We start from the raw sequence: 57,671 nt of genomic DNA, 5'->3' as shown, positions 1-57,671 counted from the left end.
GGCTTCGTCATCGCCAACCTCGCGAAAATGCCCCACTTGCTCGTGGCCGGCTCCACCGGTTCCGGCAAGTCAAGCTTCGTCAACTCCATGATCACGAGCCTGCTCATGCGCGCCAAGCCGAGCGACGTGCGCATGGTGCTGATCGACCCGAAACGGGTCGAGCTCGCCGCCTACGCCGGCGTTCCGCACCTGATCACTCCCATCATCACGAACCCGAAGAAAGCGGCCGAAGCGCTGCAGTGGGTCGTGAAAGAGATGGACATGCGCTACGACGACCTCGCGAGCTTCGGCTTTCGCCACATCGACGACTTCAACAAGGCCGTTGTCAACGGCGAAATCGTGCTGCCCGCCGGCAGCGAACGCAAACTCAAGCCCTACCCGTACCTGTTGGTCGTCGTCGACGAGCTGGCCGACCTTATGATGGTCGCCCCGCGCGACGTTGAAGACTCCATCGTGCGCATCACCCAGCTCGCTCGTGCCTCCGGAATTCACCTCGTTCTGGCCACCCAGCGGCCGAGCGTTGACGTCGTCACCGGGCTGATCAAGGCCAACGTGCCCTCGCGGCTCGCCTTCGCCGTCACGAGCGTCACCGACTCCCGGGTCATTCTCGACCAGCCAGGCGCTGACAAGCTCATCGGACAGGGCGATGCCCTGTTCCTGCCGATGGGAGCCTCCAAGGCCGTGCGCGTGCAGGGCGCCTGGGTCACCGAAGACGAGATCGAGAAGGTCGTCAAGCACGTCACCATGCAGGCCAGGCCCGACTATCGGCCCGACGTCTCCATGGTCGCCCCGCGCAAGGAGATCGACTCTGACATCGGTGACGACCTCGAGGTTTTGCTCGCCGCCGCCGAACTCGTCGTGTCGACCCAGTTCGGGTCGACGTCGATGCTGCAGCGCAAGCTGCGCGTCGGTTTCGCCAAGGCCGGCCGCCTGATGGACCTGCTCGAATCCCGGGAGATCGTCGGCCCGTCTGAAGGTTCCAAGGCGCGCGATGTGCTCGTCAACGCCGAGCAGCTGCCGAGCGTGCTCGCCCGCCTGCGCGGCTCCGACGACGAGCAGCATGCGCTGAAGGCCCAGTCCGATTCCTCGCGGGCCGAGTCTGCGCCCGACCCGCGCTACGCCGACGACCCGGTTGAGAAAATGTCGCAGGGGTATCCTGAGGTGGACGGCACCGAAGACGACGAGGATGCCTGGAAACTAACCGGCAGGGACTGAACCATGGCAACACCGCAAGCATCCGTCACCCGCCCCAGCAACTGGAACGTGCCCAACCTGATCACGGTCGTGCGCATTCTGCTCGCTCCCGTGTTCATCTGGATGCTGCTCGCCGACAATGGTGCCCATGAGGCCCTGCGCTGGGCTGCGGCGGTGCTGTTCATTATCGCGATCGCCACCGACGGCATCGACGGCATGATTGCCCGCCGCCACAACCTCGTGACCGATCTCGGCAAGATTCTCGACCCGATCGCCGACAAGATCCTTACCGGCGGCGCCCTGGTTTGTCTGTCCATCCTGGGGGAACTGCCGTGGTGGGTTACCATCGTTATCCTCGTGCGCGAGATCGGCATCACCGTGTTCCGGTTCGTCATGCTGCGTGATCGAGTGATTCCAGCCAGCCGCGGCGGCAAGCTTAAGACCGTGTCCCAGTCCGTGTCGATCTCGCTCGCCCTGCTCCCGTTCTGGCTGGTCTTCGGCGAGTGGGTGCACTGGGTCAATACCGCCACCATGACCATTACCCTCGTACTGACCGTGGTTTCCGGCCTTGACTATCTGGTTTCGGCTTGGCGCCTCCGAAAGCCCGACGTTGCCTGACCCGGTGTCGGCAAGCACGATACCGACACCCGCAGCGGATGCGACGGCCGAACTCATCGCGGAACTCACCATTCGCCACCTCACCATCGCCGTCGCCGAGTCGCTGACCGGCGGGCTGCTGGTGGCTGAACTCGTGCGCATCCCCGGCGCATCCGCTGTCGTTCGCGGGGGAGTGGTCGCCTATGACACCGCCCTCAAGCGCAGCCTGCTCCACGTGGACAGCAGTGTGCTCAACGTGCACGGGCCCGTACACGCCGATGTCGCCAAGCAGATGGCGGGCGGCGTACGCACCCTGCTCGCGGTGAATGATGTGCGCGCCGATATTGGGGTGTCGACCACGGGAGTGGCCGGGCCTGGACCGGAGGGGGGGCACCCGGCGGGAACCGTGTTCATCGGCCTGTCCAAGGGCAGCGGTTCCTGGGCCGTGTCGCTTCAGCTCAGTGGCGACCGGGCCGAGATTCGCGCCGAATCGGTGCGCCGTGCGATCGATGCTGTGCGTGCGCTGATAGCCCAGGGTGACGCGGAATAGTTCCTGTTACGGGCTGGTTACATCGAAGACATTCACAAGAAAAGCCCAATGAATCTCGGTAGTGTCAAAGTGTCAGATGAATGCAGTATTGTAAGCATCCAGCACCGCACACCGGTAGTCACAGGCTTGATTATCAGCCATAAGAAGGAGGTTCCGATGATTCTTGTTCGTCAGGAAATCGGCGATGTGCTCAGGGACTTCCGCCTGCAAAAGGGGCGTACCCTGCGTCAGGTCGCAAGCAAGGCAAGTGTCGCGCTCGGCTATCTCAGCGAGGTAGAACGGGGCCAGAAAGAGGCGTCCTCAGAGATCCTCGCCTCGGTCGCCGACGCACTGGATACCCCGATTTCGGTCATCATGCGTGAAGTTGGTGACCGTCTCGCCGTTATCGAGGGAATCGATCAGTTTCCCGACACGGTACCGGACGACTTCGTCACCACCTTCGATGCCGACTTCATGGTGCGTTAGCCACCCTCGGCAGCATCCTCAGGATTTATATCATTATCAACCACCGTCGACACTGAGTGTCGGCGGTGGTTGTCTTTCGGGAGTGACGATTCGCCACACAAAATTTGAAGGAGTGTTGTGCGCCTGAGTGAATTTCGCACCGCGATGAGGGACGAGTTCGGCGAGGCCTACGGACGAGTGCTCACCCGTGACCTCGTGCTCACGCCGCTCGATGGTCGAACCGCCGATCAGGCCCTCGCCGCCGGTACTCCCGCCCGTGATGTGTGGCTGGCCCTCTGCGCCGAGGTCGACGTTCCGCGCAGCCGCTGGTACGGCGCCGGCATTCCCGCTCCTCGCCTGTAATAAGACTGACCCCGACGGGTTCGGCTGATATTTCGACACGCCGCAGGATCATCCCGATAATGCTCGAATACCTGTTCGGTCTTGATAGGCTCCTCCACAGCAGACAATCTGACAGACTGCGCACCGCTCGATCGTGCCCCCGACCAGTGTCGGAGGTGCGGCGTACAGTCGCAGTTATCAGAGAAAGTCAGCAATTGCCTTGTCGAAACAGGTATCGGGGTCTTCCCGATTGCTGGGCCGACAGCCTATAGGCGCCACCATGCACACCTCGCTATACCGACCGTGCAGAACCTAGGAGATCACGACCATGGCATCACAAGCGAACCGCGAGAAAGCCCTCGAAACCGCCCTCGCGCAAATCGACCGTCAGTTCGGCAAGGGATCGGTCATGCGCCTCGGCAGCGACGAACGCGCCCCCGTTGAGACCATCTCAACCGGCTCGGTCGCGCTCGACGTCGCTCTCGGCATAGGCGGGTTGCCGCGTGGCCGCATCGTGGAGATCTACGGTCCGGAATCCTCGGGAAAGACCACCCTCACCCTGCACGCCATCGCCAACGCGCAGAAGAACGGCGGCATTGCCGCCTTCATTGACGCCGAGCATGCCCTCGACCCGGAATACGCCAAGAAGCTCGGCGTCGACATCGATGCTCTCCTCGTTTCCCAGCCCGATACGGGTGAACAGGCACTCGAAATCGCCGACATGCTCGTGCGAAGCGGGTCCATCGACCTCATCGTTGTCGACTCTGTGGCCGCACTCGTGCCCCGCGCCGAGATCGAAGGCGAGATGGGTGACTCCCACGTCGGCCTGCAGGCGCGCCTCATGTCCCAGGCCCTGCGCAAGCTCACCGGTGGCCTGAGCCAGACCAACACGACCATGATCTTCATCAACCAGCTGCGCGAGAAGATCGGTGTGTTCTTCGGTAGCCCCGAAACCACCTCCGGCGGCAAGGCCCTCAAGTTCTACGCCTCGGTGCGCCTCGACATCCGCCGCATCGAAACCCTGAAAGACGGCACGGATGCTATCGGTAACCGCACGCGGGTCAAGGTCGTCAAGAATAAGATGGCACCGCCCTTCAAGCAGGCCGAGTTCGACATCATGTATGGCATCGGCATCTCCCGCGAGGGCAGTCTGATCGACTTCGGTGTTGATCAGGGCATTGTCAAGAAGTCGGGTGCCTGGTACACCTACGACGGCGACCAGCTCGGCCAGGGCAAAGAGAACTCGCGCAACTTCCTCATGAAGAACCCCGACATGGCCAACGAGATCGAACGCAAAATCTTGATCAAGCTCGGCGTCGGCCCCGAAGGCATCGCGGCCAAGGCTGCCGAAAAGGCCGCCGCCGCTGTCGCGTTGGAGGCCGAAACGAAGGCCAAGGCCGAAGCGGATGCCGCCGCTCTTCTCGCCGGCGGCCCGGTGGGTATCAAGGGTCAGGCCGCCCGCAAGACCGCCTAACCGGGACACGCAGCTCCGTTCAGCCCCGCATCGCACAGTTCAGCCAGAAACGCACTGAAAGGCAGGTCACGGGAATGGTTCACTTCACACCCCAGGATGATGCAACTACACCAGCAGACGCCGATTTGGCTCCCGTGACCTACCTGCACGGTGCGACACCGGGGATGAAACGTCGCTCGCCGCTTGAAGCCGCCGCGCCCGACGCTGCCGCGATCAAAGCCGAAGCCCCTCCGGCCCAGGTCGACCGGTTTTCTGCGGCTGCTGCCGCTGCTAACGAGGCCGAGATGCAGCAGGAAGGCAGCGATGAGGCTGACGCCGCGGCCGATGCGCTCGATCAGCGGGAGCGGGCGGAGAAGGTGCTGCTGCACCGGCTGCGCGGCCGCTCCCTCTCCACGGTCGAGGCCCTGTTGGTGCTGAATGCCACCGGTGTCGACTCGGGCGAAGCGAGTGAGATCATCGAGAAGTTCATCGAGCTGGAGTATCTCGATGAGGGCAAGCTCGCCGATCAGATCATCCACAGCCACAACGTGCGCAAGGGTCTCGGCCGCACCGGCGTCGAAGCTGAAATGCGTCGACGCAGGCTCGACCCGAGCGTCATGCTCGACAAGCTTGAGGAACTTCCCGACGATGAGGCGGAACGCGCCATCGACCTGGCCACCAAACGGATCGGGCAGATGGAACGCTTCGACGACCAGACCATCGACCGTCGTCTCACCGGCTTTCTCATGCGCAAGGGTTATAGCTCGGCAGCTGTACGAGTGGCTGTCAAGGCGGCCATGGACAGCCGCGGTGGCGGTGCTACCTCCCGCGTTCGATTCCGTTGATGCGTGCGAGTGGGCCAGGGCACACGGCCCGCACACCGAATTGCTCGCGTAAACTACAGTCACTATGAGTATCGTCGCCCCCGAACAAGCCCGCCGAACCGTGATCACCCCCTCGGTAGCCGCGATCGACGAGTCGGGGCGAGCCCGCACCTATGAGGTGCGCACCTTCGGCTGCCAGATGAACGTGCACGACTCCGAACGCCTGAGCGGTTCACTCGAAGCAGCTGGCTATGTCTCGGCCAACGGTGACGAGGCCGACATCGTCGTGATCAACACCTGCGCGGTGCGGGAGAACGCCGACAACAAGCTCTACGGCAACCTCGGCTACCTCGCCTCGGTCAAGCGCAAGCATGCCGGTATGCAGATCGCCGTCGGCGGCTGCCTCGCCCAGAAAGACAAGACCACCATCCTCGAGAAGGCGCCGTGGGTCGACGTGGTCTTCGGCACCCACAACATGGGTTCCCTGCCCAGTCTGCTCGAACGGGCCAGGCATAACGGTGAGGCCCAGCTCGAGATTCTCGAATCCCTCGAGACATTCCCGTCCACCTTGCCCACCAAGCGCGATTCCAGCTACAGCGGCTGGGTCTCCATCTCGGTCGGCTGCAACAACACCTGCACCTTCTGTATCGTGCCAGCGCTGCGGGGCAAGGAGAAGGATCGCCGCCCCGGGGAGATCCTCGCCGAGATCCAGGCGCTCGTCGACGACGGCGCCATCGAGGTCACCCTGCTCGGCCAGAACGTCAACTCCTACGGGGTCGAGTTCGGCGACCGCCTCGCCTTCGGCAAGCTGCTGCGCGCGGCCGGAAAGATCGACGGGCTGGAGCGCATCCGCTTCACCAGCCCGCACCCCGCCGCGTTCACCGACGACGTCATCGACGCTATGGCCGAAACCCCCGCCGTCATGCCGCAGCTGCACATGCCGCTGCAGTCCGGGTCCGACCGCGTGCTCAAGGCGATGCGCCGGTCCTACCGCGGCGCGAAGTTCCTCGGCATTCTCGACCGCGTGCGTGCTCAGATGCCGAACGCTGCCATCAGCACCGACATTATCGTGGGCTTCCCCGGCGAAACCGAGGAAGACTTTCAGGAGACCCTGCGGGTCGTCGAACAGGCCCGGTTCGCGACCGCGTTCACCTTCCAATACTCCATTCGCCCGGGTACCCCGGCCGCGACGATGCCCGACCAGGTTCCCAAGGCCGTCGTGCAGGACCGCTACGAGCGTCTTGCCGCTCTGCAGGAGCGCATCTCCCTCGAGGAGAACCAGGCGATGATCGGCCGTGAGGTCGAACTGCTCGTCGCCAACGGCGGCCGTAAAGACAACGACACCCACCGCCTCAGTGGGCGGGCCCCCGACAGCCGACTCGTGCACTTCGATGTTCCGGCCGGTTCGCCTCGCCCCCGGCCCGGCGATATGGTCACCGTCGTCGTCACTCAGGCGGCACCGTTCCACCTCATCGCGGACTCGACCACCGACGCGCCCCTGCGCATCCGCTCAACCCGGGCCGGCGACGCCTGGGATCGCATGGAAGCTGAATCCTGTGGAGTTCCGGCACACGGCGGCGCCACAAGCGGTCCCGGCCCCGTTTCACTCGGGCTGCCGACGATCGGCCTGCGGCTCGAGAGTGGCGCGACCACCATTCCCATCTACAACGTGAACGACGACGAGCGCTAGGAGCTTGTCGTCTGAAACAGCGGTAGCGTCTGGCGCGGCGGTGCTGATCGTCATTGTCGGGTCGACCGGCACCGGCAAGTCCGAACTGTCCCTCGACCTGGCCGAACGGCTCATCGCGCGTGGACAGCCGGCCGAGATCGTCAACGCCGACGCCATGCAGCAGTACCGCGGCATGGACATCGGCACGGCCAAGCTCACCATGCGTGAACGCCGCGGCATTCCGCACCACCTGCTCGACGTGATTGACGTGACCGACGAGGCCACCGTCAGCAAGTATCAAACGGATGCCCGCACGGCGATCACCGAGATCCGCGCGCGCGGGGCCGTCCCCATCCTGGTCGGCGGCTCCGGTCTCTACGTGTCGTCGGTCGTCTTCGACTTTCAGTTTCCGGGCACCGATCCACAGTTGCGGGCCAGGCTCGAAGCCGAACTCCTGCACATCGGACCGGGCCTGATGTATTCCCGGCTGCAGGCCGTCGACCCCCAGGCCGCGCTGCGGATCGGCCCGAGCAACGGGCGCCGCCTTGTTCGGGCACTGGAGATCGTCGAGCTCACCGGCGCCCCGCACCTCGCCGCCCTTCCCGACGAACCGGTGTACTGGCAACCCAGCGTGCTCCTCGGCCTCCGCACCCCGCGCGAGCGGCTCACCCCCCGGCTCGACGCGCGCGTCGAGCGGATGTGGGCGGCCGGCATCGTTCATGAAGCCCGGGACCTGCTCGAGGCGGGTATCGAGAATGGTGTGACCGCGTGCCGCGCGATCGGCTACGCCCAGGCGCTCGGGCAGGTGCACGGCACGCTCAGTCAGGCGGAGGCTATCGAAGCAACCCAGCAGCTCACCCGCCGCTATGCTCGCCGGCAGGTGAGCTGGTTCAAACGCTACGCCCACACACACTGGATCGAATCGGAGGCACCGGACCGCGGCGAGGATGCCCTCGCGCAGGTGGACCGGGGTGGTGCGCCCGACTTCGCGCCGCAAAACCCGCCGGTGGCAGCCCCGTAAACTGGCCACATGGGCATCACTTTGAACTTCACCAAGGGCCACGGCACCGGCAACGACTTCGTGCTGTTCGCTGATCCGGACGGGACGATAGAGCTCACCCCGGCGCAGATTCGCGCCGTCTGCGACCGCAGATTCGGCGTCGGAGCCGACGGCATCATCCGCGCGGTGCGCAGCAAGAAACTGCCGGACGGCGCGGCGGCCCTCGCCGAAGACGACGCGGCCGAGTGGTTCATGGACTACTGGAACGCGGACGGAACCGTCTCGGAAATGTGCGGGAACGGCATCCGGGTCTATGCCAAATTTCTTATTGAGAACGACCTCGCCGAACTGCTGCCCGGCGACACCCTCACCATCGGCACCCGCGGCGGCGTGCGCGACGTGCAGCGCAACGCCTCGGGCTTTCAGGTTGACCTCGGCCGGTGGAAGCTCGACGGCATCGAACCGCTCGTGCGCACCAGGAACCTGCCCGTAGCGCGTCCCGGCCTCGGCATCAACGTGGGCAACCCGCACACCGTCGTGGCCCTCGCCGACGATGACGAACTCGACGCCGCCGACCTGACATTCATTCCGCAGCTCGACCCCGAACCGGCCGACGGCGTGAACATTGAATTCGTCGTGCCGAACGAACCGCTCGTCGTCAACGGCGTCGGCCGGTTCCGCATGCGGGTGCACGAACGCGGCAGCGGAGAAACCCTGTCGTGCGGCACCGGTGCTGCGGCAGCGGCCCTGGCCACCCGGCACTGGGCCGGAAAATCGGCGCCGCACCAGTGGCGGGTGGAGCTTCCCGGCGGTGTACTCGGGGTGCGGATGTTCCCGGCCGAGGACGGCGAGCACGTGTCACTGTCGGGGCCGGCCGAGCTGGTCTTCGACGGTGTTTTGAACCTGGGTTAGTTACGATGCACGGCCAGCACCCGGAAGCCCTTGCTGATGGCCTCGCGGGTGGTTTCGAAGTTGGCCGGGAGTTCGGCGGCGAGCCAACGCTGGAGTGAGTCAGAGCCGAGGTTGCGCTGCACGACGAGCCAGGCATCCGCTTCGGGTTCGAGGCGGGGGAGCCAGGTCTGCATGAGGCCGTGCAACTCGTCTTTGCCCACGCGAATCGGCGGGTTCGACCAGATGGTGCGGAACAAGATGTCAGCGGGCACGTCGGCGGCGAGTACCGCCTTGATGTTGGTCACACCGAGGGTGGCAGCGTTGGTGCGCACGAGGTCGAGCGCCCGCTCATTGACGTCGACGGCCCAGATGGTGGCTTTAGGTGAGGCCAGGGCGAGGTGCAGCGCGATCGGGCCCCAGCCGCAGCCGAGATCGAGAAAATGGCCGCTCAAGGGCGGTTCGGGGGCGTACTTGAGCAGAACCTCCGTGCCACCGTCAATGTGAGCGGGGCTGAACACCGAATTTGCGGTCGTGAGCTCATGATCCTGCCCGTGCAGCTGCACCGTGATCTGGCGCGTTTTCAGTACGGTGCCGGGCGCCGGAGAAAAATAGTGGTCGGACGACATAAGAGGAACCTTTCAACTTCGTTGAACTAAGGTTAATGGGATGAATGATCCAACGGCGCCCTCGGGCAACGACGCGGCACAAAACGACGCGGTAGAAATTACACACGTGGAAGCCTTCGACGCAGATGATGTCGTCGCGCGAGTGCTGGCCAGCGCCGACAGTAAGGCTGCCGGTTACTCCCTCTTTCGCAGCGGCACGGCTCAGGCCCTGCAGGCTCAGGCCTCCGGCGGGTATGACGGCAGCGAGCACGACGGCGACCAGTCCGAGCGTGCCGACCGCAACGCCCTGCGCCGAGTTGGCGGGCTGTCCACCGAACTTGAAGATGTCACCGAGGTCGAATATCGCCAGCTGCGTCTGGAAAACGTCGTGCTGGTGGGCGTCTACACGCACGGCACGGTCGATGACGCCGAGAACTCCATGCGCGAACTGGCCGCCCTCGCCGAAACCGCAGGGGCCACCGTGCTCGACGGTTTGCTGCAGCGTCGGGCCACCCCCGACCCGAGCACCTACCTGGGCAAGGGCAAAGCCCAGGAAGTCGCCGACATCGTGAAGGCCCTCGGCGCCGACACGGTCATTGCCGACACCGAACTGGCGCCCAGCCAGCGGCGTGCCCTCGAAGACGTGGTCAAGGTCAAGGTCATCGACCGTACCGCCGTGATCCTCGACATCTTCAGCCAGCATGCCAAGAGCCGAGAGGGCAAGGCGCAGGTCGAACTCGCCCAGATGGCCTACATGCTTCCCCGCCTGCGCGGCTGGGGCGACTCGATGTCCCGACAGGCCGGTGGCCAGGTCGGTGGCACCGGAGCCGGAATGGGCTCCCGCGGCCCCGGCGAAACCAAAATCGAACTCGACCGTCGTCGCATCCACACCCGCATGTCCAAACTGCGCAAGCAGATGGTTGAGATGAAGCCGGCCCGCGAGGCGAAACGCGCCAACCGCAAGCGCAACGCCGTGCCGTCCGTGGCCATCGTCGGGTACACCAACGCCGGCAAGTCCAGCTTGCTCAACCGCATCACCAAGGCCGGAGTGCTCGTCGAGAACTCCCTGTTCGCGACCCTCGACGCCACCGTGCGCAAGTCCACGACCGCCGACGGGCGCCTGTACACCCTCACCGACACGGTCGGGTTCGTACGCAACCTGCCGCACCAGCTGGTCGAAGCTTTTCGCTCGACCCTCGAAGAAGTGGCCGACGCCGACGTCATCATTCACGTCGTCGACGGCTCCCACCCCGACCCGGTCGCCCAACTCGCCACCGTGCGCGACGTCATCTCCGAGGTCGGCGCCCGCGACATTCCCGAACTGGTCGTCTTCAACAAGAGTGATCTGATCAGCGACGACGACCGGCTCGTGCTTCGCGGCCTCGAACCGAAAGCGACGTTCGTGTCGGCCCGCAGCGGTGAAGGCATCGAGACCGTGCTGGCCGCGGTGGCGTTGCTGCTGCCGACGCCGCAGATCGAACTCGATCTGCTCATTCCCTACGACCGCGGTGACCTCATCGCGGTGCTGCACGATCAGGGTCGCATCGAAGCCACCGACTACGAGGAAGCCGGCACGCGCGTGACCGCGTTTGTCACTCCCGAGATCGAGCCCCAGTTCGCCCCGTTCGTCATCCTCCCCGCGGCCTCCGCCTAGGGGCTCAGGCACTGGTGCCCGCCCGGATGACATGAAGTGTCACATTCGTGCGCCACGGCGTCGGTGTTGTTAGTGTCTAATCAATCGTTGCCGACGGAATTCATTCCCCGGCATGGAGCGACAGCCGAGCCCGGCATCCGCCCGCGAAAACCCATCAGCCTGCTGGTGGTGTCCGCGGCCGCCTGGCCACCACCGTTGTACCGCTTCTGCCGAATGAGGAACCATGACCGCGACAGGGATTTCCGCGTGTAACGACCGCCCGGCATTCTCATTTGAGGTGTATCCGCCGAAATCGGTGGCGGCAGCATCCGCTCTGACGCGCACCATCGATCATCTGGCCGCAGCCGGTCCCGAGTTCATTTCCGTCACCTACGGTGCCAACGGCTCGTCGCGCACCTCCTCACTCGACGTGCTGCGGTACATCAAGGACCACACCACAGCGGATGCGATGGCGCACCTCACCTGTGTCGGCTCCTCGCATGCTGAGGCCAGCCGGCTAATTCGGGAGTTCCTCGACGCCGGTATCCGCAGCTTTCTCGCGATTCGCGGCGACGCACCGCAGGGCGCGGCCGAAGGGGACACCACCTTCCTCGGTGACCTGCACAGCGCCGGGGAGCTGGTGCAGCTCATCCACCGGGTGCAGGCCGAACGGGTGCCCTACATCGAGACCGTGATCCCCGGCCTCCCCGCCGCCCGCGGGTTGAAAACGGAACGAAGCCGGGTGCGCATCGGTGTCGCGGCGTTTCCAAACGGCCACCCCAACTCCAGGTCGGTCGCGCAGGACATCGACACCCTGCTCGCCAAGCAGGCCGCGGGCGCCAACCTTGCGATCACCCAGCTGTTCTTCCACGCCGACGACTACCTGAGCTTCATCCAGAAGGCCCGCTCCGCGGGAGTGCTCTTTCCCATTCTTCCCGGCATCATGCCGGTCACCAGTCCGAACCGTTTGCGACGCATTCTGCAGCTTTCCGGGGAGAAACTGCCGGCCGCACTGTCCATCGCGCTCGAGGTCGAACCGACCGAGGAAGGCCAGCGGCAGATCGGCATCGACTACGCCGTGCGCCTCGGCCAGGACGTTCTTGCCGGCGGCGCCCCCGGCCTGCACCTCTACGCCTTCAACCAGCACGAGACCGTGCTGTCGGTTCTTGAGGGGTGTGGGGCGCTTCCGGTGCCCGCAACCATGCCCTAGGCCTCGCGCGCGCTCCACCGCGCAGGCCCACCCTCATCACGTTCGTCTTCTCCGACCGTTCAAGCCACTATTGCTCCAGTGAAGGAATCACCATGCCCATTTCTGCATCTCCCACCTTTCCCACCGGCACCATCCTCGGTTACCCACGGATCGGGCGACGGCGGGAACTGAAGAAGGCGGTTGAGGCCTTCTGGTCGGGCACGATCGACGCCGCCGAACTCGAACGGGTCGCCGCGGAGCTTCGCGCCGGAACTCGTGATCGGCTCGTTGAACTCGGTCTGGGGCGCACCGACTCGTCGATTCCCGAGTCGTTCTCGTACTACGACCAGATGCTCGACATCATCGTCGCGGTCGGGGCGATTCCAGCCCGGTTCGCTGCTCTCTCCGCGGCCGATGGAACCCTCGACCTTGCCGGATACTTCACCCTGGCCCGCGGCGCGGGCGAGAACCTGCCGCTGGAAATGACCAAGTGGTTCGACTCCAATTACCACTACCTTGTGCCGGAGATCGGTCCGGAGACGGTGTTCTCGCTCGCCGGCGACCGCATCGTGCGCGAGTTCATCGAGGCGAAAGCGGCCGGGTTCCTCACCCGCCCGGTGCTCGTGGGCCCCGTCACCTTCCTGCTGCTCAGCAAGGCGAGCGACGACGCACCGGCCGGGTTCTCACCGCTCTCCCGACTCGACGATCTCCTTCCCGTCTACGCGGCGCTGCTGACGCGGCTAGCGGATGCCGGTGCCGAGTGGGTGCAACTCGACGAACCCGGCCTGGTCAGCGAGTCCATCGATGTGGGGCGCGCTGACACGCTGGCGGCCGTCGCATCCGCTTATGGGGTGCTCGGCCAGCTCACCGAACGACCGGCTCTGTTCGTCGCGGCGCCGTACGGCAGCCTCGACGACGCGCTGCCGGTTCTCGCCGCGACCGCAGTCGAAGCGATCGGCCTCGACCTGGTGCGGGGCACCCTGCCTCCGGCAGTACCCGGACTGGCCGGCAAGACCCTCGTCGCCGGCGTGATCGACGGCCATAACGTGTGGCGCGGCGACCTCGCCGCTGCTTTCGAGACCGCCGAGAGCGTACGCGCGTTGTCAGACTCGGTCACCGTCTCCACCTCCACCTCGCTGCTGCACGTGCCGCACGACGTCTTCGATGAGACCTCGCTACCGGGCGAGCTGACCAGCTGGCTGGCCTTCGCCGACCAGAAAGTGGGCCAGGTCGCCGCCCTCGCGTTCGGTCTCACTGCCGGGCGTGACGCCATTGCGGTGCCGCTGGCCGAGACCGAGGCCGCCCTGTCGGCGCGACGCAGCGCTCCGGGCGTACGCGACGGCGCCGTACGTACCCGTGCCGCAGCCCTGACCGACGTTGACTTCACCCGTGGCGCCTACGCCGATCGCCTGGAGGCGCAGGAGGCGGCGTTGCAGCTGCCGTCGCTACCGACGACGACGATCGGATCGTTCCCGCAGACCGCCGACATTCGCCGCGCACGCGCCCGGTATCTCACGGGCGCGCTGAGCGCCGGCGACTACCGCGATCTGATGCGCGCCGAGATTGGCCGTGTCGTTGCACTGCAGGAAGAGATCGGACTCGACGTGTTCGTGCACGGCGAACCGGAACGCAACGACATGGTGCAGTACTTCGCGGAAAACCTTGACGGGTTCGCCGTGACCGAAAATGGCTGGGTTCAGTCCTACGGCAGTCGCTGTACTCGGCCATCCATTCTGTGGGGTGATGTGTCGCGACCGGCGCCGATCACGGTGGACTGGTCCGTGTACACGCAAAGCCTCACCGCGAAGCCGGTCAAGGGCATGCTCACCGGGCCGGTGACCATCCTGGCCTGGTCCTTCGTGCGCGACGACCAACCGCTCGGCGAAACCGCCCGCCAGGTGGCCCTCGCCCTGCGGGATGAGATCGGCGACCTCGAGGCCGCCGGCATCCAAATCGTTCAGGTCGACGAGCCAGCTCTGCGCGAGCTGCTGCCCCTCAAGCAGAAAGACCACGCCAGCTATCTGGACTGGTCGGTCGGTGCTTTTCGGCTCGCCACGGCCGGGGTAGCGGATGCGACCCAAATTCACACGCACCTCTGCTATTCCGAATTCGGCGTCGTCATCGAAGCCATTCGCAACCTCGACGCCGACGTGACGAGCATCGAAGCGGCCCGGTCACGGATGGAGGTGGTGCAGGAGATCGAGGCCGGTAGGTTCGACCACGGTATCGGCGCCGGCATCTATGACATCCACTCGCCCCGGGTGCCGAGCATCGACGAGCTGACGACGCTGCTCGACACCGCCTTGAAATCCATTCCCGAGCGCCAGGTCTGGGTAAACCCGGACTGCGGGCTGAAGACGCGCGGCTACGACGAGACCGTGCAGTCGCTGCATAACATGCTCGCGGCGACGCGGCGGGTGCGCGAACGCCGCGGTATCAGGGTCAATGCCTAGCGCCAGCGCCTGACGCGGTCGCAGGGACGACAGAGGCCCGATCACCCGTTGGCGATCGAGCCTCTGTCGTACGACACCGGGGCGTGCAATCAGGATTACACCGAGCGCAACACCGCGACGACTTTGCCGAGGATGTCGGCAAAGTCGCCGACAATCGGTTCGAAGTTGCTGTTGCGCGGAAGGAGCCAGGTGTGGCCGTCGCGCTTGCGCAAGACCTTGACGGTGGCCTCGTTGTCGAGCATGGCCGCAACGATCTCGCCGTTTTCCGCGGTCTTCTGTTGCCGCACGACGACCCAGTCACCGTCACAAATCGCAGCGTCGATCATGGACTCCCCGACGACCTTGAGCATGAACAGCTCGCCCTGGCCCACAAGCTGGCGGGGCAGCGGAAAGATCTCGTCGATTTGCTGGTCGGCCGTGATCGGGATGCCGGCAGCGATGCGGCCGACCAGGGGGACCATCGCCGCATCGCCGACCTGCACGCCCGGGTGAAAGCTGTCCTGGTCGCCGGTGCCGGCGTCTTCGGGGGCGCGCTGGATCTCGATGAGCACTTCAAGTGCCCGCGGGCGATTCGGGTCGCGGCGCAGATAACCGCTGAGCTCGAGCTGATTGAGTTGGTGGGTCACGCTCGACAGCGAAGCGAGTCCGACCGCATCGCCGATCTCTCGCATGCTCGGCGGGTAGCCGCGCGAGCTCACCGAACGCTGAATTACGTCGAGGATAGCGAGCTGGCGTTGGCTCAAACTCTTGCGGCGCCTTGTGCCGCCCTTGTCGCGGGTAGCGCCGGTGTTTTGTGTCACGATCTGCCCTTCTGGAGTCGGTCCCGCCTGGCCTGAAGTCGTGCTTCACGGGAATGTCGGTGGTGTCTGGTTGAGTGTAAATCAAGCAATTGTTCTATCGAAAGTTTATCCAGTTCTTCGCCCTGAAACAAACACTTATTCGAGTGTGTTGTGTGAAATTTCGGGCGAAGACCAGAAAAAGCTTGCATGTTCGATTGTTCGAAGTTATATTCGGAACATAGTTTCGCATCCGGTCCTCCCGGCCGAGGGCCGGATACGAGACTCGCAGCCCGCCAACCCCGGAGGTTTGACATGACCACAGCATGTGTACCCGCAGTATCATCCGACGACGCCCCCGTCACCCGACTTCGCCTCACTCGTCGTGGGCGAGCGGTGCTCACGACCCTCGCTGCCGTCCCGCTCGTGCTCGGTGCCCTCGCCTTCGCCGTCAATGGGGGAGCGGCCGGCGCATCGGACTCGGCCACGGGTATCGACGTCATGTCGTACACGACCGACTCGGGAATCGTTGCCACCCTGGCCTATTCGCCGACCGACGTCGGTTCCGCCCGATTCATCACGGTCGATCCCGGCCAGACCCTGTGGGACCTCGCCGAAGAGATCTCACCGTCGGAGGACCCGCGCGACGTGGTCGCCGATATCAAACGTCTGAACGCCCTCTCCGTGGAAACCCTGCAGCCCGGCCAGCGCCTGGAGATCCCCGCCGACTCCTGAATCGATCAGTACTTGAGCAGTCCAGTACTTGAGTAGTCCAGTACGTGAGCTGAACAGTACTTGAGCTGCCAGGAACAGAGGAGCGCTGGGCAGCAACACAGGGTCGTAGCATGGAGGGTGTGACCAGCCTCGATGATCTTCCGCTCCGCACCAACCTGCAAGGCCTGACCCCGTACGGTGCTCCGCAGCTACACGTGCCGGTGGCTCTGAACGTCAACGAGAACACGCACGCTATTCCAGACGCGGTCGTCCGCGATATCCTCGCCGGCCTGGCCGACGCCATCCGCTCGGTGAACCGGTACCCCGACCGCGAGTTCACCGCCCTGCGCGAGGCGCTCGCCCAGTATCTTGGCCACGGACTGGCGGCGGAGAACATCTGGGCCGCCAACGGCTCCAATGAAGTGCTCCAGCAGGTACTCCAGGCTTTCGGCGGCCCCGGACGGAGCCTGCTCGGCTTCGCACCCACCTATTCGATGTATTCCATCCTCGCGTCGGGAACCGACACCACCTGGATTCCGGGTGCCCGTGATGCTGACTACGAGCTGTCGCCCGCCACCGCCGTGCGTGAAATCGCCCGCACCAGCCCCGACATCGTTTTTCTGTGCTCCCCGAACAACCCCACCGGCACCCCGCTCTCGCTCGAGACCATCGCCGCCGTCTACGACGCAACCGATGGCATCGTCGTCGTCGACGAGGCCTACGCCGAATTCGCACCCGTCGGCACGCCCAGTGCACTCACCCTGCTGCCGGGTCGGGAACGCCTGCTCGTTTCGCGCACGATGAGTAAGGCCTTCGCCTTCGCCGGTGCCCGCGTGGGTTATCTGGCGGCCGACCCGGCGGTGACGGATGCCCTGCGACTGGTGCGTCTGCCCTACCACCTCTCCGCCCTGACCCAGGCCGCGGCCAACGCAGCCCTCGCGCACAGCACCGAGATGCTCGCGATGGTCGACGACATTCGTGCCCAACGCGACCGACTGGTGGTTGAACTGGCCCGGTTGGGCTACGCCCCACACCAAAGCTGGAGCAACTTCGTCTTGTTCGGAGGAGTCGCCGACCCCCAGGAGACGTTCACTGCTCTGCTCGCCGAGGGAATCCTCATTCGCGACGTCGGCATTCCCGGCCACTTGCGGGTGACGGCCGGCACCGAGAAGGAGACCTCCCTGTTCCTGGACGCCCTGGCTCGCCTGGGACGCCCGGATCGTTCCGGTCAAACCGAGACGGCCCGAGCCGAATAAGCTAGCGGTATGAGTTCAACTGACGGTATCTCCGCGCCCCGCGTCGCACACCTGCAACGGGAGACGAGTGAATCCAGCATTGACCTCTCGTTGAACCTGGATGGCACCGGCGTCAGCGATATCCACACCTCGGTGCCGTTCTACGACCACCTGCTGACGGCTTTTGCCAAACACTCGCTGACCGACCTCACCGTGCGCGCTTCCGGTGACATCGAGATCGACGTCCACCACACGGTCGAAGATGTGGGAATCGTGCTCGGCCAGGCTATCCGCCAGGCCCTTGGCGACAAGTCGGGCATCTCCCGCTACGGTGACGCCCTCGTTCCGCTCGACGAAGCTCTCGCGCAGGCCGTCGTTGATATCTCCGGCCGACCGTATCTCGTGCACACGGGCGAGCCGGCCGGCTTCGAATTCCACCTCATCGGCGGACACTTCACCGGCTCCATGGTTCGTCACGTCTTCGAAGCCATCACCTTTCACGCCGGATTGACCGTGCACGTCACCCTGCTGGGCGGCCGCGACCCGCACCACATCGCTGAAGCCGAGTTCAAAGCCTTCGCCCGTGCGTTCCGCCTCGCGAAGGCCCTCGACCCGCTCGTGCAGGGCATCCCGTCAACCAAGGGTGCCCTGTGACCAGGGTCGTCGTCTTCGACTACGGAACCGGCAATGTGCACTCCGCGGTGAAGGCACTCGAACTGGCCGGCGCTGACGTGACCCTGACGAGCGACCGCACCATCGCCCTGGAAGCCGACGGCCTCGTCGTACCCGGTGTCGGTGCCTTCAGCGCCGTGATGCAGGCCCTCACAGCGGTGCGGGGTGACGAGATCGTCGATCGGCGCCTGGCCGGTGACCGCCCGGTGCTGGGCATCTGCGTGGGGATGCAGGTGATGTTTGAACACGGTGTTGAGCGTGGCGTCGACACCGAGGGACTCGGCGAATGGCCCGGAACGGTCACCGAGCTTCCGGCGACGATCCTGCCGCACATGGGCTGGAACACGGTCACAAGCGCGGCGGGTTCTGAGCTCTTTCGCGGAATCGAAGAGGAACGCTTCTATTTCGTGCACTCCTACGCCGCCCAGTCCTGGGCGCTCGAGGTCATGCCGCCGTTTCCCGAACCCCGGCTGACCTGGGCAGAGCACGGCGCGCCGTTCCTGGCCGCGATCGAAAACGGACCGTTGTGCGCCACCCAGTTCCACCCGGAAAAATCGGGGGAGGCGGGCATCCGCTTGCTGAAGAACTGGATCGGAACGCTGCGCCAATAGCCCGGCGCGCCTAGACTTCACAACCCGCATCATCCGCACCGGCACCTGCCATGAAATTGGCCGCAGCACGCGGCCGCACCAATCAAGGACACCAATGAGCGAGTTCAACAAAACACCGAGGCTCGTCCTCCTGCCCGCCGTCGATGTGGCCGGCGGCAAGGCTGTTCGCCTGACGCAGGGCGAGGCCGGCACGGAAACGAACTACGGAGACCCGGTCGACGCTGCGGCCGACTGGGCCCGGCAGGGCGCCGAATGGATCCACCTCGTTGACCTCGACGCCGCCTTTGGTCGAGGCACCAACACCGGCGTGATCAAAAAGGTCATTCGTCAGGTCAAGGGTGTCAACATCGAGCTCTCCGGCGGCATTCGCGATGACGCATCACTCGAAGCGGCACTGACCACGGGCGTGAAACGCATCAACCTCGGTACGGCGGCACTCGAAAACCCGGAATGGGCAGCCAGCGTGATCGCGCAATACGGCGAAGCCGTTGCGGTCGGCCTCGACGTGCGCGGCACGACGCTCGCTGCGCGAGGCTGGACCAAGGACGGTGGCGACCTGTGGCAGGTGCTCGAACGCCTCGAAGCGGCTGGCTGTGCCCGCTACGTGGTGACCGACGTCACCAAGGACGGCACCCTGCAGGGACCGAACATCGAGCTGTTGCGTCAGGTATTGGACCGCACGCGCAAGCCGGTCATCGCCTCCGGCGGAATTTCCAGCCTCGACGACATCGAAGAGTTGCGCAAACTCGTGCCGCTGGGCCTCGAAGGCGCCATCGTTGGCAAAGCGCTCTACGCGGGCGCGTTCACCCTGGCCGAGGCCCTGGACGTCTCGGGATCGTAATGGGCAAGGCGCGTAACCTCGGCTCCACGGGCGATCCTTCTGGTCGGCCCGCTTCTTTGGGACAGCCCGGTTCTCTGAGCTCGCCGGGACAGCCCGGTGAGCCGAACGTGTTAGCCGATTCGGCCGGGCAGCCCTGGACCGGCCGAGAATTCGAGGCGAACCTGGACGCCGGCGATGACGGGTCCGCTCCAGCGGCCCTCGCAGCGGCCCTCGCCCGCTTTCACGCCCGTGAGGTCGGCGAAGAAAGCGTCATCGACGCCATCCGCGGTTCCCGCCTGCTGATTCCGCTGGTCACCAAGCTCGGGGAGGCGGCGCTGAACGCGCGCGGCCAGACGATCGACAAGACGCAGGAACTGTCGATCATCACCGTGGCCGGTCCCGACGGCCGCACCGTGCTGCCCGCCTTCTCCTCCACCGCCGCCATGACGGCGTGGAACCCCCTTGCCCGGCCTGTTCCCGCGGATGCCGTGCGTGTCGCCCTGGCGGCCGCGCAGGAAAACACCGACCTCGTGGTGCTCGATCCCACCTCGCCCAGTGAATTCGTCATTCGGCGCCCGGCCCTGTGGGCGATCGCGCAATCCTTGCCCTGGACACCGAGTTACGCCAGCCGCCACGTCGCCGACGCGTTCAGAACATCGATCGCGACGGAACTGTCGGTGCTGACCGTCGCACTCTCGGCCGGTGATCCACTGGCACGGCTCGACGGCCCCGAACTCGTCGTGCAGCTCGAGCTGGTCGACGGCCTTACCCAAGCCGATCTCGACGCGATTCTGAGTCGGCTCGGCATGCGCTGGTCGGAGAACGAGACCATCACGACCGGTGTCGACTCGCTGCGCGTCAAGCTCGTCGCGTCGGCGTGACTCGAGATTCTGCTGTGTTGAGCTCTCTGTCGGTGGTTCGGGTGAGAATGACGGTATGACCGACGTTCTCGATCGCTTCTCCCCGGCCACTCGGGCCTGGTTCACCGAGGCGTTCGCCGCGCCGACCGCCGCGCAACTAGGCGCGTGGAACGCCATTTCGCAGGGCTCGCACGCCCTCGTCGTGGCACCGACCGGATCAGGCAAAACCCTCGCTGCGTTTCTGTGGGCGATTGACCGGCTGTACACCGAGGCCGAGCCCGCCGCCATAGCCGGCACTCGCGTGCCCGGTGCTTATTCGCCCATCACTCGCGTGCCCGGTGCTCATTCGCCCATCACTCGCGTGCCCGGTGCTCATTCGCCCATCACTCGCGTGCTGTATATCTCCCCGCTCAAGGCGCTCGGCGTTGATGTTGAACGCAACCTCACCGCGCCCCTGGTGGGCATCAGCCGCTCTGCCCAACGCCTGGGCCTGGAGCCGCCGCACGTCTCCGTCGGCGTGCGCTCAGGAGACACTCCCGCTGCCGACCGGCGCAAGCTGATCACGTCGCCGCCGGATATCCTCATCACCACTCCGGAGTCCCTGTTTCTCATGCTGACCTCGGCGGCCCGCGATTCGCTGCGCGGGGTACAGACCGTCATCATCGATGAGGTGCACGCGGTGGCGGCGAGCAAGCGCGGCGCCCACCTTGCCGTCTCGCTGGAACGACTCGACGCCCTGCTCAGCCACCCGGCCCAGCGCATCGGGTTGTCGGCCACCGTACGGCCGCAGAGCGAGGTGGCTCGGTTTCTCGGTGGAGCAGCCCCCGTGCAGATCGTGGCACCGCCCGCGTTGAAGCGGTTCGACCTGCGGGTGGTGGTTCCGGTCGACGATATGAGTGATCTCGGGCCGGTCCCGCAACGCGAGGGCGTCACCTCGGCTGCGGCTCCCCAGACCGGGTCGATCTGGCCGCACGTCGAGGAAGCCATCGTCGATGAGGTGCTCGCGCATTCCTCGAGCATCGTCTTCGCGAATTCCCGGCGGCTCACCGAACGACTCACGGCACGCTTCAACGAAATTTATGCTGAACGGCTGGCCGGGGCGGAGGCATCCGCTCTGGTGGGGGCGCCTGTCCTGGTGGCTGATCTGCCGGGAGGGCTCGGCACGGTGGGGGCCACGCCAACGGTCCGTCCACCGGCTGAGCTGATGGGCGCGAGCGGTCAGAGCGCGGCCAGTGAACCGCTGCTCGCTCGCGCGCACCACGGCTCGGTCAGCAAGGAACAACGCTCTCTTATCGAAGACGATTTAAAATCGGGACGGCTGCGCTGTGTTGTCGCCACGTCCAGCCTCGAGCTCGGCATCGACATGGGTGCCGTCGACCTGGTCGTGCAGGTGGAATCACCGCCGTCGGTGTCGAGCGGGCTGCAGCGGCTCGGTCGGGCCGGACACCAGGTCGGTGAGATCTCGCGCGGGGTGATCTACCCCAAGCATCGGGCCGACCTCATCCATGCTGCCGTCGCCGCCGAGCGCATGGTGGCCGGTGCGATCGAATCGCTGCGGGTGCCCACCAACCCGCTCGACATCCTGGCCCAGCAGACCGTGGCGGCCTGCGCGCTGGAACCGATCGACCTCGAGGCCTGGTTTGACACCCTGCGGCGCAGCGCGCCGTTCGCGACCCTGCCCCGCTCCGCCTATGAGGCCACCCTCGACCTGCTCGCCGGTCGGTACCCCTCTGACCAGTTCGCCGAGTTACGTCCACGCATCGTCTGGGATCGCGACGCCGGCACCCTTACCGGCCGCCCGGGGGCGCAACGGCTCGCCGTCACGAGCGGCGGCACCATTCCCGATCGTGGTTTGTTCGGTGTCTTCATGGTGGGTGGCGACCAGGTCACCGGCAAACGCGTCGGCGAACTCGACGAAGAGATGGTCTACGAGTCACGCGTGAACGATGTGTTCGCGCTCGGCACCACGAGCTGGCGCATCCAAGAAATCACCCATGACCGGGTACTCGTCGTGCCGGCATTCGGACAGCCAGGGCGGCTGCCGTTCTGGAAGGGTGACGGCCTCGGCCGCCCGGCCGAACTGGGCCAGGCCATTGGAGCCTTCGTGCGGGAGGTCGGGAGCTTGCCACCCGGCGACGCCCGAATGCGCTGCGCTGGGGGCGGCCTCGACGAACGCGCGATCAGTAACCTGCTGGCCTTCCTCGACGAGCAGCGCGCCGTGACCGGCCAGCTGCCGACCGACCGTACCCTCGTGGTCGAACGGTTCCACGACGAACTCGGGGACTGGCGGGTCGTCTTGCACTCCCCGTTCGGCACCCCGGTACACGCACCGTGGGCGCTGGCCGTCGGTGCCCGGGTGCGGGAACGCTACGGAATCGACGGTTCCTGTGTTGCGAGCGACGACGGCATCGTCGTGCGCATCCCCGATACCGAAACCGAACCGCCCGGCGCTGAACTATTCGTCTTCGACCCCGACGAACTCGAGCAGCTGGTCACCGACGAGGTCGGCGGCTCCGCGCTGTTCGCCTCCCGGTTTCGGGAGTGTGCCGCCCGGGCCCTGCTCCTGCCCCGGTACAAGCCCGGTTCGCGCTCGCCGCTCTGGCAGCAACGGCAGAAGGCCGCGCAGCTGCTCGACGTTGCCCGCACCTTCCCCACCTTTCCGATCATTCTCGAAACCCTGCGGGAATGCCTGCAAGATGTTTACGACCTGCCGGCGCTCGGTGCGCTGGCCAGGCGGATCGCCTCGCGGGAACTGCGCCTGGTGGAGGTCACGACCGACACCGCCAGCCCCTTCGCGAGCACCCTGCTGTTCGGTTACGTCGCCGCCTTCATGTATGAGGGCGATACCCCGCTAGCCGAGCGGCGCGCCACAGCCCTCGCGATCGACTCGAGCCTGCTGGCCGAACTACTCGGGCGGGTCGAACTGCGGGAGCTGCTCGACCCCGCCGTCATCGACCAGACCGACCGGGAGCTGCAACGGCTCGCGCCCGACTACCTGGCCAAGGGCAGGGAAGGCGTCGCCGACCTTCTACGAACGCTCGGCCCGCTCAGCACCGGCGAGGTCGCCGAGCGGATGCTCCTGCCCGCCCCCGAATCACCGTCTGCGCCCGACGCTCCGCCGCCGGTGTTCGGGTCGCTGCCGGCGCCCGACCCGTCAGGTTTCGTGCTCGCCGAGGAGGCTCTGCTCGGCCTGGTCGCCGCGCGCCGCGTCATGCGTGCGAGCATCGGCGGCGAGGAGCGCTGGGCGGCGGTCGAAGACGCCAGCCGGTTGCGCGACGCTCTCGGCGTTCCGCTGCCGATCGGGGTGTCCGCCGCGTTCACCGAATCCGTGGCCGACCCGCTCGGCGACCTGGTGAGCCGCTACGCGCGTTCGCACGGACCGTTCACGACCGGCGCCGTAGCCGACCGGTTCGGCCTCGGCACCGCCGTCGTGCAGATCGCCCTCGGCCGCCTCGCCGACGCCCGACGTATCCTAGCCGGTGAATTCCGACCGAACGGCACCGGTCTGGAATGGTGCGACGCCGAGGTGTTGCGGCGTCTCCGCCGTCGTTCCCTCGCGGCGCTGCGCCACGAGGTCGAACCCGTTGATCAGCAGGCCATCGGCCGGTTCCTGCCGGCGTGGCAACACGTGGGCGGCAAGCTGCGCGGAATCGACGGTGTCGCATCCGTTGTGGAGCAGCTGGGGGGTGCGCGCATTCCGGCGTCCGCCTGGGAGACGCTCATTCTGCCCGCCCGGGTGAGTGACTACCAGCCGGGCATGCTCGACGAACTCACCAACGCCGGGGAGGTGCTCTGGGCCGGCGCGGGCACCCTCGCCGGCAACGACGGCTGGGTCAGCCTGCACCTCGCCGAAACCGCCCAGCTCACCCTGCCACTGCCCATCGATGCCCCGACGACGCCCCTGCAACAGGAAATCCTTGCGACCCTGGGCAGTGGCGGTGCCTACTTCTTTCGGCAGCTGGCCGATGCCGTCGGCAGTCAGGACGATGCCGCACTGGTGCAGGCGCTCTGGGACCTGGTCTGGGCCGGTCTGGTCAACAACGACACCTTCGCCCCGGTGCGATCGCTTCTGGCCGGCGGCCATACCGCCCACCGGCAGAGCCGAGCCGCACCCCGCGCCCGCCTGCATCGTGGGCGGTCGATGCCGCGGCCAAGTTTGCCGAGCCGCAGCGGTCCGCCCACCGTGTCGGGTCGCTGGTCGATCCTGCCGGTGGCCGACGAGTCACCGACCCGTCGCGCGCATGCGCTGGGGGAGACCCTGCTGGAACGCTACGGCGTGGTCACCCGGGGGGCGGTGATGGCTGAGAGCGTCATTGGCGGATTCTCGCTCGTCTATCGAACGCTCACCGGGTTCGAAGAAATGGCACGGTGTCGACGCGGATATTTCATTGAGGGGCTCGGCGCGGCCCAGTTCGCCACCGGCGGCACCATCGACCGGCTGCGCACCTTCGCTGTCGGGTCAACGGTCCCGTCTGGTGCAGATCGGAAGGCCGCGCTGGCCGCGATCTCCCTCGCCGCAACCGACCCGGCAAACCCCTACGGTGCCGCGCTGCCGTGGCCGACACTGCCCGGCGACACCACCCATCGCCCTGGCCGCAAATCGGGCGCCCTCGTCGTGCTCGTCGACGGAGCCCTCGTGCTGTACGTCGAGCGCGGCGGAAAAACCGTCGTCGCCTTCGAAACGGATGAGGCAGTGCTCGCCGCGGCCACCGTGAGCCTGGCCGCCCTTGTCACCACCGGTCGCGTGCAGAAGATCGCGGTGGAAACGGCCAATGGTGTGTTCGTGATCGGCAGCGACGTGGGAGCGGCCCTGCGCGCCGCCGGCTTCACCGAAACTCCGAAGGGACTGAGACTGCGTGCCTGAGGGCGATACCGTCTACCGCACCGCGCGCACCCTCGACCAGGCGCTGCACGGCAGCATCCTGACCGGCTGCGACATCCGGGTACCCGCTTTCGCGACCGTCGACCTGACCGGTCAGACCGTGCACGAGGTCGTCAGTCGCGGCAAGCACCTGCTGCACCGGGTCGGCGAGACGAGCATCCACTCCCACCTCAAGATGGAGGGAGCCTGGCACCTCTACCGGCCGGGCACCCGGTGGCAGCGGCCCGCCTTTCAGGCACGGATCGTGCTGCAGACGGCTGACTGGGTCGCCGTCGGGTTCGAACTCGGGGTGCTTGAGCTGGTACCGACCCGGGCGGAGGCCGAGGTGGTCGGCTATCTCGGGCCCGATCTGCTCGACCCAGCCTGGAACACCGCCGACAGTGCTGAGGCCGCTCAGCGCCTCGCTGCCCGGGCTGAACAACCGGTCATTCTGGCCCTCGCCGACCAGCAAAACCTGGCCGGCCTCGGCAATGTCTACGTCAACGAGCTGTGCTTTCTGCGCGGTCTGTTACCGACCCGGCCCATGGTCGAGGTCCCTGACGTGCCAGGACTCGTCAGCCTGGCCCGGCGGCTGCTCCTGGCCAACAAAGACCGCGACGAACGCACGACCACCGGTAACCTGCGCCGCGGAGCGCAGGTGTGGGTTTACGGAAGAGGCGGCCAGCCGTGCCGGCGCTGCGGCACCCCCATTCTTCGTGGCACCCTGGGCCGCAGCGACGTGGAGCAGCGCAACACCTTCTGGTGCCCGCGCTGCCAGACCTGACCGCCAGTTCTGGGCACGAAGTCCCTTGCTGCAACTGGCGGGCGGTTTGTCCTGAGCGCTACGGCAGGAACGCGATTTCGCGCGTGGTCGTCGGCAGGTCGATGAGCCCGGTTGCCGGTCCCACGATGGTCGATTCGGATGACGGCAGCAGCACGGCATCGTCGATCGCCCAGGCCAGGGTTACCTGTTCACCAGCGGCATCCGTGGCAGCACCGTCGTCCTGGATGCGAACGACGCCACCACCGGCATCCCCGACAGAGACAATGTGCCGACTGCCGTGTCCGAGGTAGGTCGACAGTTCCACTCGTGCGGCAATGCTCACGCCGACGGGCCGGTCGACGACGCCCCGCATCATGGTCACCTTCTCCGGGCGGATCATGAGACTGGCTGAGCCCAGGATTCCCCGGGGATTGTTCACGGGAATATCAAGGCCGTTCGCCTGGAAAGTCGTGCCGCGGTGGCCCGTTATGACGCCGTGGAGAAGGAGAGATTCTCCGAGGAACTTGGCCACGAAAAGGTTTTCCGGGGCTCGATACAGTTCGGCGGGCGTTCCGATCTGTTCGATGCGTCCCTCGTTGAAGACGACAATACGGTCTGAGAGCGCGAGTGCTTCATCCTGGTCGTGCGTGACGTAGACCACCGTTGTTCCCAGATCACGGTGAATAGAACGGATTTCGTCTTGCAAACGTTCGCGAAGTCCCTTGTCCAGGGCGCTCAGCGGCTCATCCATCAGTAACAGTGGAGGCTGATAGACAATTGCGCGCGCGAGTGCGACCCGCTGTCGCTGGCCGCCGGACAGGTCGCTCGGCAGCCGTTTGCTGAATGCTGAAAGATTGACCCGGTTTAGAACGTCAGACACCAGACGGGCGCGTTCGGACTTTTTGACCTTGCGCTGCTTCAACGGATAGGCGATATTCTCGGCGACCGTCATGTGCGGGAAGAGTGCGTAGCCCTGAAAGACCATGCCAATGTTGCGTTTGTGGATGGGGAGGTTGACCAGTGAGGTGCCGTCCAGCAGAATATCTCCCGATGAGGGCGACTCGAAGCCGGCAATCATGTTGAGACTCGTCGTCTTGCCCGAGCCGCTCGGGCCGAGGAATGTGATGAATTCGCCCGGCCGCACGTCGATAGAGATGTTTTTCACCGCGGCGAAGTCGCCAAAGTTTTTGTGAATCCGGGAAATAGTCAGGGCAGCGCCCGTGGAATCAGTCATGAGAGGTACTCCGTTTGGCTCGCGCAATCATTGCGAATAGTGCGACAGATGTCGTGATGAGCATGATGATCGTCGCTGCTGCGGCGATGGTCGGGTCAATCTCCCGCTGGAGGCTGCTGAACATACGAACGGGGAGAGTCTGTAGGTAGGCGTTGGAGATGAAGAGCGAGACTATGACCTCGTCGAATGACGTGATGAAGGCGAACAGAAAACCAGCCAGCACGCCGGGCCGGATCATGGGTAGCGTCACGGTGAGGAACGCCTTGACCTTTCCCGCACCACTGATCCAGGCGGCACGTTCGAGTTGCACGTCGTAGCTGGCCAACACCGATGACACGGAGATCACGACGAAGGGAATGGCGAGAACGGTATGAGCGAGCAGAAACCCCGGCCAGGTACCCACTAATCCCAGCCGGAGGAAGAGCGCGTAGACCCCGATCGCGAAGATGACACCGGGAACGAGCATGGGCAGGAGAAGAAAATTGTTGCTGGCAGCCTTCGCGAACCCGCTCATTTTCATTAGACCGTAGGCCGCGACGGTGCCGAGGATCGTGGCGACAACGGCGACCATGAGCCCGAGTTGCAGGGAATTGGCGAGTCCGCCGAGCCACGCCGGGTCGGTGAAGAAATTCTCGTACCACTGCCCGGAAAAGCCCACCGGCGGGAAGGCCAGCGACTTCTGAGACGTGAAACTGAGCGGGATCACCACAAGGCTGGGAGCTACCATCCACACCGCCACAACGACGGTGAAAATCCAGAGGAGAATGCGGGAGAACTTCATAGGCCGGTACCTCCCAGTCGTCCAATTTTGACGCCGAATATTCGGGCCACGAGACCGGTCAGCCCGAGCATGAGACCGACAAGCAGGAGAAGGGAGACCGCGAGAGCGCCGCCCTGGCCCCAGTTGAGGAGTTCGAGCACCTGGGTATAGATGGCGTTGGGGAGGAGCTGATCGCGCGGTGATCCCAGCAGCGCCGGGGTGATGTAGAACCCGAGCGACAGGATGAACACCATCAGGGCGCCGCCGACCACTCCGGGCAGCGACAGCGGCAAATACACCGTAAGGAACGACTTGGTGGGCGACGCACCCATGACTTGCGCGGCCAGGGGCAGACGTCGGTCGATCGATTGCATGACTGCGGCCAAAGGCAGAACCATGAAGGGCATCAGCACCTGGCACATTCCAATGATGGTCGCGGTTGTCGTTCCCAGGATGGACACGGGCGCTACACCGAGCGGTTCCAGGACTGAATTGAGAACGCCGTTCTGCTGCAGGATGATCACCCAGGCGAAGGTGCGCACCATCATGCTGGTCCAAAACGGCATCAATACCAGAATCATGAGAAGACCCTTGACCAGCGGCGTGGAGCTGCTCATCACATAGGCATACGGGTAGGCCAGAACGGCCGTGATGATCGTGGCGGTGAGGCCAACACTCACCGTGCGTCCCAAAACCTTGAGGTTGGAATCATTGGTGAAAAGCCAGATGTAGTTATCGAGTCCAATCTGGGGATCGGAGAAGCTCTGCCACACGATGTAAAGCACCGGCAGGAGGAACACGACGATCGTGACGATCACGGCGGGACCGACGAGCTTTATCCCGGGGGATCGCCAGAACTTGCGCTGTTTTCGGCTCGGAACGTGAGCGACCGGGACTTTCGCTGCGGGCGTCAGTTGAGCCAGCCGGACCATGCGCTGCCGAGCTCATCCAGGTTCTGACCCCAGTATTCGGCGTTCTGCGGAATCGTCACCGCCGCCACTTCCGGCTGCGATACATCGAATATGAGGGCCTCGGCGCTGAGCTTGGGCGTGGCGTTGACGTTGACGGGCGAATAGCTGGTGAGTTCCGCCATCTGGGTCTGCTGCTCAGCCCCGAGCGCGTAATTAATGTAGGCGTGCGCGGCAACAATGTTGTTGCCGCCCTTGACGATGGAAAAGCTGTCGGAGGCGAGGAACGCCCCGTCCCAGACCGGGGCGAAGTTCGCACCACTCTGGTTCGCTTCGAAGATTCGCCCGCTCCACCCGAAGATCATGTCAGCTTCGCCCGATTGAGCCATCTGGGTTTGCTCTGCGCCGGTCGACCAATAATTAAGCGAGTCTTCAATGTCAGACCATTTGTCCAGCGATCGATCCGTGTCCAGCGGGTAGAGGTCTTCCTGAGCGACGCCATCGGCCAGAAGGGCGGCCTCGAAGGTTCCTGCCGTCGGTACCGCTCGTCCGTCGACGGCACGAGTGCCGGGAAAACCATCGGTGTCGAAGAAGTCTGCCCAGCTGGACGGGGGATTGTCGCCGTATTTGTCGACATCATAGAAGATCCCATATCCGTAGCTCAGTGACGACAGAAAGCACTCGCCCGCCGGCGCGTTCTCGGGCATCGCTGACGTATCAATGAGATCAAGGTTCAGGGGCTCAAAGAGCACCCCGCAATTGGCAGCGTTCATGGTCGGGCTGGCGTTCACCACATCCCAGGACACGTTGCCCGACTCGACCTGAGCGCGAATCTTGGCGGCATCGGTTGGACCATCGGACATCACTGTTGCCCCGCTCGCGGCCGCGAAGGGTTCACTGAACGAAGCTTCCTGGCCGGATTGAAAGTCGCCGCCCCACGATACGAAGGTCATGGTGGTATCGCTCAAGAGTCCGTCTGTCACTGTGCCGACCGGCGTTCCGGCGACATCGGCAGGGAGTACAGACTCGGTTTGACTTCCGCCCTGGGCGCAGGACGTGAGAAGGAACAGCGCGGTTGTCGAAATCGCGATCGTGCTGAATAGTCGGCTCTTCATTGGATAGTTCCATTCTTGTTCAGTGGCTTGGTGCTGTGGATCACCCAGTAGAACTCGGCTGGGACTAAGCCTTCGTTGGAAATTCGATGAGAAACTGAGGAGGGGAAATCGATGGAGTCGCCGGGTGCCAAAACTTCAAGCAGTCCACCGAGCTCGACACCGATGGTTCCCTTCGTGCAGGCGATCAGTTCGATTCGCCCGGCATGAGTCAGCGCGCTGCCGGTAGAACCGTTGATGGCCAGTTCCACGCAGCAGACGTCGACGCCGGCCATCTCCGGTCGGGAGATCACAAACTTTGACCCGACGCCGTCCAGGTCGATGACTTTGCGGTCGCGCCGACGCAGAGTACGTCCCTGCGAGCTCTGGGGCCCGAAAATATCGCCGATCTTGATTGACAGGGCGGTGCAGATTCGAACGAGCGAAGCCAAACTGGCATCCGAATGGCCTCGTTCAAACTGGCTGATGAAAGACGGACTCAGACCCGAGGCCTCGGCCAGTTCCAGTTGAGTCATGCCACGGTCTCGGCGAAATTGTCGCACCCGCACGTTGATCTCCGCCAACGGGGTCGTAGCCTGGGTCATCGTTCTCCCTCCCTCTTAGCGCCTTCGATAGCGACTTCTTCGGCGTGAATAGTCTTGTTAGTGAATTCACCCTAGGTGCGAATTGGATGAGAACACCAGCACTGAAACAAACATTTAATATAATTCACTGTGATATTGACAGTGTGTTAAGTATTTGAACCGTTGTTGGTCACAGCCCGGCTGACGTGGTTTGCTGTTTGATAGTGCAATTCGCGTCTTAGAAAGGACCAGTCATGTCTCGCCTCAAAGTGGGAGTTATCGGAGTCGGAACGATGGGGGCCCAGGTGCTGTGGCAACTGAGCAAGCGCGGCGTCGATGCGGTGGGTTTTGAGCCCTATGCTCCGGGACACCCTCGAGGCGCAGCGGGCGGGGAAAGTCGGCTCTTTCGCAATATCGAGCTCGAGGACCTGCGCTACTCGCCGATCGTCGCTCGTGCCGATGAGCTCTGGCGAGACCTCGAATCCGAATCAGGACGGGTCCTCCGGCTCCTCGAGGGAGCGATCGTGATGGGATCACCAGCGCACGAGCAGATGCAAAACGCACTGCGTGCCGTGGAGCACACGGAACATCCTTACGAAATACTCGACGAAACCGAGCTGAACCGCAGGTATCCCGCGTTCGCCGTTGACCCCGGCGACATTGGCATCGTTGACCATACCGGGGGAATCATTCGGCCCGAGCTCACTGTCGCCACCGCAGCGCGAGTCGCCGTGGCCAACGGCGCGATCATCCATCGGAACACCCCCGTCCTTGATGTGGCGGAGGACGGTTCCGATGTCTGGATCACCACCGCCTCCGGCCGGGAACGATTCGACCGAGTCGTCGTCACAGCCGGCGGGTGGACGAGCCACCTGTTGCCACGAATGGAGCCCATGTTCCAGGTACGTCGGCTCATCTCCGCCTGGTTTTTCGGCCGGGAGGCACAATACCTGGACCGGGTGCTGCCCTTCATTCGCACCGAGCCGGGGTACTGCTACGGTCTTCCGGTCGCTGACCGCAGCGCGATGAAGATCGGCCTGGGTTTCGCAAATCACCTGGTGGTCGATCATGCGGATTCGGTCGAGCGCAGGGTTCACCCCGACGAAATCGAGCCCTTTCGGCGCATCATCGAGCGATACATGCCGGGTCTGGATTCTGATCCGATGCGGACCGAAACGTATATCGAGTCCTACACCCCGGATCGCCATGAATTCATCTCTGAACACCCCGACCTGCACAACATCATTGTGATGTCCGGCTTCTCCGGTCACGGCTTCAAGATGGCACCGGCCGTCGGCGAAATCGGTGCGCAACTCGCGCTGGACGGCACGACCGCACTCGACATCGAATTTCTCCGCCATCGAGGCGAACTGTGAGCGAGGTCGCGCCAGAACCGGTTGTACTCGCCATCATGACTGCCGGCAGCCGCCCGGAAATACCCCCACTTGACGGTGTCGAGCTACGGTTCGCTGAGCCAGACCAGACGGCCGAGGCGCTTGACGGCGCCGATGCCCTGCTCGTCTGGAACTTCAACGGAACCGGATTGGATGCTGCCTGGCCCCGCGCCGGCAATCTGCGGTGGATTCACATCAACAGTGCCGGTGTGGACCGAATCATCACCCCGCAAATCGTCGACAGCAAGGTTGTGGTCACGAATGCTCGCGGCGTGTTGAATGAGTCGATAGCCGAGTACGTGCTTGCCCTCATTCTCGCCTTCGCCAAGGACCTGCCGAAGACCCTCACCTTGCAGCAAGCCCACACCTGGCAGCACCGGCCCACCCAACGCCTTCGGGGCACGCGAGCGCTGGTGATCGGTCCCGGCGCAATCGGCCGTGCAATTGGTGCGCTCCTCGGGCGACTGAGCATCGCGGTAGACGCGGTGGGGAGAACCGACCGTGCCGGTGATGATGTCTTCGGTCGCGTCTTTGCACCGGCAGCGCTCCCGCAGGTGGTCGGCGACTATGATTTTGTGGTCGTCGCTGCGCCGCTGACGGAAGCCACCCGGGGGATGATCAGCGCCGAGGTCATCGCAGCGATGTCGCCCGCGGCCTGCCTCATTAATGTCGGGCGCGGACCGATTGTGGATGAAGCGGCCTTGTCGAGTGCCGTGCAGAGCAGAGCGATCAGAGGCGCCGGCCTGGACGTCTTCGAGAATGAACCATTAGAGGCGGCCAGCGCTTTGTGGACCGACGCCAACGTCATCGTTTCGCCCCATATGGCTGGTGACTTTTTTGGCTGGGAGGACGAGCTGTTGAACGTGTTCCTCGACAACCTAGACCGCTACCGTCACCGGAAGCCGCTCCGCAATGTTGTCGATCCGAGCCTGGGCTTCGTGCCGCACGACACTGATGAACCTCCGACGCACACTGATGCGGCCCAGCCGACGCCGGGAGTTAGTTGACCGGGCCGGTGTACTTCTCGCCGGGGCCCTCGCCGATCGGGTCCTGCACGAAAGATGCCTCGCGGAACGCGAGCTGCAGGGAACGCAGGCCGTCACGCAAGCTGCGCGCGTGCATGTCGGCAATGTCGGGAGCGGCGGCTGTCACCAGGCCGGCGAGGGCGGTGATGAGCTTGCGCGCTTCGTCGAGGTCAATCTGGGCGTCAGGATCTTCGGCGAGTCCACACTTCACGGCGGCGGCACTCATCAGGTGCACCGCGGCCGTGGTGATGATCTCCACAGCGGCCACATCGGCGATGTCGCGCGTTGCCTGTGCCGCATCCTGCTCGAAACTCTCATCTTGCTCAAAAGTATTGCTCACTGCATTCCTCTGCTAGGATCGTCTTTGGTTCCGGGACAATAGTCTCGGTACGAAAGTGGAGAATCTCCCACCCGCGCATACCGCTTCATCAAGGTTACCGGGTAGATTGCACTCCGCCGTCGCGTTATCACCTCCTTCGGGACGGTGACAGGGCGAGGGTAGACAGGGTGTCGTGTGATGCAGTCCGATGACAGAATCGGTCTGGAAAACGCGTGATTTTCCTCTCTTCGTCCCCCGTCGGCATCCGCTGGCTGGTTGTGACCACGAAGTTAACCAAGAGGAGAGACGCATCAGCGATCCCCGTACAAATGACCGTATACGCGTCCCCGAAGTTCGTCTCGTTGGTCCCAACGGCGAGCAGGTCGGGGTCGTGGCGATTGATGTTGCCCTGCGCCTGGCACAGGATGCCGACCTCGACCTCGTCGAAGTTGCACCCGAAGCCAAGCCGCCCGTGGCCAAGATCATGGACTACGGCAAGTTCAAGTACGAGGCTGCGCAAAAGGCCAAGGAGGCCCGGCGCAACCAGGCGAACACGATCCTCAAGGAGGTTCGTTTTCGTCTCAAGATTGACACGCACGACTACGAGACCAAGCGCAAACGCGCCGAAGGCTTCCTGAAGAGCGGTGACAAGGTCAAGGCCATGATTCTTTTTCGTGGCCGCGAACAGTCCCGACCCGACCAGGGCGTACGTCTGCTCCAAAAATTTGCCGAGGATGTCGCCGAGTACGGTTCCGTGGAATCTACTCCGATGATCGACGGTCGAAACATGGTCATGGTGATTGGCCCGTTGAAGAACAAGTCAGAAGCCAAGGCTGAGATCAACGCCCACAAGGCTGCCGAGAAGGCAGACAAGGTAGCCGATAAGGCAGACAAGGTTGCCGACAAGGCAGCGAAACAGGAGGAACCGAATGCCTAAGATGAAGACCCACTCCGGAACCAAGAAGCGTTTCAAGGTCACCGGCAGCGGAAAGATCATGAAGCAGCAGGCCGGACTTCGACACAACCTCGAAGTCAAGAGCACGCAGCGCAAGTCCCGTTTGAACCAGGACCAGGTGCTGGCCAAGTCGGATCAGAAGACCATCAAGAAGCTTCTCGGTCTGTAATTTTTTGGCCCATAAACCAGGCCTCGTCAACGAATAAGGATTTGTAAAAAATGGCAAGAGTAAAGAGGGCCGTAAACGCCCACAAGAGTCGCCGCGTTATTCTCGAACGCGCCAAGGGCTACCGCGGTCAGCGTTCACGCCTGGTCACCAAGGCCAAGGAGCAGCTCACTCACTCCTTCACCTACAGCTACCGTGACCGTCGTGCACGCAAGGGTGACTTCCGTCGCCTGTGGATCCAGCGGATTAACGCTGCGTCGCGCGCGAACGGTCTCACCTACAACCGTCTGATCCAGGGCCTCGGCCTGGCCGGCATCGAGGTTGACCGTCGTATCCTCGCCGACCTCGCCGTCAACGAGGCAGCGACGTTCGCCGCCCTCGTCGAGAGCGCCAAGGCAGCCCTTCCCTCCGACACCTCGGCACCGAAGGTCGCCGTCACGGCGTAAGGGTTCACCGATCGGTTCACCACCGGCTGCCTCCTGGGCGTGAATGTGGTAAGCGGATCAAAGTTCACAAATGAGGAGCGGGCGACCTGGTCGCCCGCTCCTTTTCTGTACCCATGCGTCGTGGAGCTAAACTCTGCGCACCTAGAATTAACGTCATGCTTGATAATCCACGTTCACCGCGCGTCCGTGCCGTCGCAAAACTTGCCAAGCGCGACGCGCGCCTCGAGTCCGGTCTCTTTCTGCTCGAAGGCCCGCAGGCCGTTTCCGAAGCCCTCACCTTTCGCCCTGAGCTTGTCGTGGAACTCTTTGCCACGCCCACAGCGCTCGACCGCTACGCCGATCTGGCCCAGAAAGCCGTCGACGCCCAGGTTGAGGTGGAATTCGTTTCCGAAGAGGTGCTCGAGGCCATGGCCGACACGGTCACCCCGCAGGGCTTCGTGGCTGTCTGCCACCAGTTCCCCACCTCGGTGAAGAAGATCTTCAACGCCGAGCCCAAGCTCGTCGCCATCCTCGAAGAGGTGCGTGACCCGGGGAACGCCGGCACCATTATCCGGGCAGCGGATGCCGCCGGCGCCGACGCCGTCATCCTCACCGGTCGCAGCGTCGATCTGTACAACCCCAAGGTCATCCGCTCCTCGACCGGTTCCATCTTTCACCTGCCCGTCGCGATCGCGGCTGACCTGTCCGACGTACTCGACCGTGCCCGCTCTGCCGGCCTGCAGCTGTTCGCGGCCGACATCAAGGGTTCCGACCTGCTGACCGCCCGCAACGAGGGGCTGCTTGCCGCTCCGACCGTGTGGCTGTTCGGGAACGAAGCTCGTGGCCTCACCGACGAAGACCTCGCCCGGGTGGACCGCAGCGTCAGCGTTCCGATCTACGGCGAGGCCGAGTCGATGAACCTGGCTACCGCGGCGTCCGTTTGCTTGTATGAGAGTGCGTTTGCCCAGCGCGCCTGACCCGCCTCATAGCACAAACACTCGATGCCCGGACTGTTACAAATGCGTTACTGTCCGGGCATTTGGCATGCCCAGACCTCAGTTCTGTCCTAAGTTGGGGGATATGGAGCCAACAGATTCGTCCCCGGCTACGTCGAACATCACCGTTCGTCGGGGGGAACCGCTAGTCGTCGTCAAGGACATCAACAAGCACTACGGGGAACTGCACGTTCTCAAGAACATCAATGCCGTGGTCAACCGCGGCGAGGTGGTCGTAGTCATCGGACCGAGTGGGTCGGGAAAATCTACTCTCTGTCGGGCGATCAACCGCCTTGAGACCATCGACGACGGTGTGATCACCATTGACGGTGTGAAGCTGCCGGCTGAGGGAAAGGCGCTGGCGCACCTGCGCGCAGATGTCGGCATGGTTTTTCAGGCGTTCAACCTCTTTGCGCACAAGACCGTCTTAGAAAACGTGACTCTCGGCCCGATGAAGGTGCGAGGGCTCTCCAAGGCCGAAGCTGAGAAAAAGGCCATGGCCTTGCTTGAGCGAGTTGGTGTGGCCAACCAGGCAAAGAAGATGCCGGCGCAGCTCTCCGGCGGTCAGCAACAGCGGGTCGCTATCGCTCGTGCCCTGGCCATGGAGCCCAAGCTCATTCTGCTTGACGAGCCGACCAGCGCGCTCGACCCTGAAATGATCAACGAGGTTCTTGAGGTCATGGTTGACCTCGCCAACGAAGGCATGACCATGATCGTCGTCACCCACGAGATGGGCTTTGCCCGCAAAGCTGCGGACCGCGTCATCTTCATGGCTGAGGGCGAGATCGTGGAGGAAACCTCCCCGGAGGAATTCTTCACCAACCCGCAGAGCACCCGTGCGCAGGACTTCCTCTCCAAAATCCTCGACCACTAAACCGTCCCTACCACCACACAGCACCCAGGAGTAGACAAATGAGACTCAAAAAAGGCCTAGCCATTTCGGCCCTCGCCCTCGCAGGAGCCCTCGTGCTTAGTGGCTGCACCGATTCTGGTGCATCCAATGACGCCGTGCCCGTCGAAGAAGCCCCTGAATTCGAAGCAGGCACCACCATGGCGGCCCTCGCCGAAGCCGGAGAGATCACGATCGGCACGAAGTTCGACCAGCCGCTCTTCGGCCTTCGTGGCGCGGATGGTGACCCGGTTGGCTTCGACGTCGAGATCGGCAAGCTGATCGCAGCCAAGCTCGGCATCGCCCCGGACAAAATCAAGTGGACAGAGACCGTCTCGGCCAACCGCGAACCCTTCATCCAGAATGGCCAGGTTGATCTGGTCGTCGCCACCTACACGATCAACGACACCCGCAAAGAGGTCGTGTCCTTCGCCGGGCCTTACTACTCCGCTGGTCAGGACCTGCTCGTTCTTGCTGGTAACACCGACATCGCCGGCCCCGAAGACCTCACCGACCAGCCCGTCTGCACGGTGAGCGGCTCCACGTCGGAGAAGAACATCGCGGAATTCACCACGAACATCATCGCCACGGACACGTACTCCAACTGCCTCGGCCCGCTGCGTAGCGGTGAAGTTGTCGCCGTCACCACGGACAACGTGATTCTCGCCGGCATCGCCGATCAGAACGAGGGCGAGTTCGAGGTTGTCAACAACCCGTTCACGGAAGAGCCCTACGGCATCGGCCTGGCACTGGACGACACCGAGTTCCGTAACTTCATCAACGATGTGCTCGAAGAAGCATATGACGACGGCACCTGGGTTGACGCCTGGGAGTCCACCGCCGGAAAGGTTCTTGACACCCCAGAGCCGCCGGCCGTTGACCGCTACTAGGCCAACAGCACCCCTGCACTACCCGTAGTCAGCACGGATGGCCCGTTCGTAGTCGGACGGGCCATCCGTGAGTCTTCCCGCCAAACCCAACGCTCCACCACGGACATCAGAAGAGGAGGTGAGTTGTGGACGCAGTCATCGACAACCTGCCAACGTTCCTGGAAGGCTTCCGGAACACCCTGGGCCTCCTCGCCCTCGCCGGCATCGGCGCTTTCATTCTCGGCATCGTCGTCGCCGCGATGCGGATCTCACCCGTGGGATCGTTCCGTGCCTTCGCGACCGTTTACACCGAAATCGTGCGGAACACACCGCTCACCCTCGTGCTGTTCTTCTGCGCCTATCTGCTGCCGTACCTGCAGTTCTCTCCTGGCTACTTTCAGCTGGCCGCTATCGGGCTGACGGTCTACACCTCGCCATTCGTCGCCGAGGCGCTGCGCTCCGGTGTCAACGGGGTGCATGTCGGTCAGGCTGAAGCCGCCCGCAGCATCGGCCTGACCTTCGGGCAGACCCTGTCCTTCATCGTGATGCCGCAGGCAGTGCGCATGGTTATTCCCCCGCTGATCAACGTGTTCATCGCCCTCGCCAAGAACACTTCGGTCGCCGGAGCATTTTTCGTGTTCGAACTCTTCGGCGCAGCCCGCCAGATCACCAATGATCGCGGTGACGCTGTCATCGCCATTTTGCTCGCCGTCGCCGTGTTCTACCTCATCATCACCATTCCGCTCGGCCTGGTCGCCGGCCGGATCGAAAAGAAGGTGGCGGTACTCCGATGACTTCCGTACTCTACGACGTTCCCGGGCCCAAGGCCCGCGCACGATCACGAGTCATCTCCGTTTTGGGGATCGTGCTCATCGTCGGCGGTCTTGTTGCCCTGGTCGTGGTGCTCGGCCTACCCAAGGCGAGCGCCAACGGTGCCGTGCAGCCTGGCCTGTGGGACGCCTCCCGGTGGGACGTCTTCAACGATGTCCAGGTCTGGCGCACTCTCGGTATCGGTGCCTTGAACACCCTGCGGATGGCAGCCGTCGCCGCCGTGTTGGCCCTTATCGTCGGAGTTCTTTTTTCGTTTGGCCGAGCCGCCGACAGCGCCTGGGTACGCATCCCGACGACGGTCGTGCTCGAATTCTTCCGTGGCATGCCCGTGCTGCTCATGATGCTGTTCATTCTGCTGGTGTTCTCTACCGGATCGTTTTGGGCCGGTGTCAGCGCCCTCGCGGTCTACAACGGTGCGATCATCGGTGAAGCGCTCCGGGCCGGAATCAAAGCACTCCCGAGCGGGCAACGCGAAGCTGGCCTGGCCATCGGCCTCACCCCGGTCGCCACTCGCTTTCGGATCGAATTTCCGCAGGCTTTCCGCCAGATGCTTCCGATCATCATCGCCCAACTGGTTGTACTGCTCAAGGACACCTCGCTGGCCTTCGTGGTCGGGTACAACGAGTTGCTGCGCAGCGGCAACTACAACCTCTCCCAGTTCTTCGGCAACCGGTACCAGTTCTCGTTCTTCTTCGTCGTGCTGGTTATCTATCTCGCCATGAACCTGTCCCTGTCGTGGCTTGCCCGCATCATTGCCCGTCGCACCGGCTCACAGAGCGGTGGGGTCACTCCAACGGATGCCACCAAGGGGCCTGCTAATCCTGTCGACCCGAATCTCGTCTACTCCAACGCCCTGGGGGCTCAGAGTAAAGGCCAGTACTAAGCGCACTAAACTTGGGCCTTGTGTCTGTTCCCAGCCTTCCCCCAGAGCCCACCACACCATCCGATCCGGTTGCTGCCGGGGCATCCGCTGCAGAGCCGTTGATCTCGGAAGCCGCCGTCACCGCCGCGGTTGACGCCGCGCTGGCCGCTATCGCCGCCGCCGGCACGACCGTAGCGCTCAAACTCGTGCGCAGCGAGCATGCGGGGGAGTCGTCGCCGCTGTCCAAGCTCAACGCGCTCATGCGCAGCGTTCCCGGCAAAGAGAAGGCTGCCGCCGGCAAGCTCGTGGGCCAGGCCCGCGGCACCGTCACCAAAGCGCTGACCGCCCGCGAAGACGAGATCGGCACCGCTGAAGCGGCAGCCCGTCTGCTCGCCGAGACGGTGGACGTGACCGCCGCAGCATCCGCTTGGAAGGCCGGGGCGCGGCATCCGATCTCGCTGCTCAGCGAACGAGCCGCCGACGTGTTCGTCGCGATGGGCTGGGAAGTTGCCGAAGGACCTGAACTCGAGAGCGAATGGTTCAACTTCGACGGCCTCAACTTCGACGAAGACCACCCGGCCCGCGCCATGCAGGACACCTTCTTCGTCGAACCGACGGATGCCCACCTCGTTTTGCGCACGCAGACGTCGCCCGTGCAGCTGCGCGCGTTGCTCAGCCGCGAGCTGCCGGTCTACGTCGTCGCGCCGGGGCGGGTCTTTCGCACCGACGAACTCGACGCCACCCACACCCCGGTGTTCCACCAGATCGAGGGCATCGCCATCGACAAAGGCCTCACCATGGCGAACCTGCGCGGCACGCTCGACCATTTCGTGCAAGCACTGTTCGGCCCCGAGGCCAAGGTGCGCCTGCGCCCCAACTACTTTCCGTTCACCGAGCCCAGCGCCGAGCTCGATGTGTGGCACCCGACCTTCAAGGACGGCGCCCGCTGGATCGAGTGGGGCGGCTGCGGCATGGTGCATGCCAATGTGCTGCGGTCGGCCGGAATCGACCCCGACGTGTACTCCGGGTTTGCGTTCGGAGTGGGTGTGGAACGAGCAGTGATGTTTAGAAATGACGTAAAGGACATGCACGACATGGTCGAGGGCGATATTCGGTTCAGCCAGCAGTATGGGATGACGGTCTGATGCGGGTTCCACTGAGCTGGCTCGGCGAATACGTCGACCTCGCGCCCGGCACCACGCCGGAAGACGTGCACGCCGCGCTCGTGAGCGTCGGCCTCGAAGAAGAAGACATCCACCGGTTCGAGGTGTCCGGCCCGATCGTGGTCGGCGAGGTGCTCGAATTCGTCGGCGAAGAGCAGACCAACGGCAAGACCATCAACTGGTGCCAGGTGCGGGTTGCGCCGGGCGATGAACTCGCCGCTGACGGCGGCCCGGCCGTACACGGCATCATCTGCGGCGCGCACAACTTTGCCGTCGGAGACAAGGTCGTCGTGACCCTGCCCGGCGCTTCGCTGCCCGGTCCGTTTCCGATCGCGGCCCGCAAGACCTATGGCCATGTCTCCGACGGCATGATCGCCTCGGCCCGTGAGCTCGGTCTCGGCGACGAGCACGACGGCATTCTGCTGCTGAAAAACCTTGGAATCGACGCCCCGGTCGGAACGGATGCGATCGCCCTGCTCGGCCTGGACGACAGCGCCGTTGAGATCAACGTCACCCCCGACCGCGGCTACGCTTTCTCCATTCGCGGCGTCGCCCGCGAATACTCGCACGCGACCGGTGTGCCGTTCCGCGACCCCGCGCTCGCGCTCACCGTGGTGGCCCCGGTCACCCGGTTCCCGGTCACAATTGACGACCAGGCTCCGATTCGGGATCGCTCCGGGTCGAGCGTGTTCGTGACCCGGGTCGTGCGCGGCGTCGACCCGACGCGGCCGACCCCGGCCTGGATGATCGCGCGCCTCGGGCTGGTCGGCGTGCGGTCCATCTCCCTCGTGGTCGACATCACGAACTACGTCATGTTCGAGCTTGGCCAGCCGTTGCACGGCTACGACCTCGATAAACTCACCGGCGGCATCATCGTGCGGCGTGCCGTCGAGGGCGAGAAATTCACGACGCTCGACGCGGTCACCCGCACGCTCAGTGTCGAAGATCTGCTGATCACCGACGAATCCGGACCGATCGGACTGGCCGGCGTGATGGGCGGCGCGAGCACCGAGATCAACTCGAAGACGGTCAACGTACTCGTCGAGGCCGCCAACTTCGACCCGGTATCTATTGCCCGTTCTGCTCGCCGCCACAAGCTGCCGAGCGAGGCCAGCAAGCGGTTTGAACGCGGCGTCGACCCGCGCGTTGCCGCTGTGGCTGCCGCCCGTGTCGTGCAGCTGCTCGTGGACCTCGCCGGGGGAGTCGCCGACGACCTCGGCTCGGTGTACGACACAACGACCGCGCCCCTGCCGATTGTGTTGCCGACCGGATTCGTGTCGGGTCTCATCGGCCTGAACTACACCGGCGATGAGGTGCGCGACGCTCTCATGGAGGTCGGTGCATCCCTGCATGATGTCGGTGGTGTGCTGCACGTCACGCCGCCCACCTGGCGCCCTGACCTCACCGACAAGTGGACCCTGGCCGAGGAAGTCGCCCGCATCGTCGGCTACGACCGCATCCCTTCGGTGTTGCCCGTCGCACCGCCCGGTCGTGGCCTGACCCGCACGCAGACGCTGCGCCGCACGGTTGCGCAGACCCTCGCCGCCACCGGTCACACCGAGGTGCTGACCTACCCCTTCGTCTCCGAGCGGGCGAACAATCTGTTCGGTGTGCCGGTCTCACCAGCTCAAACGGATGCCGGCGCGAGCGCGGCCGACGCTGGCGCGGCATCCGCTGCCCCGGTTTTGGTTGCGCAGATGAAGGTCGCCAACCCGCTCGACGGGGAGGCGCCGTTCCTGCGTACCTCGATGCTGCCCGGTCTGCTGCAGATCGCGCATCGCAACCGCTCCCGTGGACTGGTCGATCTCGCCATCTACGAGCAGGGACTGGTCTTTCGTCCCGAAGCCGGAGTGACCTACGGTACAGCCGTGCTGCCCGCCGGAGGAGCGCGCCCGAGCGCCGAGGCCGAGGCGGCATTGATCGCCGGAATCGTTCCCCAGCCGCTCCTGGTGGGTGTCGTTCTCGTCGGCAACGACGTGCGGCACCAACCCGGCCTGCCCGCAGTCGCCGCCGGCTGGCAGTCGGCGCTGGCTGCCGTGCAGCAGGTGGCGCTGGCCACCGGCGTGCGCATCGAGGTGCGCCAGGGCCGGCACCCGGCGCTGCACCCGGGCCGCACCGCCGAGCTGTTCGTCACGGTTCCGGCCGCGACCAGTGCCGCGTCGACGGTTTCGGTCGGATTCGCCGGCGAACTGCTTCCCACTGTCGCCGATGATTACGACCTGCCCGCCGTTGTCGCCGTCGCCGAGATCAACCTCGGGCTGGTTTTCGCGCAGGCCGACGGCACGCGAACGGTGACGCCGATTCGCACGATGCCCGCCGCCACCCAGGACCTCTCGCTCGTCGTGGCCGTGGCTGTGCCGGCTGCAACCCTGCTGGCGGCCGTCGCCGAGGGCGCGGGCGACCTGCTCGAGAACATCGATCTGGTCGATGACTATCGCGGTGCCGGTGTCGAACCCGGCCAGAAGTCACTCACCTTCGCGCTGCGTTTTCGCGGCGAGGAGCGCACGTTGACCGCCGCGGAGGCGAGCGCCGCCCGCCTGGCCGGCGTCGCGGTCGCCGCTGAGCGCTTCGGGGCGACTCTGCGCGAGTAGCACCTGAACCGGATGCCGCGGCCCGACCCTGTGGGGCCGGCCGCGGCATCCGCATGGTGCCGCCCCCCGGCGCGGAAACGCGGCCGCCGGGGCCGCGCTAAGGTTTAACCCATGGTGTTTTCGGTAGCAGTGGCGGGCGCGAGCGGGTATGCGGGCGGCGAACTGCTGCGGCTGCTCGCCGGTCACCCCGAATTCGAGGTGCGCACGGTCACCGCACACAGCAACGCCGGGCAGCGTCTGATCGATGTGCAACCATCGCTGCGTTCCCTCGCTCACCTGACCCTGGTCGACACGACACCGGAGAATCTCAGCGGCCATGACGTGGTCTTCGTGGCCCTGCCGCACGGCAAATCCGGCGAGCTCACCACGCATCTGCCCGCCGAGACCCTCGTGGTGGACTGCGGCGCCGACCACCGCCTCGAGAATTCCGACGATTGGGCCGCGTTCTACGGCGGCGACTACTTTGGTGCCTGGACCTACGGGGTGCCCGAACTGCCCACCCAGCACGGCAAGCAGCGCAAACGTCTCGTCGGCGCTCGGCGCATCGCCGCTCCCGGCTGCAACGCCAGCACCGTCGCGCTCGCCCTGGCCCCCGGCATCCACGCCGGCGTGATCGACGCGCAGGACCTCGTGGCCGTGCTCGCCGTCGGCCCGAGCGGCGCCGGCAAGAGCCTCAAACTGCCCAACCTCGCCGCCGAGATCCTCGGCTCCGCCAACCCCTACGCTGTCGGCGGCACCCACCGGCACATCCCCGAAATTGTGCAGTCGCTGCGCTGGGCCGGCAGCACCACCGACGCCACCATTTCGTTCACCCCGGTGATCGTGCCGATGTCGCGGGGCATCCTCGCCACGGCCACCGCCCGGCTCGTGCCGGGAACGAGCGCCGCCGCCGTGCGAGAAGCGTGGGAGAGTGCCTACGCCGACGAGCCCTTCGTGCACCTGCTGCCCGAGGGGCACTTTCCGCGCACCGCCGACGTGCTCGGTGCCAATACCGCGTTGATCGGACTGGCCGTCGATGAAGCGGCCGGCCGCGTCGTCACGATCACGGCCATCGATAATCTCGTCAAGGGCACCGCCGGCGCTGCCATCCAATCCACCAATATCGCCCTCGGCCTGACCGAAACGCTCGGTCTGACCATGAATGGAGTTGCTCCGTGAGTGTCACCCTTCCTGCCGGTTTTGCTGCTGCCGGGGTCACCGCCGGCTTGAAGAAGTCCGGCGGGCTCGACCTCGCCCTCGTGCAGAACCTCGGCCCGCTGCAAAACGCCGCCACCGTGTTCACCAGCAACCGCTGCCAGGCAAACCCGGTCATCTGGAGTACCCAAGTCATGAGCGACGGCCGGGTCAGCGCCATTGTGCTCAACTCCGGCGGCGCCAACTGCTACACCGGCAGCATCGGCTTTCAGACCACGCATGCCACCGCCGAAGCCGTCGCGGCCCGCCTCGATATCTCCTCGGGCGACGTTCTGGTCTGCTCCACCGGCCTGATCGGGGAACAGCTCAACCTCGACCTCGTCACCGCCGGCGTCCTGGACGCCACCACGGCCATTAAAACGGATGCTGCCACCACGCCCGAAGCCGGCCTCCTGGCCGCGCAGGCCATCATGACCACCGACACCCGCCCGAAACAGGCCGCGCACGAGTCGGCGGCCGGCTGGAGCATCGGCGCCATGGCCAAGGGCGCCGGCATGCTCGCGCCCGGGCTCGCCACCATGCTCGTCGTCATCACCACCGACGCCGTGCTCGAGTCGGCCGAGCTCGACACGGCCCTGCACGCGGCCACCCGGGTAACCTTCGACCGCCTCGACTCCGACGGCTGCATGTCGACCAACGACACCGTGAGCCTGCTCTGCTCCGGCGCGAGCGGTGTGACCGCCGACCTGACCGAGTTCACGGCGGCACTCATCGACATCTGCCGCGACCTCACGCTGCAACTGCAGGGCGACGCCGAGGGCGCCGCGCACGACGTGGCGATCACCGTCACCAACGCGGTCTCCGACGATGAAGCCGTCGCCGTGGCCCGCGCGGTCTCGCGCAGCAACCTGTTCAAGTCCGCCATCTTCGGCAACGACCCGAACTGGGGCCGTGTGCTCGCCGCCGCCGGAACCGTACCGGTGAAGGACGCTGCCTTCGACCCCTACGGCATCGATGTCGCCATCAACGGTGTGCAGGTGTGCACCGCGGGTGAGCCGGACCAGCCGCGCGACCTCGTCGACCTCACGGGCCGCGGCGTGACTGTGCTCATCGACCTGCATGCCGGCAGCGAAACCGCCACCCTGTGGACCAACGACCTCACTCACGACTACGTCGAAGAGAACAGCGCGTACTCGAGCTGATCATGACCGAAACACCGCGAACCCACGCCGACTCGTCCACCATCGACGAGACCAGCCAGGCCGAAGCATCCGTTAAAGCGGCGACACTGATCGAAGCGTTGCCGTGGCTCAAACGCTTTCACGACCAGATAATCGTCGTGAAGTTCGGCGGCAACGCCATGGTCAGCGAAGAGCTGCAGCGTGCCTTCGCCGAAGACATGGTCTACCTGCGCTATGCCGGCATCCGCCCGGTCGTCGTGCACGGCGGTGGCCCGCAGATCTCGGCCATGCTGAAACGCCTCGGCATCGAGAGCGAGTTTCGTGGCGGCTACCGGGTGACCACGCCGGAAGCGATGGACGTGGTGCGCATGGTGCTGACCGGTCAGATCAACCGCGACCTGGTCAGCCACATCAACCAGCACGGACCGCTCGCCGCCGGACTCAGCGGTGAGGACGCCGGACTTTTCCGTGGGCGCCGCCGTGGGGTGGTCATCGACGGCGAAGAAGTCGACCTGGGCCTGGTCGGCGACGTCATCGGCGTCGACCCCGAAGCGGTGCTCGCGCAGCTCGCAGCCGGCCGCATCCCGGTGGTCTCGTCGATCGCCCCCGATACGGATGTCCCCGGCCAATCCCTCAACGTCAACGCTGACGCTGCTGCTGCCGCACTCGCAATCGCGCTCGGCGCGGCCAAACTCGTGATTCTCACCGACGTTGCCGGTCTGTATCGCGACTGGCCGAACCGGGATTCGCTCGTCTCGATCATCGACGTGCTCGAGTTGCGCGCCCTGCTGCCCGAGCTGGAATCGGGCATGATTCCCAAGATGACGGCCTGCCTCGACGCTGTCGACGGCGGCGTAGCCAAGGCCGCGATCATCGACGGGCGAGTGCCGCACTCGATCCTGCTCGAAATTTTCACTGGAAGCGGCATTGGCACGGAGGTAGTACCCGCATGACTGACGTTTCCTGGCAGAACCGGTTCGCCGATTCGATGATGCGCACGTTCAGCCCGCCGCTGGCCATGCTCGTGCGCGGCGAGGGGTGCTACGTGTGGGATGACCAGGGCACGCAGTACCTCGACTTTCTGGCCGGCATCGCCGTGAACTCACTCGGACACGCCCATCCAGAGGTCGTCGCGGCGGTCACGCAGCAGATCGGCACGCTCAGCCACGTGTCCAACTATTTCGCCACCCCGCCGCAAATCGAACTGGCTGAACGGCTCAAACGCATCACCGGCGCCGGCGACGAAGGCCGCGTGTATTTCTGCAACTCGGGCGCCGAGGCGAACGAGGCCGCGTTCAAGCTGGCCAGGCTCAACAACAAGGGCCACCGCAGCCGCATCATCTCGCTGCACGATTCCTTTCATGGCCGCACGATGGGCGCACTCGCCCTCTCCGGCAAACCGCACATGCGTGAGGCGTTCGAACCGGTGCCTGGCGGGGTCGAACACATCGACAGCACCATCAAAGCCCTCGAGGCGACCATCGACAACACCGTGGCCGCCCTGGTCCTCGAACCGGTCAAGGGCGAGGCTGGCGTCATCGACCTGCCAGCCGGTTTTCTCAAGCGTGCCCGCGAACTGTGCACCGAGCACGGCGTACTGCTGATCATCGATGAGATTCAGACCGGCGTCGCCCGCACCGGCGCCTGGTTCGCTTACAACCACGCCGACATTCTTCCGGATGCCGTCACCATCGCCAAGGGGATGGGTGGCGGCGTTCCCATCGGTGCGCTCGTCACCTTCGGCTGGGCTTCTGAGCTGTTCCGCCGCGGCCAGCACGGCTCGACCTTCGCCGGCAACCCGCTCGTGACCGCGACGGCGAACGCCGTCCTCGGCGTGATCGAACGTGACGACCTTGCCGCCAACGCCGCCCGCCGCGGCCAGCAGCTGCGGGAGATCATTCTCGCTTTCAACTCGCCGCTGATCGACGAGGTGCGCGGGCGCGGCTTGTTGCTCGGTGTCGGCCTGACCGAACCGGTCGCGCTGAAACTCGGCGCTGCGGCCCTCGCCAACGGCCTCATCGTGAACGCCGCGAACGAGACCAGCATTCGCATCGCGCCGCCGCTGATCGTCGGAGATGCCGAACTCGCCGACTTTACGGAGCGGTTCGGGCGCGCCCTCGGCAGCCTCTAGGCTGGACGAATCCCACTTTGCGCGGGTTCCCCACCGGCGCTGCACGCTTAAACCGGGGGAGCGGCATCCGCTTGCCTGCTGACAAATCGATAACCGAAAGTGACACCGTGACCCGCCATTTCCTGCGCGACGACGACATCTCCCCGGCCGAACAGGCCGAGATTCTCGATCTGGCCCTGGAGCTGAAGCGAGACCGATTCGCGGTGCGTCCGCTCACAGGCCCGCAGACCGTCGCGGTTATTTTCGACAAGTCCTCGACCCGCACCCGCGTGTCCTTCGCGGTCGGCATCGCCGACCTCGGCGGCAGCCCGCTCATCATCAGCACCGCGAACAGCCAGCTCGGCGGCAAGGAAACCGCCTCCGACACCGCGCGTGTGCTCGAACGCCAGGTCGCCGCGATCGTCTGGCGCACCTACGGCCAGGCCGGACTCGAAGAAATGGCGCTGGGCACGACCGTTCCCGTCGTCAACGCACTCAGCGACGACTTTCATCCCTGCCAGCTGCTCGCCGACCTGCTCACCATCCGCGAACACCGCGGCGACCTTGCCGGCCAAACCCTCGCCTTCCTCGGCGACGGGGCCTGCAACATGGGTCAGTCCTACCTGCTCGCCGGTGCCACCGCCGGCATGCACGTGCGCATCGCGTCCCCGGCCGGTTACACGCCGACCGACCAGGTGGTAGCGGATGCGACGGCTATCGCCGCGCGCACCGGCGGCTCCGTCGCGCTGTTCACCGACCCCCGCGAGGCCGTCACCGGCGTTGACGTGGTCATCACCGACACGTGGGTGTCGATGGGCAAGGAAGAGGAGAAGGCCACCCGGCTCGGCGACCTCGGCCAGTACCGGGTTGACGCTGAGCTGATGGGGCTGGCCAAGCCGGGCGCGCACTTCATGCACTGCCTGCCCGCCGACCGCGGCTACGAGGTGACCGCCGACGTCATCGACGGCCCGCAGAGCATCATCTGGGACGAGGCAGAGAACCGCCTGCACGCCCAGAAGGCACTGCTGGTCTGGCTGCTCGCACAGAACGCGGCCTGACCGCCCCGCGCGGCCATCCGTTCTCATATTTCTGACCGGGCCCGGGCCCGGAAACTGGGCCCACGATAGATCATGGGCCCGCTTTCCGGGCCTGGGCCCGGAAAGGGTGAGAGAACCGGCGGGCGACCGGGGAGCAGCGGCGCAACACGTAAACTTTAGACAGATCAAGATTTAGGGAGAACCATGGCGGAACGCGTTGTACTCGCATACTCGGGTGGACTGGATACCTCGGTCGGCATCGGCTGGCTCAAGGATGCCACCGGCAAAGAGGTCGTAGCCCTCGCCGTCGACGTCGGACAGGAGGGCGAAGACATGGACGTGATCCGTCAGCGTGCCCTCGACTGCGGCGCCGTCGAATCCATCGTCATCGACGCCAAGGACGAGTTCGCCAATGACTACATCGTGCCGACGCTCAAGGCGAATGCCCTGTACCAGAAGCGCTACCCGCTCGTCTCGGCCATCAGCCGTCCGCTGATCGCCAAATACCTCGCCTCGACCGCCAAGGAACTCGGCGCCGACAGCGTCGCCCACGGCTGCACAGGCAAGGGCAACGACCAGGTTCGGTTCGAAGCGGCCGTCGCGGCCCTTGCCCCCGAGCTGACCTCACTCGCCCCGGTGCGAGACTTCGAACTCACCCGTGACAAGGCGATCGAGTACGCCGCCAAGCACGACCTGCCCATCGCCCAGTCGAAGAAGAGCCCGTACTCCATCGACCAGAATGTCTGGGGTCGTGCCGTCGAGACCGGATTCCTCGAAGACCCGTGGAACGCGCCGATCGAAGACCTCTACACCTACACCCAGGACCCGTCGGTCACCCGCGCCCCGACCGAGGTTGTCATCTCGTTCGAGCAGGGCGTGCCCGTCGCGATCGACGGCAAGAAGGTTTCCCCGCTGCAGATGATCCAGCTGATGAACCGTCTTGCTGGCGATCAGGGTGTCGGCCGCGTCGACATCGTCGAGGACCGTCTGGTCGGCATCAAGAGCCGCGAGATCTACGAGGCTCCGGCCGGCATCGCATTGATCGCCGCGCACGAAGAACTCGAGAACATGACCCTGGAACGCGACGTCGCCCGCTACAAGCGCGGCGTCGAGAGCAAGTGGGCCGAACTGGTCTACGACGGCCTGTGGTTCTCCGGCTTGAAGAAGAGCCTCGACGTGTTCATCGAGGACACGCAGAAGTACGTGACCGGCGACATCCGCTTGAAGATGCACGCCGGCAGTGCCGTTGTCACCGGCCGCTCCAGCACGACCAGCCTGTACGACTTCAACCTCGCCACCTACGACACCGGTGACTCCTTCGACCAGACCATGGCCAAGGGCTTCATCGAACTGTGGTCGCTGCCGAGCAAGGTGGCCGCACGACGCGACGCCGCCGCGAAGTAGGGCATCCGTGTCGGGTGAGAAGAACGCGAACCGTGCCGGTAAAGCGGGCGCTCTCTGGGGCGGCCGTTTTGCCGGGGGACCGTCGCCGGAACTGGCGCGGCTGAGCAAGTCGACCCAGTTCGACTGGATGCTGGCCGAATACGACCTGCAGGGCAGCCGCGCGCATGCCAGGGCCCTCGCCGCCGCCGGATATCTCACCGACACCGAACTGACCCAGATGGTCGGCGCGCTCGAAGAACTCGAGCGCGCCGTCGTCGCCGGCGAATTTCTGCCGGCCGACGCCGACGAAGACGTGCACTCCGCCCTCGAGCGTGGCCTCATCGACATGATCGGCGTCGAGGTGGGCGGCAAACTCCGCGCCGGCCGCAGCCGGAACGACCAGGTCGCAACGCTCGTGCGCATGTGGCTGCGCGACCACGCCGCTATTCTCGCGTCGCTCGTCATCGAACTGATCGATGCCCTCGCCGCGCAGGCCGAAGCGCACGAAGACGCCATCATGCCCGGCCGCACCCACCTGCAGCACGCCCAGCCGGTGCTGCTCGCCCACCACCTGCTCGCGCACTGCTGGCCGCTCGTGCGCGACCTCGACCGCTTCGCGGACTGGGGCCGACGAGCGGATGCCTCCCCCTATGGATCCGGCGCCCTCGCCGGCAACACCCTCGGCCTCGACGCGCGCCTGGTGGCCACCGACCTGGGCTTCGCCGCCGTGGTCGAGAACTCCATCGACGGCACTGCGAGCCGCGACCTGGTGGCCGAATTCGCCTATATCACCGCGCAAATCGGCATCGATATGTCCCGGCTGGCCGAGGAGATCATTCTCTGGAACACCAGGGAATTCGGTTTCGTCACCCTCGATGACGCCTATTCCACCGGTTCCTCGATCATGCCGCAGAAGAAGAACCCCGACATCGCCGAGCTCGCGCGCGGCAAATCAGGCCGCCTGATCGGCAACCTCACCGGGCTGCTCACCACGCTCAAGGGCCTACCGCTGGCCTACAACCGCGACCTGCAGGAAGACAAAGAGCCGGTCCTCGACTCGATCAACACCCTCGAAGTGCTGCTGCCCGCCTTCACCGGAATGGTCGCCACCCTCACGTTTCACACCGAGCGCATGGCGGAACTCGCGCCGCAGGGATTCTCCCTCGCCACCGATGTCGCGGAGTGGCTCGTCAAACGCCACGTCTCGTTCCGTGATGCCCACGAAATCACCGGGTCCCTGGTGAAGTTCGCCGAGACGAACAATCTCGACCTGCACGAGGTCAGCGACGACGACCTCCGGGCCCTGTCGCCGCACCTCATTCCCGAGGTGCGCGAGGTGCTCACCATTCGCGGATCGGTCGACAGCCGCGACGGCAGTGGCGGCACCGCCCCGGTGCGGGTCGCCGAGCAGCGCGCGCACCTCGTGGCTCGCGTGCGCGACCTGACGGCCGCGCTCAGCCGGTAGTGCCGTTCGCGCCGGGCGTGCTGGAGCGACCCGCACGCGAGGTCGCCCCACTGCTGCTCGGCGCGGTGCTCACCCGCGGGGTCATCTCGGTGCGCATCACCGAGGTTGAGGCCTACCTCGGTGAAACCGACCCGGGCTCCCACGCCTTCCGTGGGCGCACGCCGCGCACCGTGACCATGTACGGGCCTCCCGGGCACCTGTACGCCTATTTCAGCTACGGCATGCACGTCTGCGCCAACATCGTCTGCTCACCGGAAGGCACGGCCTCGGCGGTGCTGTTGCGGGGCGGTGAAATCGTCGCGGGACTCGATGAGGCGCGAAGCCGCCGCTTGACGTCGAAAACGGATGCCGACCTCGCGCGCGGCCCCGCGCGGCTGACCAAAGCCCTCGGTATCGAGCTCGGCGATGACGGCGCCGATCTGAATCGTGCCCCGTTCGACCTGGAGCTTCCGGCGCGCCTTGCCGCCTGGGCGACCGGACCGCGCACCGGGGTGAGCGGTCTCGGCGGGGGAGTCGACTACCCGTGGCGGTTCTGGGTGCCGGGGGAGGCATCCGTTTCGCCGTATCGGCGACACGTGGCCAAACGCGCAGGCTGAACCCGAGGCTACTTTGTTGCTGCGGCGGGCGCGATTGTGTCGGCGCAAGTAGCGGGCTGGCCGGTCGATCGGGTGAGCACCCGATGCAGATACACGATATACGGCACTAGCACGACGGCCATCGCGCCCACGAGAACCGTGTCCCAAACCACATCGTGGGTGGTGAGCGCGCCGCTGATATTGAAGAGAATGTGAAACAGCACGCCGGGCAGGATGCTTTGAGTGATGGCGACCACGTACCCGAGCGCGATCCCGATCACGATGGCAGCGACGAGCTGAATAAGCTGGTCAGAGCCGGTATAGCCGCGCAGCAGGTTGACGATGTGGCCGAAGCCGAACGTGACACCACTGAGGTAGATGGCCCGGAGAACGGTCTTCTTCGCTAGAACCGCCCGGAACAGAAAGCCGCGGAAGATTAACTCTTCAACGAATCCGACACCGATCATGAGGATGCAGGCGATCACAACCGTCTGAGCGTCGAGGTCGGAATTGAGGCCCTTGGCGTATTGAAAGAGGGTCAGCGCGAACAGCGGCAGGTAGAACGCGGTGAGTCGCATCGTTCCCGGCTCGGCCCGGCGCAGTCCATAGAAGCGCATGCGATTGGCGCCCCGCAGATACCCGAGCAGCGCGAGCGAATAGACCACGAGCAGCAGCGCGGTGCCGGCGCTGGCGATGCCGATCGCTTCAGAGACGGCATCGCCGACGTTGACAATAGCGATGTACCCCGCAATCCAGATGAGAGCATGCCAGATCGGTTTGGTGTCCTGTAGCGTGCGCATGGTGCCAGCTTTCGTCTCGTGGCGTACCGCCGACTGGCGGTACAGCGGATGCCCTCGAACGCCGAGCGGCGCGGCCGGACTCTTCTGCCACCCTCATTGAAGTCGCATCGGGCTGCGCCGTGTAGTGCCGAAAGTCACCTTCCGGGTCGTGGAGCGGACCCCGTCGTAAGCTCTGACCACGATTGTCGTCGTGCGTCATCCGGTGATGACGTTTGTGGTTCTCGCGTACGCGATTTCCTGGACGATCTGGCTGCCGCTGCCGCTGCTCGCTGGCCGGCAGGACCGGGTCGACTGGACGGCGTCGCCGTACCTGCTCCTGGCCGGCGGACTCGGCCCGGCCATCTCCGCGGTGATCGTGACCGCTCTGATTGCCGGCCGCGTGGGCATCCTCGATCTGCTGCGGCGGATGGTCGCGGTGCCTGGTCGCCTGCGCTGGCGGGCCCTGGCCGCGCTCGGACCGCTCGTGCTGTTCGCCATAGCGGTCTTTGTCGCCCGGCTCGTCGACGGGGTATGGCCCGACACCTCGCGGTTCGGTGCGAGCGTCGAGTACGCATTCTTGCCGGTACTCGTTTTCTGGACCGCCAACCTGATCTTCTATGGTTTCGGTGAGGAGATCGGCTGGCGCGGTTTCGCCCAACCAACCCTGCAATTCCGGCATTCGACGCTGAGAGCAGCCGTGCTGGTCGCCGCAGCGCGGGCGGCATGGCACCCGCCGCTTTTCGGCATAACCCCGACCTACCGGACCATGCCCGCGGCCGGATTCATCGTGGTCGCGGTCTTTCACGCCGTCTTTGACATCGCGACGACCACACCCGCCACGACGACACTCATCCCCACCCTGATGGGCGCGGGGATCACGATCGTCGGACTCTTGGTTATTCCGAGCCTGCTGAAATCACGGGCCTAGACCAGGGCCATCGGCACGAGTGCAGCGCAGGCGCACGCCCAGGTAAGGCTCGACAGCGTGCCGATGATGAACCGTTCGCGGGACTCGGCCGCGGCAAGCTCCGTGAACCGGCCAACGCCCTTGATGGCGACGACCACGGCGATGGCCTCGGGAAATCCGGCCAGGATGGCCCCGGCCACGGCGAGACGTTCCAGGATACCGATGGTCACCCCGCCGCGCAGCACCTCGTGAGTTTCAGGGAGGCCGACCCCGGCCGGGGAGGGGGCCGGTTTTCCGGCGTTGAGCACCATGATTCCGCCGTGCTGGCCAGGTGGCACCGAATTGTTGGTCGCGAGATCAAGGGCGAGCACCGCTGCCGGGCCGCCGCCGATCACAGCAAGAGCGAGGACCAGCATGCCGAGCACAATGCCGAAGGCGCTCGGACCGGGCGCAACCGGAACGGCGGCGAGCACGAGGGCAACGGCCAGGCCTGTCGTGGCGGCGATCGCGTAAAGCTGGCGGTGCAGTTTGAAGGCGATCGCTGCGAAGGTGAGCGAGGCGAGCGTGACCAGCAGCAGCGCGACCCAGTACAGGAACGTGAGAACGGTGAGGGTCATAGTGTGCTGTCCGTTTCGTTATCGGCCGTTTCGTTCGGGGCAACATCGAGCTGCTCCAGCAGCCTAACCAACGCCGGCCGCGCCGCCTGCTCGACGCGGTACTGCGCCGCCTTGAGCCGCTGGCTCACCGCTCCGGTGGTGATGCCGAGCTGTTCGGCGATGTCAGTCTGGGCCAGTCCGCGTTCCAACAGGTCGCCGGCCTGCCAGCCCTGGGGGGTGCGTCGTTGACGCAACAGCAAGAGCATAGTGAGGAGCGCCTCGATGCCGGGGGCGGCAGCATCCGTTCGGCCCGGCTCGAGCGCAAAATGGGCCTCGGTCTTTTTCGCCCGCAGCACGGCGTCGCGTGCGGCGATGAAGGCGTCGCCGGTGGCTTGCCGGGTCGAAGCCGGCAGGGGGGTGCGCACGCTCCCCACGCCGAGCCCGACGCTCCAGTGGCCGGAACGGTGCAGGGCCAGAATCGCCTCCAGCGCAGGCCCGGCAGCCGACACCAGCAGCTGAATCTCATCGCCGGCGGTCTGGTCCGGCGGCAGGCTGAACGCCCGCGGGCTCTGCGCCACGAGGTGAGCGATCATCTCGCGCGCACGATCACGATCATTGCGGCTGTCGATCTGGTCGGCGGTGATGACAAACATGATCTGAGGCTCCGTCCTGCATTCAGTGTAATTGAGTCCACAGCCTAAATCAAAACAAATTGAGCCTTTAGCCTGAATCACGGACGTGGCCGAGCGGATGCCGCCGGCAATTCGGCGAGACGCCCCCGGCTGGTAATCTGAACCCGTGTCAGACCCCGCCATCCTCGCCCAGCAGACCAATGATCCCTCCTTCGATTCCGTCTGGGAGGAGATCAACTGGCGCGGCCTCGTGCACGTCTCCACCGACGAGACCGAGCTCAAAGCGCTGCTCGATGGTGACCCGATCACCTACTACTGCGGATTCGACCCGACAGCGCCGAGCCTGCACCTCGGCAACCTGGTGCAGCTGCTGCTGATGCGGCGCCTGCAACTGGCTGGACATCATCCGCTCGGCCTGGTCGGCGGCTCCACCGGACTCATCGGCGACCCGCGCCCAACCGCCGAGCGCACGCTGACCCCCACCGACACCGTGGCGGAATGGGTCGGCTACCTGCAGGCCCAGGTTTCGCGCTTTCTCAGTTCCGAGGGTGACAACGCCGTCACGCTCGTAAACAACCTGGACTGGACGGCGCCCTTGAGCGCCATCGACTTTCTGCGCGAAATCGGCAAGTACTACCGCGTGGGCACCATGCTCAAAAAGGATGCCGTCAGCGCCCGCCTGAATTCCGACGCCGGCATCAGCTACACCGAATTCAGTTACCAGATTCTTCAGGGCCTGGACTACCTCGAGTTGTTCCGCAGCTACGGCTGCGTGCTGCAAACCGGCGGCAGCGACCAGTGGGGCAACCTCACGAGCGGCACCGATCTCATCCGTCGCGCCGAGAGCGGTACGGTGCATGCCATCGGCACCCCGCTCATCACCAACAGCGACGGAACCAAGTTCGGCAAGAGCGAGGGCAACGCGGTGTGGCTCGACCCGAACCTCACGAGTCCGTATGCCTTCTACCAGTTCTGGCTCAACACCGACGATGCCGATGTGATCTTTCGGCTCAAGGTCTTCACGTTTCTTACCCGCGCTGAGATTGACGCATTCGCCGAGCTGGTCGAGAACGAACCCTTCCGTCGCGAAGCACAGCGCCGGCTCGCCCTCGAAGTGACCAGCCTCGTGCACGGGCAGGCGGCAACGGATGCTGCCATCCACGCCGCCGAGGCCCTGTTCGGGCAGGGCGACCTCGCCGAACTCGACCCTGATACCCTCGAGGCCGCGTTGCGCGAACTACCCCACACCACGACGGCGCCGCACGCGACCGTGCTGCAGTTGCTGGTCGACACGGAACTGTCGAAGAGTCTCGGTGATGCCCGACGTGCCGTGCAGCAGGGTGGGGTCTACCTGAACAACGAGAAGGTCACGAGTGTCGACCTGACCATCGAAGGATCCGTGCTGCCCGGGGGAGTAGCGGTGCTGCGCCGTGGCAAGAAGACGCTCGCGGGTATCTTCGTCGAATAGATTGCTGGGGCGCGTCGGCGACAGAGTCATTTGGTCGGCGCGTCGGCGACAGGGTCATCCGCTCCCCGCTCAGACATTGGGGATTTGCCGGGACACCGCGAAAGGCATGCGGCGCCCCGGCAAACCCCCAAAACTCGCAACTCCGCGAATAACCCTGCCGCCGCCACGGGCCTGGGTGTTCGTGAGGCGTCATCGAATCGGCGGGGTGGTTGCAGGGGGTCGGCAGGTGCGGGTGGCAAGATGTCGACGTGGAAACTCTCCGAACCGAACGCCTGCTGCTTCGCCCCTGGACCCTCGATGACACCGACTTCGTCTTCGGGCTGTACTCCCTGTGGTCCGTGCAGCAGCACATCGGGCTGCACCCGCGGGTCATGACCGACCGCGCCGAGGCGATTGCAGTGATCAAGCGCTGGCAGGGAATGGAGCATCCCATTCACGCCATCCGCGCGGTGACGGATGCCGACACTGGCGAGATCTTCGGTAACCTGCTGCTCAAGTCGATCCCCGCGTCGAGTGCGCTCACCCTGCTCGAGCCGTCGGGGGACACCGAGATCGGCTGGCACTTTCACCCGAATGCGTGGCACCAGGGCTACGCGACCGAAGCGGCCGCCGCCGTGCTGGCCGAAGGCTGGAAGACCGGACTCGACCGGGTCGTCGCCGTCACCACCCCCAGCAACCGACCGTCGCAACGGGTGTGTCTGCGCATCGGCATGACGCACCAGGGCCGAACCGATCAGTACTACAACTCCGTGAGCGAACTCTTCGTGGCGTTCGCCCCCGAGGCTTGATCGGTGTTTCCGGCAGGTTTCGAGCGGATGTCCGCCCCCGACACGCCCGGGATGTAACCGTGAGTTGCGGGGTATCAGGATTCACCGTAATGTCATCTAAGTCACCCCACAGGTTCGGAAAAAGCCAAGTGCTTCCGGCCTCAAGCGGGACCAATCCCAAGTCAAAATAACCCGGAATCTTCCGCGTGACAGTGACTTGATGAAGTTCATCTGAAGAACAAGAAACTGTTTTTCGGCTGAGCGACAAGAAATAAGAGAAGTACTCCAGTGCAATGGCCTTCGTGGCCGGCGGCTGGGTGTGTCCGATCCTTGAGAACTCAACAGCGTGCACAATGTCAAATGCCAAAAACCTCGTGGTTGTGGCCCGTTTCTAGCGGGGTGCAGCTAAGAGATTCCTTT

General features: G+C 64.9%; 55 protein-coding genes (1 of these 55 running past the window's edge). 44 read left to right on the top strand and 11 right to left on the bottom strand.

Going from position 1 to position 57,671, the window contains the following annotated elements:
- The 10 genes from E3O25_RS07110 to dapF form a co-directional block, all read left to right on the top strand.
- On the top strand, positions 1 to 1,215 hold the final stretch of the coding sequence (locus E3O25_RS07110) for a DNA translocase FtsK (RefSeq protein ID WP_092111756.1). It extends 1,695 nt beyond the left edge of the window; only the last 1,215 of its 2,910 coding nucleotides appear in the window; its start codon lies off the left edge, out of view; the stop codon is at positions 1,213 to 1,215.
- A 3-nt stretch (positions 1,216 to 1,218) separates the two neighbouring features.
- Positions 1,219 to 1,812, top strand: a complete 594-nt coding sequence (gene pgsA / locus E3O25_RS07105) for a CDP-diacylglycerol--glycerol-3-phosphate 3-phosphatidyltransferase (protein ID WP_092111754.1) — start codon at positions 1,219 to 1,221, stop codon at positions 1,810 to 1,812.
- Between the two features lie 4 nt (positions 1,813 to 1,816).
- Positions 1,817 to 2,341 carry a CinA family protein gene (locus E3O25_RS07100; protein ID WP_241983758.1) on the top strand — a complete coding sequence of 175 codons (525 nt, stop codon included), beginning with the start codon at positions 1,817 to 1,819 and terminating at the stop codon, positions 2,339 to 2,341.
- Between the two features lie 156 nt (positions 2,342 to 2,497).
- Positions 2,498 to 2,806: a helix-turn-helix domain-containing protein gene (locus E3O25_RS07095; protein ID WP_092111752.1), complete on the top strand. Its 309-nt coding sequence runs from the start codon at positions 2,498 to 2,500 to the stop codon at positions 2,804 to 2,806.
- A 117-nt stretch (positions 2,807 to 2,923) separates the two neighbouring features.
- Positions 2,924 to 3,148 (top strand): DUF3046 domain-containing protein, encoded by a 225-nt coding sequence (locus E3O25_RS07090; protein WP_092111750.1) that lies wholly within the window; start codon positions 2,924 to 2,926, stop codon positions 3,146 to 3,148.
- Between the two features lie 307 nt (positions 3,149 to 3,455).
- On the top strand, positions 3,456 to 4,601 hold the full coding sequence (gene recA / locus E3O25_RS07085; protein WP_092111748.1) for a recombinase RecA: 1,146 nt from the start codon (positions 3,456 to 3,458) through the stop codon (positions 4,599 to 4,601).
- 134 nt (positions 4,602 to 4,735) lie between these two features.
- Positions 4,736 to 5,425, top strand: coding sequence for a regulatory protein RecX (locus tag E3O25_RS07080; RefSeq protein WP_166805993.1), 690 nt, complete (start codon positions 4,736 to 4,738; stop codon positions 5,423 to 5,425).
- Between the two features lie 64 nt (positions 5,426 to 5,489).
- Positions 5,490 to 7,094, top strand: a complete 1,605-nt coding sequence (miaB, locus tag E3O25_RS07075; protein ID WP_092111744.1) for a tRNA (N6-isopentenyl adenosine(37)-C2)-methylthiotransferase MiaB — start codon at positions 5,490 to 5,492, stop codon at positions 7,092 to 7,094.
- A gap of 4 nt (positions 7,095 to 7,098) precedes the next feature.
- Complete coding sequence (gene miaA / locus E3O25_RS07070) at positions 7,099 to 8,094, top strand: tRNA (adenosine(37)-N6)-dimethylallyltransferase MiaA (RefSeq protein WP_241988528.1); 996 nt, start codon at positions 7,099 to 7,101, stop codon at positions 8,092 to 8,094.
- A gap of 9 nt (positions 8,095 to 8,103) precedes the next feature.
- On the top strand, positions 8,104 to 8,985 hold the full coding sequence (dapF, locus tag E3O25_RS07065; protein ID WP_092111740.1) for a diaminopimelate epimerase: 882 nt from the start codon (positions 8,104 to 8,106) through the stop codon (positions 8,983 to 8,985).
- On the opposite strand, the gene E3O25_RS07060 is transcribed toward dapF, so the two are convergent.
- Positions 8,982 to 9,590 (bottom strand): class I SAM-dependent methyltransferase, encoded by a 609-nt coding sequence (locus tag E3O25_RS07060; RefSeq protein ID WP_134360819.1) that lies wholly within the window; start codon positions 9,588 to 9,590, stop codon positions 8,982 to 8,984. The genes dapF and E3O25_RS07060 overlap by 4 nt on opposite strands.
- 40 nt (positions 9,591 to 9,630) lie before the next feature.
- On the opposite strand from E3O25_RS07060, the gene hflX reads away from it, so the two are divergent.
- From hflX to metE, 3 genes are all read left to right on the top strand, one after another.
- Positions 9,631 to 11,223 (top strand): GTPase HflX, encoded by a 1,593-nt coding sequence (hflX, locus tag E3O25_RS07055; RefSeq protein ID WP_092111736.1) that lies wholly within the window; start codon positions 9,631 to 9,633, stop codon positions 11,221 to 11,223.
- Between the two features lie 223 nt (positions 11,224 to 11,446).
- Positions 11,447 to 12,412 carry a methylenetetrahydrofolate reductase gene (locus tag E3O25_RS07050; protein WP_092111734.1) on the top strand — a complete coding sequence of 322 codons (966 nt, stop codon included), beginning with the start codon at positions 11,447 to 11,449 and terminating at the stop codon, positions 12,410 to 12,412.
- 92 nt (positions 12,413 to 12,504) lie between these two features.
- Positions 12,505 to 14,844, top strand: coding sequence for a 5-methyltetrahydropteroyltriglutamate--homocysteine S-methyltransferase (gene metE / locus E3O25_RS07045; protein ID WP_134360818.1), 2,340 nt, complete (start codon positions 12,505 to 12,507; stop codon positions 14,842 to 14,844).
- 95 nt (positions 14,845 to 14,939) lie between these two features.
- Here the strand turns inward: metE and lexA are convergent, their stop codons facing one another.
- A complete protein-coding gene (lexA, locus tag E3O25_RS07040) occupies positions 14,940 to 15,647 on the bottom strand; it encodes a transcriptional repressor LexA (RefSeq protein WP_370448736.1) in 708 nt (235 codons plus the stop codon).
- A 288-nt stretch (positions 15,648 to 15,935) separates the two neighbouring features.
- Here lexA and E3O25_RS07035 point away from each other — a divergent pair, with 288 nt between their 5' ends.
- The 8 genes from E3O25_RS07035 to E3O25_RS07000 all read left to right on the top strand — a co-directional run bounded on the left by E3O25_RS07035 (position 15,936) and on the right by E3O25_RS07000 (position 26,177).
- Entirely contained in the window at positions 15,936 to 16,355 is a 420-nt protein-coding gene (locus E3O25_RS07035; RefSeq protein ID WP_092111728.1) for a LysM peptidoglycan-binding domain-containing protein, read from the top strand.
- 119 nt (positions 16,356 to 16,474) lie between these two features.
- Entirely contained in the window at positions 16,475 to 17,590 is a 1,116-nt protein-coding gene (locus E3O25_RS07030) for a histidinol-phosphate transaminase (protein ID WP_241988527.1), read from the top strand.
- Between the two features lie 9 nt (positions 17,591 to 17,599).
- The gene (gene hisB, locus E3O25_RS07025) at positions 17,600 to 18,223 is read left to right on the top strand and encodes an imidazoleglycerol-phosphate dehydratase HisB (RefSeq protein ID WP_092111724.1); all 624 of its coding nucleotides are present in this window, start codon (positions 17,600 to 17,602) and stop codon (positions 18,221 to 18,223) included.
- On the top strand, positions 18,220 to 18,852 hold the full coding sequence (gene hisH, locus E3O25_RS07020) for an imidazole glycerol phosphate synthase subunit HisH (protein WP_092111722.1): 633 nt from the start codon (positions 18,220 to 18,222) through the stop codon (positions 18,850 to 18,852). Before hisB ends, hisH begins: the two co-directional genes overlap by 4 nt.
- A 94-nt stretch (positions 18,853 to 18,946) precedes the next feature.
- Positions 18,947 to 19,693: a bifunctional 1-(5-phosphoribosyl)-5-((5-phosphoribosylamino)methylideneamino)imidazole-4-carboxamide isomerase/phosphoribosylanthranilate isomerase PriA gene (priA, locus tag E3O25_RS07015; RefSeq protein ID WP_092111720.1), complete on the top strand. Its 747-nt coding sequence runs from the start codon at positions 18,947 to 18,949 to the stop codon at positions 19,691 to 19,693.
- A gap of 107 nt (positions 19,694 to 19,800) precedes the next feature.
- Positions 19,801 to 20,553, top strand: coding sequence for an SseB family protein (locus tag E3O25_RS07010; protein ID WP_241983761.1), 753 nt, complete (start codon positions 19,801 to 19,803; stop codon positions 20,551 to 20,553).
- 55 nt (positions 20,554 to 20,608) lie between these two features.
- The gene (locus tag E3O25_RS07005) at positions 20,609 to 25,396 is read left to right on the top strand and encodes a DEAD/DEAH box helicase (RefSeq protein WP_134360816.1); all 4,788 of its coding nucleotides are present in this window, start codon (positions 20,609 to 20,611) and stop codon (positions 25,394 to 25,396) included.
- Positions 25,389 to 26,177, top strand: coding sequence for a DNA-formamidopyrimidine glycosylase family protein (locus tag E3O25_RS07000; protein WP_134360815.1), 789 nt, complete (start codon positions 25,389 to 25,391; stop codon positions 26,175 to 26,177). Before E3O25_RS07005 ends, E3O25_RS07000 begins: the two co-directional genes overlap by 8 nt.
- Before the next feature lie 58 nt (positions 26,178 to 26,235).
- Here E3O25_RS07000 and E3O25_RS06995 read toward each other — a convergent pair whose 3' ends face one another.
- The 5 genes from E3O25_RS06995 to E3O25_RS06975 form a co-directional block, all read right to left on the bottom strand.
- The gene (locus E3O25_RS06995; RefSeq protein WP_134360814.1) at positions 26,236 to 27,390 is read right to left on the bottom strand and encodes an ABC transporter ATP-binding protein; all 1,155 of its coding nucleotides are present in this window, start codon (positions 27,388 to 27,390) and stop codon (positions 26,236 to 26,238) included.
- Positions 27,383 to 28,171, bottom strand: a complete 789-nt coding sequence (locus tag E3O25_RS06990) for an ABC transporter permease (protein ID WP_134360813.1) — start codon at positions 28,169 to 28,171, stop codon at positions 27,383 to 27,385. Before E3O25_RS06990 ends, E3O25_RS06995 begins: the two co-directional genes overlap by 8 nt.
- Entirely contained in the window at positions 28,168 to 28,968 is an 801-nt protein-coding gene (locus E3O25_RS06985) for an ABC transporter permease (protein ID WP_241988526.1), read from the bottom strand. Before E3O25_RS06985 ends, E3O25_RS06990 begins: the two co-directional genes overlap by 4 nt.
- 92 nt (positions 28,969 to 29,060) lie before the next feature.
- Positions 29,061 to 30,173 carry an ABC transporter substrate-binding protein gene (locus tag E3O25_RS06980; RefSeq protein WP_134360811.1) on the bottom strand — a complete coding sequence of 371 codons (1,113 nt, stop codon included), beginning with the start codon at positions 30,171 to 30,173 and terminating at the stop codon, positions 29,061 to 29,063.
- The gene (locus tag E3O25_RS06975) at positions 30,170 to 30,754 is read right to left on the bottom strand and encodes a helix-turn-helix domain-containing protein (protein ID WP_134360810.1); all 585 of its coding nucleotides are present in this window, start codon (positions 30,752 to 30,754) and stop codon (positions 30,170 to 30,172) included. Before E3O25_RS06975 ends, E3O25_RS06980 begins: the two co-directional genes overlap by 4 nt.
- 233 nt (positions 30,755 to 30,987) lie before the next feature.
- Here E3O25_RS06975 and solA point away from each other — a divergent pair, with 233 nt between their 5' ends.
- Positions 30,988 to 32,109, top strand: coding sequence for an N-methyl-L-tryptophan oxidase (gene solA, locus E3O25_RS06970; protein ID WP_134360809.1), 1,122 nt, complete (start codon positions 30,988 to 30,990; stop codon positions 32,107 to 32,109).
- On the top strand, positions 32,106 to 33,134 hold the full coding sequence (locus E3O25_RS06965; protein WP_198410966.1) for a D-2-hydroxyacid dehydrogenase: 1,029 nt from the start codon (positions 32,106 to 32,108) through the stop codon (positions 33,132 to 33,134). Before solA ends, E3O25_RS06965 begins: the two co-directional genes overlap by 4 nt.
- Here the strand turns inward: E3O25_RS06965 and E3O25_RS06960 are convergent.
- Positions 33,127 to 33,492 (bottom strand): DUF1844 domain-containing protein, encoded by a 366-nt coding sequence (locus tag E3O25_RS06960; RefSeq protein ID WP_092111713.1) that lies wholly within the window; start codon positions 33,490 to 33,492, stop codon positions 33,127 to 33,129. The genes E3O25_RS06965 and E3O25_RS06960 overlap by 8 nt on opposite strands.
- Positions 33,493 to 33,679: 187 nt before the next feature.
- On the opposite strand from E3O25_RS06960, the gene infC reads away from it, so the two are divergent.
- The 18 genes from infC (at position 33,680) to E3O25_RS06870 (ending at position 52,123) form a co-directional block, all read left to right on the top strand.
- Entirely contained in the window at positions 33,680 to 34,408 is a 729-nt protein-coding gene (infC, locus tag E3O25_RS06955) for a translation initiation factor IF-3 (protein WP_370448734.1), read from the top strand.
- Entirely contained in the window at positions 34,401 to 34,595 is a 195-nt protein-coding gene (gene rpmI / locus E3O25_RS06950; protein WP_092111710.1) for a 50S ribosomal protein L35, read from the top strand. Before infC ends, rpmI begins: the two co-directional genes overlap by 8 nt.
- 50 nt (positions 34,596 to 34,645) lie before the next feature.
- Positions 34,646 to 35,038 carry a 50S ribosomal protein L20 gene (rplT, locus tag E3O25_RS06945; protein ID WP_092111708.1) on the top strand — a complete coding sequence of 131 codons (393 nt, stop codon included), beginning with the start codon at positions 34,646 to 34,648 and terminating at the stop codon, positions 35,036 to 35,038.
- 155 nt (positions 35,039 to 35,193) lie between these two features.
- Positions 35,194 to 35,994: an RNA methyltransferase gene (locus E3O25_RS06940; protein WP_092111707.1), complete on the top strand. Its 801-nt coding sequence runs from the start codon at positions 35,194 to 35,196 to the stop codon at positions 35,992 to 35,994.
- A 103-nt stretch (positions 35,995 to 36,097) separates the two neighbouring features.
- Positions 36,098 to 36,886, top strand: coding sequence for an amino acid ABC transporter ATP-binding protein (locus E3O25_RS06935; RefSeq protein WP_092111705.1), 789 nt, complete (start codon positions 36,098 to 36,100; stop codon positions 36,884 to 36,886).
- Between the two features lie 38 nt (positions 36,887 to 36,924).
- Positions 36,925 to 37,791: a glutamate ABC transporter substrate-binding protein gene (locus E3O25_RS06930; RefSeq protein ID WP_092111703.1), complete on the top strand. Its 867-nt coding sequence runs from the start codon at positions 36,925 to 36,927 to the stop codon at positions 37,789 to 37,791.
- Positions 37,792 to 37,916: 125 nt separating this feature from the next.
- Positions 37,917 to 38,564 carry an amino acid ABC transporter permease gene (locus E3O25_RS06925; RefSeq protein WP_092111701.1) on the top strand — a complete coding sequence of 216 codons (648 nt, stop codon included), beginning with the start codon at positions 37,917 to 37,919 and terminating at the stop codon, positions 38,562 to 38,564.
- Entirely contained in the window at positions 38,561 to 39,484 is a 924-nt protein-coding gene (locus tag E3O25_RS06920; RefSeq protein ID WP_092111698.1) for an amino acid ABC transporter permease, read from the top strand. The genes E3O25_RS06925 and E3O25_RS06920 overlap by 4 nt, the downstream gene beginning before the upstream one ends.
- 98 nt (positions 39,485 to 39,582) lie before the next feature.
- Positions 39,583 to 40,608 (top strand): phenylalanine--tRNA ligase subunit alpha, encoded by a 1,026-nt coding sequence (gene pheS / locus E3O25_RS06915; protein WP_241988530.1) that lies wholly within the window; start codon positions 39,583 to 39,585, stop codon positions 40,606 to 40,608.
- A complete protein-coding gene (gene pheT, locus E3O25_RS06910) occupies positions 40,608 to 43,217 on the top strand; it encodes a phenylalanine--tRNA ligase subunit beta (RefSeq protein WP_134360807.1) in 2,610 nt (869 codons plus the stop codon). The genes pheS and pheT overlap by 1 nt, the downstream gene beginning before the upstream one ends.
- A 111-nt stretch (positions 43,218 to 43,328) precedes the next feature.
- On the top strand, positions 43,329 to 44,375 hold the full coding sequence (gene argC / locus E3O25_RS06905; protein WP_134360806.1) for an N-acetyl-gamma-glutamyl-phosphate reductase: 1,047 nt from the start codon (positions 43,329 to 43,331) through the stop codon (positions 44,373 to 44,375).
- On the top strand, positions 44,372 to 45,553 hold the full coding sequence (gene argJ, locus E3O25_RS06900; RefSeq protein WP_092111690.1) for a bifunctional glutamate N-acetyltransferase/amino-acid acetyltransferase ArgJ: 1,182 nt from the start codon (positions 44,372 to 44,374) through the stop codon (positions 45,551 to 45,553). The genes argC and argJ overlap by 4 nt, the downstream gene beginning before the upstream one ends.
- 2 nt (positions 45,554 to 45,555) lie before the next feature.
- Complete coding sequence (gene argB, locus E3O25_RS06895) at positions 45,556 to 46,485, top strand: acetylglutamate kinase (RefSeq protein WP_134360805.1); 930 nt, start codon at positions 45,556 to 45,558, stop codon at positions 46,483 to 46,485.
- Complete coding sequence (locus tag E3O25_RS06890; RefSeq protein ID WP_092111686.1) at positions 46,482 to 47,663, top strand: acetylornithine transaminase; 1,182 nt, start codon at positions 46,482 to 46,484, stop codon at positions 47,661 to 47,663. The genes argB and E3O25_RS06890 overlap by 4 nt, the downstream gene beginning before the upstream one ends.
- Positions 47,664 to 47,770: 107 nt before the next feature.
- Positions 47,771 to 48,700 carry an ornithine carbamoyltransferase gene (gene argF / locus E3O25_RS06885; protein ID WP_092111684.1) on the top strand — a complete coding sequence of 310 codons (930 nt, stop codon included), beginning with the start codon at positions 47,771 to 47,773 and terminating at the stop codon, positions 48,698 to 48,700.
- 183 nt (positions 48,701 to 48,883) lie between these two features.
- Positions 48,884 to 50,083, top strand: a complete 1,200-nt coding sequence (locus E3O25_RS06880; RefSeq protein WP_092111682.1) for an argininosuccinate synthase — start codon at positions 48,884 to 48,886, stop codon at positions 50,081 to 50,083.
- Positions 50,084 to 50,090: 7 nt separating this feature from the next.
- Complete coding sequence (argH, locus tag E3O25_RS06875; RefSeq protein ID WP_134360804.1) at positions 50,091 to 51,527, top strand: argininosuccinate lyase; 1,437 nt, start codon at positions 50,091 to 50,093, stop codon at positions 51,525 to 51,527.
- 17 nt (positions 51,528 to 51,544) lie between these two features.
- The gene (locus E3O25_RS06870) at positions 51,545 to 52,123 is read left to right on the top strand and encodes a DNA-3-methyladenine glycosylase (protein WP_241988525.1); all 579 of its coding nucleotides are present in this window, start codon (positions 51,545 to 51,547) and stop codon (positions 52,121 to 52,123) included.
- Between the two features lie 8 nt (positions 52,124 to 52,131).
- Here E3O25_RS06870 and E3O25_RS06865 read toward each other — a convergent pair whose 3' ends face one another.
- Positions 52,132 to 52,902 (bottom strand): CPBP family intramembrane glutamic endopeptidase, encoded by a 771-nt coding sequence (locus E3O25_RS06865; RefSeq protein ID WP_134360802.1) that lies wholly within the window; start codon positions 52,900 to 52,902, stop codon positions 52,132 to 52,134.
- Positions 52,903 to 53,107: 205 nt separating this feature from the next.
- On the opposite strand from E3O25_RS06865, the gene E3O25_RS06860 reads away from it, so the two are divergent.
- On the top strand, positions 53,108 to 53,809 hold the full coding sequence (locus tag E3O25_RS06860) for a type II CAAX prenyl endopeptidase Rce1 family protein (protein WP_134360801.1): 702 nt from the start codon (positions 53,108 to 53,110) through the stop codon (positions 53,807 to 53,809).
- Here E3O25_RS06860 and E3O25_RS06855 read toward each other — a convergent pair.
- On the bottom strand, positions 53,806 to 54,405 hold the full coding sequence (locus E3O25_RS06855) for a hypothetical protein (protein ID WP_134360800.1): 600 nt from the start codon (positions 54,403 to 54,405) through the stop codon (positions 53,806 to 53,808). The genes E3O25_RS06860 and E3O25_RS06855 overlap by 4 nt on opposite strands.
- The gene (locus E3O25_RS06850; protein ID WP_092111670.1) at positions 54,402 to 55,037 is read right to left on the bottom strand and encodes a hypothetical protein; all 636 of its coding nucleotides are present in this window, start codon (positions 55,035 to 55,037) and stop codon (positions 54,402 to 54,404) included. The genes E3O25_RS06855 and E3O25_RS06850 overlap by 4 nt, the downstream gene beginning before the upstream one ends.
- Before the next feature lie 145 nt (positions 55,038 to 55,182).
- Between E3O25_RS06850 and tyrS the strand changes: the two genes are divergently transcribed.
- Positions 55,183 to 56,484 (top strand): tyrosine--tRNA ligase, encoded by a 1,302-nt coding sequence (tyrS, locus tag E3O25_RS06845; protein WP_092111668.1) that lies wholly within the window; start codon positions 55,183 to 55,185, stop codon positions 56,482 to 56,484.
- Between the two features lie 248 nt (positions 56,485 to 56,732).
- Positions 56,733 to 57,272 (top strand): GNAT family N-acetyltransferase, encoded by a 540-nt coding sequence (locus tag E3O25_RS06840; protein ID WP_134360799.1) that lies wholly within the window; start codon positions 56,733 to 56,735, stop codon positions 57,270 to 57,272.
- Positions 57,273 to 57,671: the final 399 nt, after the last annotated feature.

This window comes from Cryobacterium sp. TMT1-3, assembly GCF_004402315.1.
In the GTDB taxonomy this organism is placed as follows: domain Bacteria; phylum Actinomycetota; class Actinomycetes; order Actinomycetales; family Microbacteriaceae; genus Cryobacterium; species Cryobacterium luteum.
This window is presented reverse-complemented; position numbering and strand designations above follow the sequence as displayed.

Bases quoted from the DNA above. Each gene is read 5' to 3' on its own strand.
- pgsA (WP_092111754.1), top strand. From the start codon at position 1,219: ATGGCAACACCGCAAGCATCCGTCACCCGCCCCAGCAACTGGAACGTG.
- E3O25_RS07095 (WP_092111752.1), top strand. From the start codon at position 2,498: ATGATTCTTGTTCGTCAGGAAATCGGCGATGTGCTCAGGGACTTCCGC.
- recA (WP_092111748.1), top strand. From the start codon at position 3,456: ATGGCATCACAAGCGAACCGCGAGAAAGCCCTCGAAACCGCCCTCGCG.
- miaB (WP_092111744.1), top strand. From the start codon at position 5,490: ATGAGTATCGTCGCCCCCGAACAAGCCCGCCGAACCGTGATCACCCCC.
- dapF (WP_092111740.1), top strand. From the start codon at position 8,104: ATGGGCATCACTTTGAACTTCACCAAGGGCCACGGCACCGGCAACGAC.
- E3O25_RS07060 (WP_134360819.1), bottom strand. From the start codon at position 9,590: ATGTCGTCCGACCACTATTTTTCTCCGGCGCCCGGCACCGTACTGAAA.
- hflX (WP_092111736.1), top strand. From the start codon at position 9,631: ATGAATGATCCAACGGCGCCCTCGGGCAACGACGCGGCACAAAACGAC.
- E3O25_RS07050 (WP_092111734.1), top strand. From the start codon at position 11,447: ATGACCGCGACAGGGATTTCCGCGTGTAACGACCGCCCGGCATTCTCA.
- metE (WP_134360818.1), top strand. From the start codon at position 12,505: ATGCCCATTTCTGCATCTCCCACCTTTCCCACCGGCACCATCCTCGGT.
- E3O25_RS07035 (WP_092111728.1), top strand. From the start codon at position 15,936: ATGACCACAGCATGTGTACCCGCAGTATCATCCGACGACGCCCCCGTC.
- hisB (WP_092111724.1), top strand. From the start codon at position 17,600: ATGAGTTCAACTGACGGTATCTCCGCGCCCCGCGTCGCACACCTGCAA.
- priA (WP_092111720.1), top strand. From the start codon at position 18,947: ATGAGCGAGTTCAACAAAACACCGAGGCTCGTCCTCCTGCCCGCCGTC.
- E3O25_RS07005 (WP_134360816.1), top strand. From the start codon at position 20,609: ATGACCGACGTTCTCGATCGCTTCTCCCCGGCCACTCGGGCCTGGTTC.
- E3O25_RS06995 (WP_134360814.1), bottom strand. From the start codon at position 27,390: ATGACTGATTCCACGGGCGCTGCCCTGACTATTTCCCGGATTCACAAA.
- E3O25_RS06990 (WP_134360813.1), bottom strand. From the start codon at position 28,171: ATGAAGTTCTCCCGCATTCTCCTCTGGATTTTCACCGTCGTTGTGGCG.
- E3O25_RS06980 (WP_134360811.1), bottom strand. From the start codon at position 30,173: ATGAAGAGCCGACTATTCAGCACGATCGCGATTTCGACAACCGCGCTG.
- E3O25_RS06975 (WP_134360810.1), bottom strand. From the start codon at position 30,754: ATGACCCAGGCTACGACCCCGTTGGCGGAGATCAACGTGCGGGTGCGA.
- solA (WP_134360809.1), top strand. From the start codon at position 30,988: ATGTCTCGCCTCAAAGTGGGAGTTATCGGAGTCGGAACGATGGGGGCC.
- infC (WP_370448734.1), top strand. From the start codon at position 33,680: ATGACAGAATCGGTCTGGAAAACGCGTGATTTTCCTCTCTTCGTCCCC.
- rpmI (WP_092111710.1), top strand. From the start codon at position 34,401: ATGCCTAAGATGAAGACCCACTCCGGAACCAAGAAGCGTTTCAAGGTC.
- rplT (WP_092111708.1), top strand. From the start codon at position 34,646: ATGGCAAGAGTAAAGAGGGCCGTAAACGCCCACAAGAGTCGCCGCGTT.
- E3O25_RS06940 (WP_092111707.1), top strand. From the start codon at position 35,194: ATGCTTGATAATCCACGTTCACCGCGCGTCCGTGCCGTCGCAAAACTT.
- E3O25_RS06935 (WP_092111705.1), top strand. From the start codon at position 36,098: ATGGAGCCAACAGATTCGTCCCCGGCTACGTCGAACATCACCGTTCGT.
- E3O25_RS06930 (WP_092111703.1), top strand. From the start codon at position 36,925: ATGAGACTCAAAAAAGGCCTAGCCATTTCGGCCCTCGCCCTCGCAGGA.
- E3O25_RS06920 (WP_092111698.1), top strand. From the start codon at position 38,561: ATGACTTCCGTACTCTACGACGTTCCCGGGCCCAAGGCCCGCGCACGA.
- pheT (WP_134360807.1), top strand. From the start codon at position 40,608: ATGCGGGTTCCACTGAGCTGGCTCGGCGAATACGTCGACCTCGCGCCC.
- argC (WP_134360806.1), top strand. From the start codon at position 43,329: ATGGTGTTTTCGGTAGCAGTGGCGGGCGCGAGCGGGTATGCGGGCGGC.
- argB (WP_134360805.1), top strand. From the start codon at position 45,556: ATGACCGAAACACCGCGAACCCACGCCGACTCGTCCACCATCGACGAG.
- E3O25_RS06890 (WP_092111686.1), top strand. From the start codon at position 46,482: ATGACTGACGTTTCCTGGCAGAACCGGTTCGCCGATTCGATGATGCGC.
- E3O25_RS06880 (WP_092111682.1), top strand. From the start codon at position 48,884: ATGGCGGAACGCGTTGTACTCGCATACTCGGGTGGACTGGATACCTCG.
- E3O25_RS06865 (WP_134360802.1), bottom strand. From the start codon at position 52,902: ATGCGCACGCTACAGGACACCAAACCGATCTGGCATGCTCTCATCTGG.
- E3O25_RS06860 (WP_134360801.1), top strand. From the start codon at position 53,108: ATGACGTTTGTGGTTCTCGCGTACGCGATTTCCTGGACGATCTGGCTG.
- E3O25_RS06855 (WP_134360800.1), bottom strand. From the start codon at position 54,405: ATGACCCTCACCGTTCTCACGTTCCTGTACTGGGTCGCGCTGCTGCTG.
- E3O25_RS06850 (WP_092111670.1), bottom strand. From the start codon at position 55,037: ATGTTTGTCATCACCGCCGACCAGATCGACAGCCGCAATGATCGTGAT.